The 56,700-nt window shown below is 68.3% G+C and carries 52 protein-coding genes and 1 pseudogene; 30 read left to right on the top strand and 23 right to left on the bottom strand.

Going from position 1 to position 56,700, the window contains the following annotated elements; all coding sequences use genetic code 11:
- Positions 1–563: 563 nt before the first annotated feature.
- Positions 564–1,157: a hypothetical protein gene (locus STRTUCAR8_RS32265; RefSeq protein WP_006380379.1), complete on the bottom strand. Its 594-nt coding sequence runs from the start codon at positions 1,155–1,157 to the stop codon at positions 564–566.
- A gap of 321 nt (positions 1,158–1,478) precedes the next feature.
- On the opposite strand from STRTUCAR8_RS32265, the gene STRTUCAR8_RS50535 reads away from it, so the two are divergent.
- The 4 genes from STRTUCAR8_RS50535 (at position 1,479) to STRTUCAR8_RS32250 (ending at position 3,674) form a co-directional block, all read left to right on the top strand.
- Positions 1,479–1,742 (top strand): DNA cytosine methyltransferase, encoded by a 264-nt coding sequence (locus STRTUCAR8_RS50535; protein ID WP_006380388.1) that lies wholly within the window; start codon positions 1,479–1,481, stop codon positions 1,740–1,742.
- Complete coding sequence (locus STRTUCAR8_RS32260) at positions 1,699–2,154, top strand: hypothetical protein (protein WP_006380337.1); 456 nt, start codon at positions 1,699–1,701, stop codon at positions 2,152–2,154. The genes STRTUCAR8_RS50535 and STRTUCAR8_RS32260 overlap by 44 nt, the downstream gene beginning before the upstream one ends.
- Before the next feature lie 328 nt (positions 2,155–2,482).
- Positions 2,483–2,707 carry a hypothetical protein gene (locus STRTUCAR8_RS32255; protein ID WP_006380338.1) on the top strand — a complete coding sequence of 75 codons (225 nt, stop codon included), beginning with the start codon at positions 2,483–2,485 and terminating at the stop codon, positions 2,705–2,707.
- Positions 2,708–3,257: 550 nt separating this feature from the next.
- Positions 3,258–3,674 (top strand): phage terminase small subunit, encoded by a 417-nt coding sequence (locus STRTUCAR8_RS32250; RefSeq protein ID WP_234372623.1) that lies wholly within the window; start codon positions 3,258–3,260, stop codon positions 3,672–3,674.
- Positions 3,675–3,715: 41 nt separating this feature from the next.
- Here the strand turns inward: STRTUCAR8_RS32250 and STRTUCAR8_RS32245 are convergent, their stop codons facing one another.
- Positions 3,716–3,925 carry a hypothetical protein gene (locus STRTUCAR8_RS32245; protein ID WP_100247726.1) on the bottom strand — a complete coding sequence of 70 codons (210 nt, stop codon included), beginning with the start codon at positions 3,923–3,925 and terminating at the stop codon, positions 3,716–3,718.
- Positions 3,926–4,192: 267 nt separating this feature from the next.
- Here STRTUCAR8_RS32245 and STRTUCAR8_RS32240 point away from each other — a divergent pair, with 267 nt between their 5' ends.
- Genes STRTUCAR8_RS32240 through STRTUCAR8_RS32230 form a run of 4 tightly spaced genes read left to right on the top strand, consistent with a single transcriptional unit; the run spans position 4,193 to position 6,481 of the window.
- A complete protein-coding gene (locus STRTUCAR8_RS32240; RefSeq protein ID WP_006380342.1) occupies positions 4,193–4,798 on the top strand; it encodes a hypothetical protein in 606 nt (201 codons plus the stop codon).
- Positions 4,795–5,664, top strand: coding sequence for a hypothetical protein (locus STRTUCAR8_RS32235; RefSeq protein ID WP_006380363.1), 870 nt, complete (start codon positions 4,795–4,797; stop codon positions 5,662–5,664). Before STRTUCAR8_RS32240 ends, STRTUCAR8_RS32235 begins: the two co-directional genes overlap by 4 nt.
- Positions 5,658–5,933: a VG15 protein gene (locus tag STRTUCAR8_RS54660; protein ID WP_006380384.1), complete on the top strand. Its 276-nt coding sequence runs from the start codon at positions 5,658–5,660 to the stop codon at positions 5,931–5,933. Before STRTUCAR8_RS32235 ends, STRTUCAR8_RS54660 begins: the two co-directional genes overlap by 7 nt.
- A 20-nt stretch (positions 5,934–5,953) precedes the next feature.
- Entirely contained in the window at positions 5,954–6,481 is a 528-nt protein-coding gene (locus tag STRTUCAR8_RS32230; protein ID WP_006380386.1) for a hypothetical protein, read from the top strand.
- On the opposite strand, the gene STRTUCAR8_RS32225 is transcribed toward STRTUCAR8_RS32230, so the two are convergent.
- Complete coding sequence (locus tag STRTUCAR8_RS32225) at positions 6,478–6,687, bottom strand: hypothetical protein (protein WP_006380348.1); 210 nt, start codon at positions 6,685–6,687, stop codon at positions 6,478–6,480. The genes STRTUCAR8_RS32230 and STRTUCAR8_RS32225 overlap by 4 nt on opposite strands.
- 306 nt (positions 6,688–6,993) lie before the next feature.
- Here STRTUCAR8_RS32225 and STRTUCAR8_RS32220 point away from each other — a divergent pair, with 306 nt between their 5' ends.
- Entirely contained in the window at positions 6,994–8,013 is a 1,020-nt protein-coding gene (locus tag STRTUCAR8_RS32220) for a phage major capsid protein (RefSeq protein ID WP_006380398.1), read from the top strand.
- 15 nt (positions 8,014–8,028) lie between these two features.
- On the opposite strand, the gene STRTUCAR8_RS32215 is transcribed toward STRTUCAR8_RS32220, so the two are convergent.
- The gene (locus STRTUCAR8_RS32215; RefSeq protein WP_059073106.1) at positions 8,029–8,406 is read right to left on the bottom strand and encodes an F-box protein; all 378 of its coding nucleotides are present in this window, start codon (positions 8,404–8,406) and stop codon (positions 8,029–8,031) included.
- A gap of 93 nt (positions 8,407–8,499) precedes the next feature.
- Between STRTUCAR8_RS32215 and STRTUCAR8_RS32210 the strand changes: the two genes are divergently transcribed.
- Positions 8,500–8,958, top strand: a complete 459-nt coding sequence (locus tag STRTUCAR8_RS32210; protein ID WP_006380344.1) for a hypothetical protein — start codon at positions 8,500–8,502, stop codon at positions 8,956–8,958.
- A gap of 2 nt (positions 8,959–8,960) precedes the next feature.
- Positions 8,961–9,290 carry a hypothetical protein gene (locus STRTUCAR8_RS32205; protein WP_006380375.1) on the top strand — a complete coding sequence of 110 codons (330 nt, stop codon included), beginning with the start codon at positions 8,961–8,963 and terminating at the stop codon, positions 9,288–9,290.
- A gap of 426 nt (positions 9,291–9,716) precedes the next feature.
- Here STRTUCAR8_RS32205 and STRTUCAR8_RS32200 read toward each other — a convergent pair whose 3' ends face one another.
- Complete coding sequence (locus STRTUCAR8_RS32200) at positions 9,717–10,940, bottom strand: tetratricopeptide repeat protein (RefSeq protein WP_143666503.1); 1,224 nt, start codon at positions 10,938–10,940, stop codon at positions 9,717–9,719.
- Entirely contained in the window at positions 10,940–12,577 is a 1,638-nt protein-coding gene (locus STRTUCAR8_RS32195) for a helix-turn-helix domain-containing protein (RefSeq protein ID WP_052350926.1), read from the bottom strand. The genes STRTUCAR8_RS32200 and STRTUCAR8_RS32195 overlap by 1 nt, the downstream gene beginning before the upstream one ends.
- Before the next feature lie 121 nt (positions 12,578–12,698).
- Between STRTUCAR8_RS32195 and STRTUCAR8_RS32190 the strand changes: the two genes are divergently transcribed.
- Complete coding sequence (locus tag STRTUCAR8_RS32190) at positions 12,699–12,893, top strand: hypothetical protein (protein ID WP_044473261.1); 195 nt, start codon at positions 12,699–12,701, stop codon at positions 12,891–12,893.
- A gap of 593 nt (positions 12,894–13,486) precedes the next feature.
- On the opposite strand, the gene STRTUCAR8_RS32185 is transcribed toward STRTUCAR8_RS32190, so the two are convergent.
- From STRTUCAR8_RS32185 to STRTUCAR8_RS32165, 4 genes are all read right to left on the bottom strand, one after another.
- Positions 13,487–15,718, bottom strand: a complete 2,232-nt coding sequence (locus STRTUCAR8_RS32185; protein WP_100247723.1) for a hypothetical protein — start codon at positions 15,716–15,718, stop codon at positions 13,487–13,489.
- 576 nt (positions 15,719–16,294) lie between these two features.
- Positions 16,295–17,145 (bottom strand): IS5 family transposase gene (locus STRTUCAR8_RS50520; RefSeq protein ID WP_086025829.1). Its coding sequence is split into 2 segments (ribosomal slippage): positions 16,295–16,780 and positions 16,783–17,145, totalling 849 coding nucleotides; the frame shifts between segments, so codons are not numbered across the junction.
- Between the two features lie 233 nt (positions 17,146–17,378).
- The gene (locus STRTUCAR8_RS32170) at positions 17,379–17,873 is read right to left on the bottom strand and encodes a hypothetical protein (RefSeq protein ID WP_044473259.1); all 495 of its coding nucleotides are present in this window, start codon (positions 17,871–17,873) and stop codon (positions 17,379–17,381) included.
- 518 nt (positions 17,874–18,391) lie between these two features.
- Entirely contained in the window at positions 18,392–21,193 is a 2,802-nt protein-coding gene (locus STRTUCAR8_RS32165) for an NACHT domain-containing protein (protein WP_006380345.1), read from the bottom strand.
- A gap of 669 nt (positions 21,194–21,862) precedes the next feature.
- On the opposite strand from STRTUCAR8_RS32165, the gene STRTUCAR8_RS54655 reads away from it, so the two are divergent.
- Entirely contained in the window at positions 21,863–22,537 is a 675-nt protein-coding gene (locus STRTUCAR8_RS54655) for a hypothetical protein (RefSeq protein WP_006380389.1), read from the top strand.
- Between the two features lie 70 nt (positions 22,538–22,607).
- Here the strand turns inward: STRTUCAR8_RS54655 and STRTUCAR8_RS32150 are convergent, their stop codons facing one another.
- On the bottom strand, positions 22,608–22,820 hold the full coding sequence (locus STRTUCAR8_RS32150) for a hypothetical protein (RefSeq protein ID WP_006380353.1): 213 nt from the start codon (positions 22,818–22,820) through the stop codon (positions 22,608–22,610).
- Between the two features lie 294 nt (positions 22,821–23,114).
- Here STRTUCAR8_RS32150 and STRTUCAR8_RS54650 point away from each other — a divergent pair, with 294 nt between their 5' ends.
- The 6 genes and pseudogenes from STRTUCAR8_RS54650 (at position 23,115) to STRTUCAR8_RS52935 (ending at position 26,203) form a co-directional block, all read left to right on the top strand.
- Positions 23,115–23,897 carry a phage minor capsid protein gene (locus STRTUCAR8_RS54650; protein ID WP_006380339.1) on the top strand — a complete coding sequence of 261 codons (783 nt, stop codon included), beginning with the start codon at positions 23,115–23,117 and terminating at the stop codon, positions 23,895–23,897.
- Positions 23,819–24,037: pseudogene (locus STRTUCAR8_RS56015) on the top strand (phage minor capsid protein); the annotation flags it as partial. The gene STRTUCAR8_RS54650 and the pseudogene STRTUCAR8_RS56015, both read left to right, overlap by 79 nt.
- A gap of 190 nt (positions 24,038–24,227) precedes the next feature.
- On the top strand, positions 24,228–24,416 hold the full coding sequence (locus STRTUCAR8_RS54645) for a hypothetical protein (RefSeq protein ID WP_006380381.1): 189 nt from the start codon (positions 24,228–24,230) through the stop codon (positions 24,414–24,416).
- Positions 24,404–24,604: a hypothetical protein gene (locus tag STRTUCAR8_RS54640; RefSeq protein ID WP_006380380.1), complete on the top strand. Its 201-nt coding sequence runs from the start codon at positions 24,404–24,406 to the stop codon at positions 24,602–24,604. Before STRTUCAR8_RS54645 ends, STRTUCAR8_RS54640 begins: the two co-directional genes overlap by 13 nt.
- Before the next feature lie 219 nt (positions 24,605–24,823).
- The gene (locus STRTUCAR8_RS32140) at positions 24,824–25,453 is read left to right on the top strand and encodes a DUF4360 domain-containing protein (protein WP_006380340.1); all 630 of its coding nucleotides are present in this window, start codon (positions 24,824–24,826) and stop codon (positions 25,451–25,453) included.
- Between the two features lie 300 nt (positions 25,454–25,753).
- The gene (locus STRTUCAR8_RS52935) at positions 25,754–26,203 is read left to right on the top strand and encodes a hypothetical protein (RefSeq protein WP_006380354.1); all 450 of its coding nucleotides are present in this window, start codon (positions 25,754–25,756) and stop codon (positions 26,201–26,203) included.
- Positions 26,204–26,507: 304 nt separating this feature from the next.
- On the opposite strand, the gene STRTUCAR8_RS32135 is transcribed toward STRTUCAR8_RS52935, so the two are convergent.
- Positions 26,508–27,005 (bottom strand): toll/interleukin-1 receptor domain-containing protein, encoded by a 498-nt coding sequence (locus STRTUCAR8_RS32135; RefSeq protein ID WP_006380367.1) that lies wholly within the window; start codon positions 27,003–27,005, stop codon positions 26,508–26,510.
- Positions 27,006–27,536: 531 nt separating this feature from the next.
- Between STRTUCAR8_RS32135 and STRTUCAR8_RS32130 the strand changes: the two genes are divergently transcribed.
- Positions 27,537–27,740, top strand: coding sequence for a hypothetical protein (locus tag STRTUCAR8_RS32130; RefSeq protein WP_143666419.1), 204 nt, complete (start codon positions 27,537–27,539; stop codon positions 27,738–27,740).
- A 620-nt stretch (positions 27,741–28,360) separates the two neighbouring features.
- Here the strand turns inward: STRTUCAR8_RS32130 and STRTUCAR8_RS55870 are convergent.
- Both STRTUCAR8_RS55870 and STRTUCAR8_RS32120 read right to left on the bottom strand, forming a co-directional pair.
- Positions 28,361–28,774: a DDE-type integrase/transposase/recombinase gene (locus STRTUCAR8_RS55870; RefSeq protein WP_052350925.1), complete on the bottom strand. Its 414-nt coding sequence runs from the start codon at positions 28,772–28,774 to the stop codon at positions 28,361–28,363.
- A gap of 182 nt (positions 28,775–28,956) precedes the next feature.
- On the bottom strand, positions 28,957–30,450 hold the full coding sequence (locus STRTUCAR8_RS32120) for a long-chain-fatty-acid--CoA ligase (protein ID WP_006380359.1): 1,494 nt from the start codon (positions 30,448–30,450) through the stop codon (positions 28,957–28,959).
- Positions 30,451–30,609: 159 nt separating this feature from the next.
- Between STRTUCAR8_RS32120 and STRTUCAR8_RS32115 the strand changes: the two genes are divergently transcribed.
- Entirely contained in the window at positions 30,610–31,776 is a 1,167-nt protein-coding gene (locus STRTUCAR8_RS32115; RefSeq protein ID WP_006380390.1) for a PucR family transcriptional regulator, read from the top strand.
- Positions 31,777–31,829: 53 nt separating this feature from the next.
- Here STRTUCAR8_RS32115 and STRTUCAR8_RS32110 read toward each other — a convergent pair whose 3' ends face one another.
- Positions 31,830–32,825 (bottom strand): LacI family DNA-binding transcriptional regulator, encoded by a 996-nt coding sequence (locus STRTUCAR8_RS32110; RefSeq protein ID WP_044473256.1) that lies wholly within the window; start codon positions 32,823–32,825, stop codon positions 31,830–31,832.
- Positions 32,826–33,030: 205 nt separating this feature from the next.
- Here STRTUCAR8_RS32110 and STRTUCAR8_RS32105 point away from each other — a divergent pair, with 205 nt between their 5' ends.
- The 8 genes from STRTUCAR8_RS32105 to STRTUCAR8_RS32070 all read left to right on the top strand — a co-directional run bounded on the left by STRTUCAR8_RS32105 (position 33,031) and on the right by STRTUCAR8_RS32070 (position 43,741).
- Positions 33,031–34,314 carry an MFS transporter gene (locus STRTUCAR8_RS32105; RefSeq protein ID WP_006380385.1) on the top strand — a complete coding sequence of 428 codons (1,284 nt, stop codon included), beginning with the start codon at positions 33,031–33,033 and terminating at the stop codon, positions 34,312–34,314.
- A 16-nt stretch (positions 34,315–34,330) separates the two neighbouring features.
- Positions 34,331–35,158 carry an alpha/beta fold hydrolase gene (locus tag STRTUCAR8_RS32100; RefSeq protein ID WP_006380374.1) on the top strand — a complete coding sequence of 276 codons (828 nt, stop codon included), beginning with the start codon at positions 34,331–34,333 and terminating at the stop codon, positions 35,156–35,158.
- A 1-nt stretch (position 35,159) separates the two neighbouring features.
- Positions 35,160–36,257, top strand: a complete 1,098-nt coding sequence (locus tag STRTUCAR8_RS32095) for an alpha/beta hydrolase (protein WP_006380387.1) — start codon at positions 35,160–35,162, stop codon at positions 36,255–36,257.
- Positions 36,258–36,361: 104 nt separating this feature from the next.
- Entirely contained in the window at positions 36,362–37,507 is a 1,146-nt protein-coding gene (locus tag STRTUCAR8_RS32090; RefSeq protein WP_006380356.1) for an EstA family serine hydrolase, read from the top strand.
- A gap of 58 nt (positions 37,508–37,565) precedes the next feature.
- Positions 37,566–39,266 (top strand): CocE/NonD family hydrolase, encoded by a 1,701-nt coding sequence (locus STRTUCAR8_RS32085; RefSeq protein ID WP_006380373.1) that lies wholly within the window; start codon positions 37,566–37,568, stop codon positions 39,264–39,266.
- A 197-nt stretch (positions 39,267–39,463) separates the two neighbouring features.
- On the top strand, positions 39,464–40,345 hold the full coding sequence (locus STRTUCAR8_RS32080; protein WP_006380350.1) for a LuxR C-terminal-related transcriptional regulator: 882 nt from the start codon (positions 39,464–39,466) through the stop codon (positions 40,343–40,345).
- A gap of 146 nt (positions 40,346–40,491) precedes the next feature.
- Positions 40,492–41,793 (top strand): alpha/beta hydrolase, encoded by a 1,302-nt coding sequence (locus STRTUCAR8_RS32075; protein WP_006380366.1) that lies wholly within the window; start codon positions 40,492–40,494, stop codon positions 41,791–41,793.
- 514 nt (positions 41,794–42,307) lie between these two features.
- Positions 42,308–43,741: a GH1 family beta-glucosidase gene (locus STRTUCAR8_RS32070; RefSeq protein WP_006380349.1), complete on the top strand. Its 1,434-nt coding sequence runs from the start codon at positions 42,308–42,310 to the stop codon at positions 43,739–43,741.
- Positions 43,742–44,584: 843 nt separating this feature from the next.
- Here STRTUCAR8_RS32070 and STRTUCAR8_RS53555 read toward each other — a convergent pair.
- The 8 genes from STRTUCAR8_RS53555 to STRTUCAR8_RS32040 all read right to left on the bottom strand — a co-directional run bounded on the left by STRTUCAR8_RS53555 (position 44,585) and on the right by STRTUCAR8_RS32040 (position 54,918).
- Positions 44,585–44,773, bottom strand: a complete 189-nt coding sequence (locus STRTUCAR8_RS53555) for a hypothetical protein (RefSeq protein ID WP_006380372.1) — start codon at positions 44,771–44,773, stop codon at positions 44,585–44,587.
- A gap of 87 nt (positions 44,774–44,860) precedes the next feature.
- Positions 44,861–45,655, bottom strand: coding sequence for an SDR family NAD(P)-dependent oxidoreductase (locus STRTUCAR8_RS32060; RefSeq protein WP_006380355.1), 795 nt, complete (start codon positions 45,653–45,655; stop codon positions 44,861–44,863).
- A gap of 311 nt (positions 45,656–45,966) precedes the next feature.
- Positions 45,967–48,393 (bottom strand): glycoside hydrolase family 2 protein, encoded by a 2,427-nt coding sequence (locus tag STRTUCAR8_RS32055; protein ID WP_006380382.1) that lies wholly within the window; start codon positions 48,391–48,393, stop codon positions 45,967–45,969.
- A complete protein-coding gene (locus tag STRTUCAR8_RS54635) occupies positions 48,390–48,710 on the bottom strand; it encodes a fibronectin type III-like domain-contianing protein (protein ID WP_006380364.1) in 321 nt (106 codons plus the stop codon). Before STRTUCAR8_RS54635 ends, STRTUCAR8_RS32055 begins: the two co-directional genes overlap by 4 nt.
- Positions 48,707–50,725 (bottom strand): glycoside hydrolase family 3 N-terminal domain-containing protein, encoded by a 2,019-nt coding sequence (locus STRTUCAR8_RS32050; RefSeq protein WP_006380391.1) that lies wholly within the window; start codon positions 50,723–50,725, stop codon positions 48,707–48,709. The genes STRTUCAR8_RS54635 and STRTUCAR8_RS32050 overlap by 4 nt, the downstream gene beginning before the upstream one ends.
- Positions 50,726–50,746: 21 nt before the next feature.
- The gene (locus tag STRTUCAR8_RS50510) at positions 50,747–51,013 is read right to left on the bottom strand and encodes a carboxylesterase family protein (protein WP_107117887.1); all 267 of its coding nucleotides are present in this window, start codon (positions 51,011–51,013) and stop codon (positions 50,747–50,749) included.
- A gap of 27 nt (positions 51,014–51,040) precedes the next feature.
- A complete protein-coding gene (locus tag STRTUCAR8_RS32045; protein WP_006380370.1) occupies positions 51,041–52,018 on the bottom strand; it encodes an alpha/beta hydrolase in 978 nt (325 codons plus the stop codon).
- Positions 52,019–52,086: 68 nt separating this feature from the next.
- Positions 52,087–54,918, bottom strand: a complete 2,832-nt coding sequence (locus STRTUCAR8_RS32040) for an alpha-L-rhamnosidase (RefSeq protein ID WP_006380351.1) — start codon at positions 54,916–54,918, stop codon at positions 52,087–52,089.
- A 321-nt stretch (positions 54,919–55,239) separates the two neighbouring features.
- Between STRTUCAR8_RS32040 and STRTUCAR8_RS32035 the strand changes: the two genes are divergently transcribed.
- On the top strand, positions 55,240–56,700 hold the full coding sequence (locus STRTUCAR8_RS32035; protein ID WP_006380343.1) for an MFS transporter: 1,461 nt from the start codon (positions 55,240–55,242) through the stop codon (positions 56,698–56,700).

The raw sequence follows: 56,700 nt of genomic DNA, 5'->3' as shown, positions 1-56,700 counted from the left end.
GGTGATCGCGGCGAGGGCCTGCTGGGTAACGCTCCGTGAGGGAACTCGGCAATCGGCGAAGCGGGGTGGAGCCCAGTCTCGGACTCGATGAGCCTTGAGGTCCCGTGCACCGAGCAGGCCGCGGGCCCGGGCGTCGAAGACCAAGGAGTCGAGACCGACCGACTCGCCGTCGGCACGCCGGGTACGCTCTGCTCGTTCCCGCAGCCCGTGCAGACTCCTGTACAGCTCAGCCCGTGCCGACACCCTCTACCCCCGTTCCACCATGGAAGCTTAACGGTCATTCTGCCACCGGGGACTCGGCTGCCGGCACCGTCCGCTGATCGACCGAGCCGCCCGCTGCGGCCCGGCGATCACCACCAACCTGCACTCTCAGCCATGCCGCGAACCGGCCACGAACCCCTGGGTCCTCCGAGTCAGCCGGGCAAAGGTTCGGCGTCACCGGTTGTGGTGGGCAGAGGCGGGCCGGGACACCCCTGCGCGCTCGCAACCGGCAACGCCCCCACCTGCGGAAACACCGTTCTGGGAGATCCAAGTCAGCACAGAATCAGCACGGTCAACACAGGTCAGCCCTGAGCATCGCTAGCCGCCCTCCAGTCCTGGAGTCCCTGCTTGAACATGGTCCCCCCGACCTGTCGGCAAGTGTGCTGGATTGGCCCCCCAAAGTCCTCGACCCCGAGTGCGACGATTACGATGCCCGCTCCGAGCGCGACTGCACCAGCGATGATCAGCAGGGCACCCCGCATCTTGACCTTCAGGTCACCGGCAACAACCTCGCCCGACCTGATCAAGTCGATCTTGGCGAGGATGTCCTTAGCTTCCTCGGGCGCATACCCATCGACGTACTGCAGGGCCTCTCGGAGGTGCTGACGAAACTCCTCCGCCTCAACGGGGAGGTGCTCCTTGACATAGCCGACGGTGCTGATCAGCTCGTCCATCTCATCGGCGAACCGATCGAGGAGCTTGACGTGCTCATGGATGTGGGTGAGCAGCGTGGCCATCTCGGTGCCGACGTCGATCAGCTCGCTGGCAGCGTCTGAACCCGGCTCGGGTACGTCAGCAGCCAGCCGAGTTGTCCAGATGCCGTCTAGGCCAAGCACGTATGTGCTTGCGTTGCCAATGCTTACGAGCTGGCGCTGTTCAGCGATCGTCAAGGGCATGCGGCTTGTTCCTCCCTGTGCACCGGCCCAGCAGTACGGCACTCACGTTAGGGGTGCCGTACGCCTTCAACCTGCCAAGAAGGGCCGAGTGGGTGAGGCTTCAGTTGTGGCTACGCCACCGTTCCGTACCCCTCGGGCTTCTGCGAAGCCTCGCCCCCGAAGGGGCCACCTGAGTGAAGACGAAAGACGTATGTACGTAATCGCGTCTTTCGAGTTTGGGGGTCTACTTGAAGAACCCTGCCAGGACATCAGCATTGCGGGGAACTAGGTCAGAGTGCTTCACGGTACGACAAGGGGCAATGACCAGGAGGAAGCGTGGGTATGGTGCCGCCGGCGCCGGTTCGCCCGCAAGGTGGAGGAGTCGTTGACTCAATTCGCGTCATACGACCGAGGATCGCCTTCCTGGAAAACGTCTCGAACATCCGGACGCGCGGACTCGAAGTCGTCCTCGGCGACCTGGCCGAGATCGGATACCGCGCACGGTGGGTGTGCGTACGAGCTACCGCAGCTCAACCCCCTCACCTCCGTGACCGGTGGTTCTGTGTCGCGACCCCTGAAGACCCCGACGAGCAACCTCGGCTCTAACGGCGGCGCCCGCCATCCCGAAGAACGTCGGCGCGGAGGCCACGGCCCCACCCTCGACGACGAGGCGTGTTACCTGCTCCCGTACTCGGAAGCGATCCTCGAAGGTCGCGAGCCGGAGTCACCAGTCGACGGCCCCAACTCCCCCGCGCACTGGTGGGGCGAGTACCTCCCCGCCATCCGACGGTGGGAAGCCGTCACCGGCCGCGCCGCTCCCCCACCTACCGAGCCCGGCCGCAAAGGCGGACCACGCGTGACCGCCGTCTGGGTCGAGAGGCTCATGGGCCTCCCCCTCGGCCACGTCACCGACGTGCCCGACCTGACCCGTGGACAACAGCTCCAGATCCTCGGCAACGGAGTTGTTCCACAGCAGGCAACGACCGCGTACGCGGCACTCCTCGACCTGGGGGTGTGATGCCGAACTGGGCTTCATCCGACCGGCGCGAGAGGTTGCCGGCGGACTGGCCGAAAATCCTGTCGGATTCGCGTCCTGCGTAGAGACGGACACCGCTGCACGGCCCGCGATCAGTACGGGCGGCGCTGCGAGGAACCGGCTACGGACGCGGACCACATCGTGCCCGGTGACGACCACCGAGAAGCCAACCTGAGATCGCTCTGCGGGTGGCATCACCGGGCCAAGTCCTCTCGCGAGGGAGCCCTCGCACTTGCCGCACAAAGACGGCGGATCGACAAGCGCTTCAGACGGACGGAGGCCCATCCGGGCCTGATGTAGGAGGTGGCCCGTGTTCACTGCCGCATGGGTCGGCTGGATCGCCGCCTTCTGCGTGATCGAGGGCGTCGCCCTGTACCGGAAGCAGCCAGGCGACAGCCTGTCCGAGCACGTCTGGAAGTGGTTCCACACCGCGAAAGACACCGTTCCGGACCGGACCACCCGACTACGCCGCTTCGTCCTGGTTGCGTTCCTGGCTTGGCTCTCCGCCCACTTCCTGACGGGCGGGAGGTTCTGACTCCCGCGCCTCTGTAGTGCTCTCCTCGCCCTCGTCGTCCGGCTTGAGAGCGGACAGCATCTCGCGCACCGCACGGATGAGTTCGGGAAGTTGCTTGATGAGCTGAATGAGCAAAGTTACGACCAGGCTCAGCAGACCGAAGACCGCAAGGACGGTCAGGGTAAGGGAATTCCAGTCCACTTGTTTCAGTGCCTTCCAGTTCTAAGAGGGCCGAACTGGAAGCGGGCAGCCTCAGTTCGACCACCGACTTCGTGGTTCGTGAACTGAGAGACTGCCGACGCGCGCAATCATCCTCGGGCGGTGCTAACGCCTTGGCGAGCCGTTCCTCCTTTTTAGCACCAAGGAGCGACCGCTTCCCGCCCCTTGCTCAGGGTGTTCTATGCCGGGGCCAAATGTCCCCTGCGTCACGGGGTCACGGCCACACAGACAACACACCCTCTCCGGGCTCTAAGCCCTAGAGTTACGCCGCCCTGCGGCGGCGTACGTGTCTGACGATACACAACTCGCCACAAGATCATGCGCGTTGGAGGTGAAGCAGGTGCCCGGCCCCGTGCCCAACCGTGAAGCCGACCTCGCCCGCCCGCGCGAGCGCAAGGGCGGAGATTTCCAGTCGGTGACGCGCGGCATCGCCCGGCCCACGAAGGTGCCGAACGGCGACCGTACCTGGCACCCGATCGCAAAGCGCCTGTGGGACGCCCTGAAGGAGTCCGGCCAAGCCGACTTCTACCAAGCGAGCGACTGGGCCCTCGCCTACTCCCTCTGCGAAGACCTCTCCTTCTACCAGAAGTCGGGGAAGCGGTCGGGCCAGATGCTCCAGACCATCTACGGCGCCTTCGAGCGACTCCTCGTCGCCGAGGGCGACCGGCGACGTGTGCGCATCGAACTGCACGAGCCTGAGCCCGAGGAGCAGTCCGCAGCCGTGCTCGCCATCGCCGACTACAAGAAGGATCTCGGGCTTGCCGAGTGAGCGGCGCGGGGCGGCCGTACGGACCGCCCCGCGATTGCCTACTACGCCTGCCGCTTCACGTAGGCGACCGCACCCATGCCCGCCGTGAAGAAGAACGCCGCCACAGCGGCACCGGAGGCAACAGCGGTGAACGGTGCCTGCCCGAGAGCAGCGAAGCCGGTCCCGATAGCGAGACCGGTGGTTACGGAGATCAGGGCGACAATAACTACGTGGTACACGCGGTGGTCGCAGGTTGAAGTGGTTGCAGACAAGGAAGGCCCTCCCATGCTTTGCCAGAGCGTCGCGATCTGAGCCAGGGCAGGGTTCATCCACCACCGGTCAGCTATACGACGTCGCCGCCCAAAGGGCGTCGCCACAGGAGAGCGCCGGCCAGGCGCGCCTATAGAATCTCTGCCGCCGCGCTGTAGTGCTCGGTCATCTGCACCAACGCCTCTCGCCTTCATAAGTCTCTTCAACCTTGGCGAGTATAGCCAACTCATCTGGCATCCACACGCGTTGATGCCAGATGCTCGTAGGGGGTGAGCCTCATCCCCACGCTGGCTCCCGAGGAGATCGACGCTCTCGAACCGACCTTCCTCGGCCCGACATGGGCGAAGGAACCGGACGGCTCCTGGAAACTCCCGGAGCACACGCTTGGTTGGCAGATCGCCGGTTGGTGCGCCGAGTACCTGAAGGCAGAGGACGGCGGCCCCTGGCGCTTCACCCGCGAGCAGCTCCGCTTCCTGCTGTGGTGGTACGCGGTCGACGAGGCCGGTCGGTTCACGTACCGCAAGGGCGTCTTGCAGAGGCTCAAGGGCTGGGGCAAGGACCCCCTCCTGGCCGTGATCTCGCTCGTCGAATTCGTCGGCCCGAGCCGCTTCTTGCACTGGGGCCCAGACGGGCAGCCGGTCGGCGTGCCCCACCCGCAGGCGTGGGTGCAGATCGCGGCCGTCTCTCGCGACCAGACGCGCAACACGGCCAAGGGCTTGTGGAAGCGTGTCCCGAACGTCACTCAAACCGAGCTGGACGAGTGGGACGAACTCGCCGAGGACGAAGACTCGGTGGGGCAGCTCGCCTCCGCGCTGACGCGGGCGTCCGCTGAACCTGCCTCGGTCACCGCGGATTCCGTTGCGGTGGCTGCATGAGCAAGGCGGCGAGGCAGGCCGAGACCGACGAAGTCTCGGCCGCCTTCCATGTCGCGCTGACGCAGATCGGCGCACAGACCACGGCCGAGGCTCTCGCCCTGTGGGCGGATGTCCCGGTCGAACGGCGAGCGGCCACGGCTGGCGCCTGGCTGCGCAAGGCGATCACGCTCGTCATGAGCCGTCGCCGTCAGTCCCGGGATCTCGCGCGGGCCTACTACCGGCTCGCCCGTGCACTCCAGACCGGCCGCACGGTTGCTGACCCCTATCACCCCGAACCGTCGTACGTGACCCTGGCGGACCTGCGCAGGGAGTTCGCCGAACTGGCGGGCAACTACCAGCCGCCCGCTGAACAGGGGGGCGAGGCCGCGACCGTCGCTGACGGGGAAGCCTCGTCCGCCCGCCAAGTCGAGAACGACACCCCGCAGGACGTTCCGGGCCAGGCGCCCGGCAGCACCTCGGGGCAGGCCCTCGACGACGAGGCCGGAGAAGTTCTCGAAGGCGCCGGCACCAACGCCGAGGTGCAAGACGACGAGGACGACCCAGACTGGGAACGCGTCCTCGTCGAGGAACTGGAGGGGCTCCGCGCCGAAGAGGAGCGCGTCGAGCGCCAGGCCGAAGAGGAACTTCGGATCGTGCTGGAGGCCCTCGGCACCGCGAGCCTCGACCGGCGCATGACCCTCGAAGACGCTGACCCCGACGAGGCCCACCGTCAGGCGGGCGCACAGCAGGCCGCAGCCGCCTCGCGCGTCGCGATGAACGGCGGCCGGTCGGCGAACGGGACGCACATGTCGCGCGACCGGCGGGCCCTCGGGTACGTACGTCTGTCCCGCACGGGCACCCCCCGTGCGGCTGGTGCGCCATGTTGATCAGCCGGGGCCCGGTCTACAAGAGCCGCGAGTCCGCCACGTTCAACGACGGCGACCGCTACCACGACAACTGCCACTGCTACGCGATGCCGGTCTGGAGCCGGGATCAGTACCAGTCGAGCGAGCTGACCGCCTTGTCACGGCAATACGAGGCCCTGTGGCCGGAGGTTCACGAGGGGCCACAGCGGAAAGGCCGCAGTGACCGTCTGGCGCCGCTTCATCCGCAGCAAGCAGCGAGCCGCAGCCCAGGAGGCGCGGCAGTCCACTGACACAGCCCCGGAGGCGTGAAGTGCCCGAAGAGAAGCCTGACGAGACGTCGACCGAGGAGAAGCCCGGCGAGACTCCACCCGGCCAGAAGCCGGACGAGGAGCAGAAGCCGGACGACAAGGCTGGTGCCGGCGGGACGTCCACCAGTTCCGAGGACGAGTTGCCCGACTGGGCACGCAAGAAACTGGCGAAGGTCCGTGGCGAGGCGGCCGGATACCGCACGCGGCTGCGTGACGCCGAGACGAAGCTCTCCGAGGCGAAGACGCCCGATGAGGTCGAGGCCGCTCTCGCGGACGTGAAGGCCAAGAACGTCGACCTTGAGCGCTCCCTCCTCGTCTCCACCGTGGCGCGCAAGTTCGATCTCCCCGAGGCCCTAGCCGGACGCCTTCGCGGCGATATCCCAGACGAACTGGAGGCCGACGCGAAGGCACTTCAGGCATTCGTTACCCCTGCGCCCCCGCCCGCTCTGGGCGGTGGACTCAACCCGTCCGACAATGACGACGGAGAGATGGACCCGCGCAAGCTGGCTCGACGTACACGGCGCTTCTAGCCGTCGTCTCGGCTCAGCAGTCCCAACTGCCCAAACACCCATCGAGCAAGGGCAAATGAGCCGATGAAGGCTCCCGCGCCATAGCAGCCACTCTCCCAGAGGCCGTGGTGCGCGACGAGGGCCAGCACCATCACACCCAGCCCTACCACTGTCGCGATAAGCAGCACCATCAGCACGTACTGCTTTGTGAAATCGCGCCCGGACATTTCCCGCCTTCCATGATCCAACAGAGATCATATTTAGGAGTTTTTTGAAGTGGCATCGGTCCAGGTCCGGTTCAGAACACGGGTCTGCTCGACGCCGGAGAGCAACGGCTCTCCAGCACTCCTAGGCGGGAATGGCGTCGACGGTAGCCCGTCCGCCCAACAGGCGCAAATCAGCGGAGAAGCGTAGGGCTGCACCCACGCACGCCAAGCCCATCGGAGGTAAGTCCCATCCCCACCGCACAGCACCAAGTCGTCAAGCCGCAGAAGCTCGTCAACACCGCAGTCGGCACGCTCGAACAGGAACTCGTGATCCCGAACCTGTTCCAGAAGCAGGGCGTCGACCAGTTCAAGGGCGCGGAAAACGACACCATCTCGATGAAGGTCGAGGGCATCCTCCCCTTCCACGAGTACGGGTGGAGGAACGACCGCACGAGCCCGATCGTCTTCGACGAGTACAGCGAGCGGACCATCGCTGTGACCTTCGGCGGCAACGTCTACTCGGCCGTCAAGCTCACCGACGAGCAGAACGACTTCGACATCGACCAGTGGTCCAAGCTTCTGCGCCCACAGTCCAAGGCGGTCGCGCGCGGTCTCCAGCGCCGGGCGGTCAAGACGCTGACCAACCAGACGTACAACGCCGTCATCGGTAACTCGGTCGCGAACCTGCGCGGCGCCATCATCGAGGCCCGGCGCCTCCTGAACGCGTTCCACGCGCCCAAGGAGGGCCGTTACCTCCTCGTCGGCACCGAGTTCGAGTCGGCGCTTTTGAACGACGACAAGCTCAACCTCGCGCAGAACGTTGGCGACGCCGAGGCCGAGTCCGCCCTTCGCCTCGCGAGCATCGGCGACCGCATGGGCTTCCGCATCGTGGTCGACCAGACCATCCCGGCCGACGCCGCGTACGCCTTCGCGTCCAGCGCATTCAACTTCCTGTCCGGCGCCCCGAGCATCCCGCAGTCCGTTCCGTACGGCGCGACCACCTCGTTCGAGAACATCGCGCTGCGCTGGGTCCGCGACTATGACCCGCTCTACATGCAGGATCGTTCCGTCGTGAACACGTACGCGGGCTTCCGCTCCGTGACTGACGTCCTGGTCGGCTGGGACGCGGTCAACGAGAAGGAGATCGTCTCCACTCAGGAGCACTTCGTTCGCGGCATCAAGCTGGCCCTCGACGGCTCCTCGAACTACCCGGCCGCCGCGTCTGAGCTTGCCACCATCACCGGCATCTCCGACTGCGATGGTGTGGACCCCGACCGGCTACAAGGCCGAGACCGACCCGGCCAACGCGTAAACGGTGAGGTGGGCGGGGGGCTGGGACGCAGGTAGCTTGGCTGCCCCCTCCTAGCTCTTCGCTTCGCTCGCTGCGGATCGCTGACGTTCGCGCATTGAAGCGTAGCTACGCCTCAGCCAGGCCACCGCGCTGTCCACGCCCCGGTCAAACAGGTCACGCGCGAAGTCATCTGGACTCACGCCATACCACTGCTTGCAGACGAGAACAGCGACCTCACGCTCGGGGATCTCCAGCACCCCGGCGACGCCAGGAATGCCCTTCGGCTCAGGTGGAGGGGCCGACTCGCCGAGGGCCACCTTGTTCCACCATGCCGCAGTCAAGGTTGCCTCCTTACCTCCGGCCTCCCGTGTCACGGCCTCCATCTGGCTATAGGTCACCCCTTCACCAGCACGCCGCCTCACTTCCGAACTGAACACGCCGTCGCTCATGGTCGTCATCGTTCAGGAAGATCAGCGCCCTGTCTGCCGGGTTGAAGGATCTGCGGTCACCACTCATCGCCCCGGCTACAGGAAGGAGACTGCGTGCCCTATGCCACCCTCGACGAGCTGAAGGGCCGCCTCGACTGGGATCTTGACGAAGACGAACTGCGGATCGCGGCCGGTGCGTTGGAAGACGCGTCCGACCTCGCGGCCACGTACGGCCGTGAGTGGCCCGAGGAGACGGTTCCTCGCCTGGTGCGCACGTTGGTCCTGAAGGCTGCCGCAAGGTACCTGCGCAACCCGAACGGCTGCACGCAGAGCCGGGCCGGGGACGAGATCCTCGCGTGGTCCGATGCACACGGCCGTGACGCCGGGTCCGTCTACTTCACGCGCGAGGAGATCCGGCTCCTGGAAGACCTTGCCAGACGCAAGCGCGGCTTCTCCAGCGTGGTCGTCTCCGCGTGGGGCACGAAGCCCAAGCCGGGTGCCGGCGGATGCGTACCGGTGGACTACGGCGGCGACGGCTTCCCCCTCTTCGGCGACGCAGCGACCCCCTGGTGAGCATGCAGCGCAGGCGCGGCCAGACGGCCCGCGTATGGCGGACGAAGGAGATCGTCGACAACCGAGGGAACACGGTGATCGCCGTGGACGAGGACCACCCCGTCACGGTGAAGGCGGCCTTCATCCCGCAGCGAAGCGGCAAGGCCGAAGTCCCCGGTCAGCAGCAGATCAACGTTACGCGCATGATCGTGGACGCCCATGTCGAGGGCGTCACCCTCTGGTCCCGCGTCGAGTACCAGGGCCGCATGTGGGAGATCGTCACGCCGCCCGCCTACCACCACGGCGAGCGCCGCACCCGGCACTGGTCGATCGATATTCGGGAGCGGCCCTGATGGCAAAGATCTACGAGCGCAAGGGGAAGAGGCAGCTCGAAAAGGCTGGTCGGGGCCGCTCGCTCTTCGTCATAGCCACAGGTAAAACACCCCTACTGAGGTATCAGTTACCTCAATGTGGACGTTCTCTCGGAGGGGTGCACCCTCTGTCCGGGTCTGCTGGACGTGGTGCGGGCACGGTGCTCCGGGTCTTGCGAACGGTCAATATCAAGTGAGCCTTGACGGTGAGGCCGGGCAAATCCATTCCGGCTGGCCCGAGGGCAGGGTGCGACGCTCGGCGGTGGTGAGGTCGCGGCCGAGGATGGCGCACAGGTGGCTTTCCCAGAGAGTCGGATCTCCGTTTTCTGTGGAGCCCGGACGCGGCACTCCGCTACCGAGAATTCGGCTGCACGGTCCTGGTCCAGGACAAACGCCTGCCCGGTGGAGTTAAGTCTTCATATTCCATGGGGGCGTTGGCTTGCCATCGGGGTCCAGCCCCGATGGCCATCGGGAGTCGAGGAGGAAGAAGCGGGCGTTCCCCGCATCGGCGGCTTCGCGGAGGAGGGACTCGACTCCCTTCCCGTCTCCCCTCTCTTCATGCCGCAGTACCAGCGCCCGTAGAGCGTCGACGTTGCCTGTGTCCGCTGCCTCTCGGTACAGGGCTTCAGCGGCTCCTCGGTCCCCAGCTCGCTCCCGTGACACGGCAAGATCCACCAGGGCGTCGTCGCTTCCGAGGCGTGCGGCTTCGCGGTACAACGACTCGGCACCGGTGCTGTCACTGTTTGCGTCCCTCCACCGCGCCAGCTCGTGCAACGGGTGACGCCTGTTGACGTCCGTGTTGACCGTCTCGCGCGCGAGGGCTGCGGCTCCGGCATGGTCGCCCGTCTCGTCCCGCCACCGGATCAGCTCTTGAATGGCGTGTCGGTGCCCCGTATCGGCAGCCTCCTGAAAGAGGCGCTCGGCGGCGGTCATGTCCCCGGCCTTCGCTCGCAGCACTGCGAGATCGCGTAGAAGCTGGGGACGGCACGCGTCGACTGCCTGCCGCGCGATGGCCTCTGCACCATAGGATTCCCCCGCCTTCTCCCGAAGGAGGACCAGCGCGCGTGCAGCCTTAACGTCGCCGGTAGCTGCGGCCTCTCGGAGGAGTGACTCACAGCTGTCGATGTCTCCTGTTTTCCACCGACGGATCGCCAAGTGGCGCAGGGCATTGGAGTCGCCGACGTTGGACGCCTGCCGTGCGAGGGCTTCCGCCTCCTTCCCGTCTTCGGCGTCCTCACGCAGCAGGGCGAGATGGTGCAGGCTGTGAGTGTCGCCCGCGTCAGCGCAGTACCGGAAAAGCTCCTCGGCGGTTACGTCTCCGGCCTTCTGACGTTCCAGCGCGAGTGCCAGCAGGGTTTCCGTGGATCCGGAGTCGGCGAGTGCCCGTGCCAGTGCCTCCGCGTCCGAGTAGTTCGCACTCTTGTCACGCCGCTCCGCAAGGCTCCGCAAGCCCTCCGTGTGACCCGCCTTCGCCGCTCTACGGGCAAGAACCTCCGCCGTACGTTGATCCCCGGCATCGTCCTTCAACAAGGCAAGGTCACTCAAAGCCTCCAGGAACCCGGCCTCGACCGCCTGAGAGAAGAGCTTCTCCGCAGCAGCCGTTTCCCCGGCCTCTGCTCGCCAGACGCCCATCACCCACAACCCCGAGGGGCTGCCGACGGCAGCTGCGTCCCTGGCCGCAGCTTCCGCACCGTCGGGGTCCCCGGCCTCCGCCCCGACCAGAGCCTGTCGGTGTCCACGTCAAAGTCGTGGCTCTCATCGACGATTGCCTCAGCCCCTTGGGGAGCACCAGCCCGCTCGGCACGACGCCGAAGGTGATGGGCCCACTCCAGCCGGTGTCGGGCCTTCGCCGCCGCAGCAAGCCCGTTCAGGTCGTCGCACTGTGTGAGCCGTTCGAAGGCAGCACTCCAGAACGATGCTGGCGGGCAGAGGTGACGTCGAGTTCGACGGCCATGCTGCTCCAGATAGTCGGCGAGCCGGAACATGGTTCCAGTTCCGCCCAATTCAGCGAGCACAGGGCCGCTGTCAGGGGGAGTCCGCTTGGGGCTGGTGTACGCAGAGCGCAGGGGAGCTTGCTTGCCGTGGACAGGCTCAGCAAGTTCGGCCAGAGCGTCTCGAGCCCAGTCCGGCCGCTGGAGAAAACCGTCGTAGTCCTCATCGCCGAGGTAGTCGGCCGCCGCATCGGTCAGAAAGTCCTGGGGCAGGTGCAAACCCATGCCAAGGCGCCGGGCGTCCATGGCCGCCTCCAGTACAGCTCTGGCAGGAGGGCTCGCGGTCAGGTAGCGATGAAGGAGGAGGGGGGCTCCGGCAAGATCCTGTGCCACCCGACCGCTGCCGCGGGCCCGTCCAAGGGCGTCGGCAAGCAGTCGATCACCCGTCTGTGCTCGCCTGGTTGCCTCCTGCAGTGCCTTCGCGTCGAAGGTCTCGGGCACGTGCACGATCCGACCCGTGAGGAGTTCCCGCACCCTGCTGTACGGGTCCGGGGCCTTGGGGGTCGGAGGAGCGATGTACCGGCGTGCGTATTCGGACCACAAGGTGCCCAGTACGAGCACGGGCCCGCGTCCAGGGGCGGTGAGCATGGCGTGCAGAGCGGCGGCGATCCGTTCTCCGTAGCTGTGGTCGCCAAGGTAGTGCTGGGCTTCGTTCAGCCACACGACCGTGCGTGGTCCTACCTGGGCGAGCGCGTCATGCGCCGCCTCGGCACGCGTCGGGTTGAAGGGGTGCCACAATGCCCACCCCTCCGACGCCAACGGCTGCACGGCTTCCCAACATGCCCGGGTCTTGCCTGTCGAGGACGACCCGACCAGCACCACCATGCGCCGTTCGCCCGCCGCAACCGCTGCCACGGAGTCGGCAAGCACCCTGTCATGGTCGCGTCGGACGTATCCGGAGAGCATGGAGACGGATGGGTGTCCCAGACCCACGTCCGACCCGGCAGGATGAACCTCAAGGTGATGCGGATCCCACTCCGCGATCGGCTTCCCCAAACCTTCGGCCTCCTCCGCCGAGGCCGATGTCTCCCCGACGGCGGTGCGCCGCAGGTCCAGCAACTCGGTCTCGGGAAGGCCCAGCGCGTGCGCGAGCGCGGCGATCGTACCCGGAGAAGGGACGGGTGCCTTGGGATTGAACGCCTCCTGGACCGTCGTGCGGCCCAGACTCGCCCGGGCGGCGAGCTGAGTTTTGGTCAGGCCGAGAAGGGCAAAGCCGTTGCCGAGTCGCCTGCGCAACTCGGCGAGCGCCGCGTCCCGAGCCCGCGTTCCACCGTTCACCTACCAAGACCCTCTCGCCCGGCTGCTCGTCGGTGTTCATCTTCCACCGTCCGAACCATGGCGCACACGAGTTCCCTGACTCTCGGATACGTCACGACCATCCCACCAGCATGGAGTCGCAGTGTCCGCTCTCAGTACCCTTCTGATCACCACCGCGCTGGTCGTTCTCTTCGCCTTGCTCGCTGCCAGCGTCGCCGGCAAGCTCGCGCGACTCGACGGCGCCTCCTACCCGACTGCTCTGGCTCGGGCCGCCGTCGCCTTCGCCGCCGTGTTGACGCTGGCGGCAGCCGTCACGTCTGCCCTGGCAGCGGTGTGACGGCACCAGCCGGGGCGCGGGTCTCCTGGACGCGGGTCGGCCGCTCGGTAATCTCCACGGCCGCCCCCACCGCTCTCTGCTGGCCCCGAGGCGCTATGTCGGCATCAGCCCTGTGGACGCCCTGGAGCCGCCAGCGGTCCCACGGAGCGGGCCCGCCAGCCTGATGAAGGACCTGTACGCAATCTTCGACTGAGAACCGACAGCGAGAGCCCCGGCTGAGTGGGACGCCTGAGGCGGGTGCAACGAGAATGCTCGTCGCACGCCGTTTAGCCCACACGGTCGTCACGGCTGTACCACGCCGCCACCTAATCCGTGTCCAAGGTCCGGGTCAAGCCCCGTCACGGCGCTCACTGTGGCAGGAAGACCCCAAGGTGTTGTCCGGTCAGGAGGTCGGCTCGCTGGGGCACATTCTCTCGTTTCTGTGATCTTCTCCATGACCGACGCTACTGTGAGGCAGATCCGTGTATCGGACACTGGTCCCCAGAGCTGGTCCCCAAGCCAACGTCGCCGGGCCCTCTCCCTTGTTGAAGGAGGAGTCGCCTGGGTCATCGCCGACGGGACGTCCGGGAGGCACGTCCAAGGCCGCCAGTGGGTCAAGAGGTCGGTTCGCCAGGGCTGGTCACGGCGTGAGATCTCGCGGCCCTGCGCCTGAGCTCGCGGATGGTGTCCTGCCATTGCCAGGAATCACTGCCGCACCACTCTCCTTCATCATCCAGCTGCCAGGCCGCCAGTTCGTCCAGGCGAGCGATCATCGTGGAGCTCGCGGTGTCGGGAGTTCCGCTCCCGTGGTCGAGTCGCCTTTTGATGTCGTGCAGTCGGTGAGCCGCACGGTAGTAGGACAGTTGGGTGTCGCTGAGCCTGCGCAGGGCGTAGCCACCGCACTTGCTGCACCAGTCGAAGTCGGTGCGCGCCATGAGGTCGGCGACCGTGAGGAGGTCGTCGCCGGCCACCACCGCGCGTTCGTGGGCGTGCCGGCACAGCGGCGAGTGGCCCTTGCCCTCGATCAGAGGGCTGGCGTTGGTGGTGTAGAGCTGGACTGCGGCCAAGGGCCCCAGAGAGAGACCGCTGCCGCTTCGCCAACGGTCGCTGCCGGGCTGCCGGAAAGGCGCGAGGCTGAGGCGGTCCTCAGTGAGCAGGCCGTGCCATACGGCCACCGGCAGCCCGCCAGTCCGTCCGCCGTCCAGGCTTCGCAGGTCGTGCGCGCCGCGCGCCAGGGCCAGCAGGCGAAGATTCAGGTTCCGGTCTTCGGTATGGCGGAGGGTCCGGCGTGTGCCCTCGGCAAGACCCAGTCCTTCGCCGAAATTCGGATCGTGGACGTCCTGGCCGCGACCGGGCAGTTGGGCCTCACGCGCTTCCGGCTCGGGACTCTGTTCCAGCTCCTGCAAGCCGAGCACGCTTCCGGGCAGGTCACGGGCCCCTGCGATGAGGACGCCCAGCCACCCCTTGGCCAGCCGCTTCTCGATGCTGTCCAGAGGCAGTACTTCCGCTCCCCCGCTCGCCGAGAAGACAAGATAGAGCTCGTCGGCGCCTGGCCCAAGTGTGTGCAGCGCACGGAGGTGATCGAGGGTGACCGGGCGCCGGTCGAAGACCGGGGTGTCATCGAAGACACCCGGCCGGACGATGCCCGGCTGCCTTCCCGAACTGCGGTCAGGTTCGGGCAGATCCGGCGCCGCGGCGGCTGGACTGCACGGAAGGCTGCTCACCGGGCTCAGTAGCCGTTCGGCGACGAGATCAGGCACTTCCAGGGTGAGGACGCCGCTCCCCCAGTTGGCATCAACGGTCCACGTGAGCAGCACACCGAGCGTCCACGTATCCAGCCCGTCCAGGAAATCCCGGGCACCGTGACGCGGCATGGCGTGGGATGCTTCCGGCATCTGTGTCGTCAGCCGGCATCTCGGTGCCCGGTCGGCCGGCGTCGCTGCCGCCTGGGCCTGTTCCTCCCAGGAGGCGATCAGGCACGCTGCCTCGGCTCGGGCCTCGTCGTAGCCCTTCCGGTTGCTGCGAATGCCTCGCACGATGTCGTACGAGAGGTATGCACGCGTCCCCGGACCTTCCCAGGGCCGCTCGGCCGCGCTCTGCCACCGGTGCCACAGGTCCGCCAGTGCTCTGGACACCCGGTCATTGCCGCCGAGCACCGCGAAAGCAGGATCCGCGTGCGGAAGCTCGGGCACAGGGAGTGCCGTTGCGGCAGCAGCCACGACAAGCTCCTCCGGGTCTACAAACCGCGCCGCCTGAGACCGAAGCGTCTCCAGGTACCGCGTCTTGACCGTCAGTGACGGCTTCGCCCACTCCTCCAGCCATGGAAAGTGAGCAAGGGTGGCCTGTGCCCGATGCAGGCTCCGTCCCGCGCCGCGCCAGTGGGCAAAGATCAGACCGCGCAGCTCCTCTGCATCCTCACGTGCCTCCCGCCGCGATATGCCGCCTTCCACCTCCTCCTCGTCATCATCGGGGTCGACATCCTGTTCAGTGCGAAGGAGTTCGGCGGCTTCCCGTGCCTCGCGGTCGGACCAGCGTTCCTCCTCGTCCGGCTCCACGTAGGACTGCAACTGATACAACAGCCCCGTTCCGCCGAGAGCCCCGAGGAACATTCCCAGTCCGGTACCCGGCCGGCCCCAGACGCCCCATGCCGCGCAGCGCGAGCACAACCGCCGCAACATCGCCGTCTCCAGCGGCACGTCGGCGGTCCTCACCTCGGACGTGCGCAACTGTCCGCACTGCCTCGACACGTGCAGATTGGCCCCCTTGCTCCTGGCCGAATACACCGTGACCAACGAACCCTCGAACGGCCCGAGCGGAACGTCAGCCAACGACAGCTCGATACCCACAAGACCCCCCGACTCTGCTCCTCGACAACTCGAACCCCGCAACGCCGCTACCCCTTCCAGGCACCAGACCGGCGCCTCGTCCAACCTTTGAAGGACGCCGTTCATCACTTGCATGCTCTTCATCAACACCGACATGCGAGGCCACTGCGTGCACCATGCACTGGTCCCCAGGTCTGATCCCCCGACCGGCGAGGCGTTTTCCCCTCCCGCACGCACCCAGCCATCGCCTGGCGCAGACAAGGAGATCGCAATGTCCGTCAACGAACGCAGACAATGATCAGGAGAAGCGCCGGTTTGGCCAACCGGCGATCCCGTGTTATAACCGCCGACGGGGCTGCCTAAGTGACGAGTGGAACAGGCGGCTTCCGAGCACTTGGCGGCACGTTCGAGCCGACCGAGAGCGCCCAGTCTTCGCCCCTATGCAGGGGACGTTTCTGATCACAGCAGCAAGTCACTCACAGGAGATCTGCCGGGCCGGTCCCCAAAGAGGGCAGAAAAGGGCGGCGAAAACTGAACGTTGAAGCGGAACTCCACCACGTCGTAGAATCAACGACTGCGCACCCCCACTTACAACGGCTAACACAATGAGTTGAGTTGTCGGTGGGTGATGAGGCAGCAGGCGAGTTTGAGGAACGCTTCGTGGATGTCGGCTCTGCGTTCCCAGCGGATGCGCAGGCGTCGGAAGCCGTGCAGCCAGGCGAAGGTGCGCTCGACCACCCACCGGTAGGTGCCCAGTCCGGTGCCGTGCCGGGTGCCGCGGCGGGCGATGGCCGGCACGACGCCGCGGTCGCGGACCTGGTCGCGGTAGATGTCATGGTCGTAGCCGCGGTCCGCGAACAGCGAGTCGGGCCTGCGGCGGGGGCGGCCGACCCGCCCCCGGACCGGCGGGATCGCGTCGAGCAGGGGCAGCAACTGGGTGACGTCGTTGCGGTTGCCGCCGGTCAGCAGGACCGCGAGCGGAGTGCCGTGCCCGTCGGTGATCAGATGATGCTTCGAGCCGGCCCGGCCCCGGTCGACCGGTGACGGGCCCGTGTGGTGCCCCCTTTTAGAGCCCTGACGTGGGAGGAATCGACCACGCAGCGGGACCAGTCCAGCCGCAGGGCCGCATTCAGCTCAGCGAGCAGGACCTCGTGGAGCTGCTGCCAGACCCCGGCCTCGTTCCAGTCCCTCAGACGCCGCCAGCAGGTCATGCCCGAGCCGAAGCCCAACTGCTGCGGCAGGTACTCCCACTGGATCCCGGTGTGCAGCACGTACAAGATCCCGCACAGTACCTCCCGGTCCGGCAACGGCTTGCGGCCCGGATACCGAAAGCGTCTCTCACGCTGCGGCAGCAACGGCTCCAGGCGGTCCCACAGCTCATCCGACACGATCCACGGCGACGTCCCCACACCGAACCGAACGCTCAACTCCCGCTCCGGACACGGCAGCCAGGACCGATCCACCTCTTTGTGTTAGCCGTTGTTACACCAGGCGAACGCGGCCCTCGACCGCCGCCATCGAGACAGAGCAGGTGTCTTCTAAACGCCTGCCCTGTTGTCAGCGGTGGCAGCCAGCAATCACTGGTCTCGACGACGGCCGAACGCTCAGCCGACGCCGACAGGGACTCGAAGTTTCGTGCAAGAGAGCCGTCCAGCAGCCTCGTAGACACGCGGGGGGACCCCTACGAGGCAATGCCTAACTCTGGAAGATCCCGTCCGCCGAACAGGTCGTCGAAGCGGCGGGCTCCTTGCGTAGAAATCAGAAAGTACGGGGCCCCGGAGCCGACAACGCTGTGCGGCCCTTGCTGCCCCGCGATGAGGACATCATGTGGCGCCCATACGTCGAGCCCATCGAATACGTAGTAGACCGGGAGACTGGTCCAGGCAATGAGCTGCAAGTGCGCCAGAACTGCTGAGCGTTCAACGGCATGACGCCCTGTTCGCTGGCTGGTCATCCCACCCTTACAGTCGATCAGCACCAGGTCCCGTTCCTTCGCCGCAATGAGATCCGGAAACCAGCGAATGGAGCTGTCCGTTCTCCGGAGCGCGCATTGGAGCGCCCGGCTCAGTAGACCCTGCCCCCAGAAATCCACTTCCCATCCTCGCCCGATGAGTTGCTCGGCGACGTGCCGCTCGTGCGCATCGCCTATCGCTTTCCGCTGCTGGAAGCTCGCCACGAATGCAGTGTGACCCGCCGAGCGAATTAGGTAACTCTCCGTGGATCAAACCAGGCCAGTCCCACTCTGTCTCAGTAGCTCTCACTGTGTTCGCGCCAGTCCGTGGACGTCCGGCAACGTCCGCAGACGCTCTCCTCAACTTGGCCGAAATGCAACGGGAAAGGCCGCCTATCGACCGCTCCCGATGCAAGGGGAAGCCGTCGCTCTGCGCCCGTGGCACTTCCGTACGCCCCCAAAGCGTTCGAAACTGCGACAACGGCCAATCCTCGCGCACACAGCCGCGACTACATGTGGACGGTGGGGTCTCCAACTCACCGGAGCGGAGCCAACACTGTAGTTGCTTCGCAATCTGGTGCATTACCAGTGCCCACTCACTCCGCAACGACGGCATCAGGCTCAGAAATCACCCACTACGGAAGCTGGACGGCATGCCTGGCCGTTCGCCCTCCCTGACACCTTGACGACGCCTTCATACAGAGAGCTGGACGTGCACACCCAGCCAGCCAACCGCCTTCAAGTCACGGACGAGCCACATAGGCAAGCTCAGTCGCCGGGCGGGATGAGCCAGTGGACAGTTCGCGATCTACGTAGTAGGGCCGATGGAAGTTCGTCTTGGAACCGACCGGCCCACCGGGGAACGGCGAGGTAGGGCCGAACCCCGGCTCGGTCCACAGGTCCAGGTCCACCTCAGGTGGGTCATTGCGGCGCCCTGCGGCCTTGGGACGGAGGGTATGGATCAAGCCGCTGTGCGACCCGTCCGTGTCGTCCTCCGGCATGACCACCATGCCTTCGGCACTCACGGGCAGGGCGCTGTACAGGCCCAGCGCAGAGGCGAGGGACGGGAAGTTCAGTTCGACCAGCTGTCGGTAGCCGATGAGGGCGTCCCGCAGAATCTGCCTGGTGATCCTCAGCGTCAGCAAAGGGGAATACCCCTGCCACATCCGTCCACGCCGCGGGATTTCCTGATCCGGTTCGCCGTACGGTCTGCGCAGCACCTCGTCGGTAACACCGGCCAACTGGGAGTGCAACCACCGGATGTCCGCCGAGTCGTAGGTGTAGCCCGCAACTTGATGGGTGTACCGCGCGGATGTCCGCACACGTTCCATCATCGCCTCAACTCGCCGGCGCACTTCGGGCACGGAGACGCCATCGCGGGGCACGTTTCCCTGGCGGAGTCGCTGCGCGAGGTGCCACAGCCGCTCATGGGCCAACGGAGAATCCGGCGGCACCAGAAGAGCACCACGTCGTACTACACGCTCAAGGGGCTCGCGGATCCGTTCACGGGCCCAGTCCCACCTGCCCAGCGGATCACCGGGAAAGAGGTGCTGACTCCACCATCGCCATTCGTTGTCTTCCCGGTTCCTCGGGTGTGAGACCAGTGGAGTCACCGCAGGCGGCTCGGAGGAGTATCTCGACGGAGAAATGGCCACCCAGCCATCCTTCACCCACACTCCCCACCGCGGCAGCCGTCCATCCCGCATTTCAACCAGCGAGCCGCTCAGCGGACCGAATCCCTCGACAAGAGCTTCGAGCGCCTCCCGCAGCCAAGTGCCTACGGTTTCAGCGGTTCGGAGTTCGTCGTCGTCCACCCGGCCCAGTCCGGCGATGGAGGTCCTGGCCCTGTCTTCAGCCTCGCGCATGCCATGGTGTTGCTTCTTGCCTCGGGCGATCTCGTCGAACGTCCAGGAAGAGGCTGCGGGGTTGGCCCGAGCAAGGCGGAGCATGAGGTTCTCCGCTTCGTCCGGGGCACTCGCGCTCACGGCGAATGCGATCGCGTAGCGCCACCGGGGGAACGCGTCGGCAGTGACGATCTCCTCCAGCAGTACGGAGCCCTTGCGCAGAGCCTGGGCGCCAAAGTGCTGCTCGAAGACAGGCAGGGCGAAGCGGAGTCCCGCAGCTTCTTGAACGACCAGACCGGTATCGGTCAGCTCCCACACCTCGGCTTCATGCCCGAAGTGCTGAGCGGGGACTGGACCTCCAGCATTCAGGAGGTGTACGGCGAGACGAGCAAGGCGGTCCCAGGTCTGTGACGTTTGGGAGCCTCTGCGCCGTCCTTTGATGACGGACTCGGCCAGACCAACCAGCAACTCCAAGTTGGACACCCGGGCGTCTTCACCGGCCAGGAGGCGGGAGGCGACGGACAGGGCTTGAAGGGGGCTGGTCAGCAGGTCCTGCACTTCTCGCTCTTCGAAAAGCATGCGCGCGTCGTCGCCGATCACAAGGTCCAGAAGTTCCGCGCCTCTCCGCACTGGCCACGGGGAAACCTCGTGCACCACAGCCCTGCCCAGCTCGATTCCAGGTCTGCACGAAGCGAGAATCCGGGCGGTCGGGTGGGCGGCCAGCAGGAGCCTGGCCTCATACAGGAGGTGTGCTACCTGCTCGGGTGAGATCCGATCAAGATCGTCGATCACGATACGTCCGAGTCCACTCGCCGGCTCGCCGCCCGCGCGCGTGATGGCATCGAGCAGATCTGGTACGGCCTTGCCCGCATCCACCCATACAGGGATCACGACATCAGGGTCACCCGCCGCCTCGCGGAGCCCTTCCCGCAACCAACTCTCGGCTTCCTCACTCTTGCCAGCCCCCATGGGCGCAACCAGAACCGCCAGAGTACCGGCGGGGACAATCACCGCCGGCAGTGAGGATTTGTCAGCCCAGTCCAGAACGGCACCGGCACGCTCCTCGGGCACAAGACTCAGTCGTGCCTCACGGCGGTGCTGCGAGGCACGCGCTGCATCAGTGAGGGCATCTGACCTGGACTTGTGTCCGGCGGACACTGCGTCGAGCAAATGAGCAAGAACGTCACCGGAGGTGATGGCACCGGCGTAGGTACGGCGGATGGAGTCGTACCGATCCAGGTATCGGCACAGCTGGTCGTGGTGCCACACCGCCCAGCCCTTGAGCCCAAGGCGTGCCGCATACGTGGACACGAAACGCTCAATCTGGGCAATGCCTCCGCTGCCCGGCACGGGAGTCAGGATCACATTGGTGGTGAAGATCAGGTACTCGGGCAGCCGCTCCCGCTTCGAGGTCGGGCTCAGCCACGCTTCGAATTCCTCCTTGACCTGCCCCTTCAGCCACGAGACCGCATCCTGGGGGTGTTGATCCGTGCGCTGCCGGAACTTGGCCTGCACGACCCCGTAGCCGTCCCATGCCTCAAGCTCGCTCGGATAGGGCACCCGCCCCTCGAACGTTGCCTCACGCCCGCCGTCCTTGCCGTCCCCGAAGGCGGAGACGCCCGGCCCGAGGATCTCCTGGGCCAGGGCCTGCGACACGTGCTCGAACTCCCGGGTGCTCAGCCCGCTGAGGTTGTAGTCCACCCCGCCATGATGCCGCCGCCGCTATCTCCGGACGGCCCGACGAAGCTTTTGCCCGGCCGGGCCTCTGCGACCACGCCGATTCACGTGGCTTGACCAGCCCAGCAACACGCCTGACAGCCCATCAGAACGAGCGTCACTTCAGCGTCAAGATATCGCCTGTAACGCCCACACCGCACATAATGCGCACGCATAAAACCGCAGGGGCGATGCCGGCCGGCATACACCACACAGGACGCGAGCACTTCGGACCCGACTTCCTGCAGGAGACCGGCTACCTCTTCGAAGAGTACGTCGGCCGCCAACTCCGCCTGATACCGGACGCCGACGTCATCTCGGAGATCACGTACCGGTCAAGCGGAACGAACTGCAAAGTGTCGACTGGTTCGTCGTCTTCGACGACCTGGTGCTGCTCGTGGAGGTCAAGTCCATGATTGCCGACCGAGAACGCCCGCCTCACGCTCTACCAGGGCAGCGGCGACAACATGGGTCGGCGCGTCCCCCTCACCGAGCACCCCGATACGGCCAGCCTGGTCGCCAGCATCGAGAGCGACGGCGAGTCGCCGACGACCGGAATCCGGCAGCTCACGGCCTGCTACATCCCGAACCTGACCCCGAACCGATTGCACCGGGGGTCACCGATCGGGCGCAGCGACTACGCCGCCCCCATCTATGACCAACTCGACGGCCTCGACGAGGTGTGGACGAGTTGGATGCGCGACATCCGCCTCGCCCGCGCGGCTGATCGTCCCCGATGGTTACCTACGCAGCAACGGGCCCGGAAAGGGCGGGTCGTTCGACGAGGACGCCGAGGTATACGCGCAGCGCAGCATGCCGCCCACGGACAACGGCGGCATCACGTTGAGCCAGTTCGACATCAGGGTCGAGGAGCACCAGCGCACGGCCGAGGCGCTGACCCGGCAGGCCGCCCAGTCCGCCAGGTACGCCGCCCGATCGTTCGGCCTCGACCAGAACGGAGGGCAGGCCCGGACCGCGACCGAGGTCGACAGCGACGACGACAAGAGCATGATCACGCGCAGGAAGAAGGCCGGCCACTGGAAACAGGGCATGGCCGACGGCCTGCTCGCCCTCGACGCCGTGCACTTCCGCAGCAGAGTGACCCCGGAACGTCCGCGGGTGGAGTTCCCCGACGAAGTCGCAGAGTCGCCGATGGACACCTCGCAGACCCTCGAACTACTCAACCGCGCACAGGCCGTGTCGACCGCAGCCCGGGTCAAGATCCTTCACCCGGAGTGGGACGACACCAAGGTCGCCGCCGAGGCCGCTGCGATCCTCCGGGAGACCGGCACCGCAGCCCCAGACCCGGGCGACACATACCCGATGTGAGGCGCCAAAGAAAAGCTGCCAAGCACTGAGCTTGGCAGCCTGATCCCGTCTGGCGGGTTCGTGGCGGTCTCTAGGCGGGGGCGCCCGCCGCCTTGTCAGGCTGATTCCCCTTGTACTCGAAGTACACCACGCACACATCGCGTACCAGCACTGCGACCGCCACAATCACGAGTCCCGTGATCTGCCCGGCCGTCTGGACGCTGTCGGTCGCGACGAGTGCGCCGACCGCAATTGCACTGCCAGTGCCGACAGTCGGCACTGGGATGCTGACTCGCTTGCTCATTCGGGTTCCTTTCCTATGGACCCGTTCAGCATGCACAACGCCCCCTCGCGGACGAGCAGTCATTCACCCGTGAGGATGGCATATCCCATTCAACCCTTGCGGCGCGGACGAATTTTCCTTACTATGCGCCGCCCATGTCAAGCTTCCCATAGCTCAAACGGATTACTTTTTCCGAAATCGACCCGCATCAACTGCGGTATCTGTTAAAGGGGTTTGGGGATGCACATGGCCATTCACCCCCGGGATGGCTGAACCCCTCGCCACTGGCACTCGCGACCTGTACGCCGCCGCCGAGTGGGCATCATCGCCCGCCAGCTCGCCGCCGGCCTCGACGCGCCCGGGTGGGTCGAGGCCAAGCTCGCTGCCGTCCAGCAGGTACGCCGCGCCGCACAGGCCGTCGTCGACGAGTTGGGCAAGGCGACCAGCCTCGAAGTGTTCGACGCGGTCGCCGAGGCGTACAACGTCGGGCACCGTGCCGCGGTCGCCGAGTTGGGCGCCCTGTCAGACGACGCCCGCGCTCTGGTCGACGACCGCGTGCCCAACGCACAGGCCGCAGACCGCCTCGCACAGGAAGCGGTCGACGTCGTCACCGGAACGCACCGGTCGATTCTCCGAGCCGTTGTCGACACGTTCCGGACCGTCGTCGCGTCCGTGGCCGCCACGCCGCTACTCGGTATCGGCACCCGCCGGCAGGCCACGCAAGACGCCATGCGCCGGTTGGTCGACGCCGGTAGCCGAGCGTTCGTCGACCGCGCCGGCCGCCGCTGGTCGCTCCCCTCTTACGCCGAGATGGCAGTGAGGACGGCGACCGCGCGCGCCGCGACCGAAGCGCACATGCGCACGCTCAGCGAGGCCGGCGTCGAGCTGGTCGTCGTGAGCGACGCCCCCCGCGAGTGCCCCCTGTGTCGACCGTGGGAAGGCCGCGTGTCGACGATCAGCGGGCCCGCGGGGGCGCGCACGGTCGAGGCCGAGCACACGCCGTCGAGGACGGCCGCACGGTGCACGTCCGCGTCGCCGGCAGCCTCGACGAAGCCCGCGCCGCAGGGTTGCAGCACCCCAATTGCCGCCACAGCGTGAGCATGTACTCGCCCGGCCTGACCCGGATCGAGCAGGCCCGCAGCGACCCGGACGGGTACGACGCCGGCCAGCGTCAGCGCGAGATCGAGCGCACCATACGGAAGTGGAGGAGCCGCGAGGCCGCCGCCGTCACCCCGGAAGCGCAGCGCGCCGCCCGCGCCAAGGTGCTCCAGTGGCAGGGCGCCACGCGCCAACACCTCGCCGACCACCCCGACTTGCGCCGCAACCGCGTACGCGAGCAGATGCGCCGGCAACCTCCCCGAGCCCCGGACCGAGGCGACCGCCGAGCAGGTCGACGCTGCCCGCATCTGGTCAGGCGACGACGCGTCCGTGCGCGAGATGAACGACGACCAGCTCGCCGCCGCCATGCGCTCGAACCTGTTCGACGACCGCGCCCGCCGCCGAATCGAGGCCGAGGCCGACCGCCGCGACCTCACCGCCCTGCTCGACCGCGCCACCCCCGGCGGTGCCCTCGCCGCCGACCTGACCCGTTCAATGACGCCGAGTTGGGCCGCCTGATCGGCCACGTCGACGACGCCGATGCCCTACGGATCGCCGCCGAACTGGACCACCGCGACCTCGCCGCCCGGCTCCCGGGCATTCGCCCGGATCTGGTCGGCCTGTCCGACGACGAACTGGCCGCCCGCGTCCGCCACACCATCGACCACGGCCTCGACGACGTCGACCAGCTCGCCGCTCTTTCGTAGGTGGCAGGCTCCCCCTATAGTGGGCGCGCTCCCACCCCGGGGGCCCGCTGTGGCCCGCGGTGATGACCGCACGACCGTCCCCCGAACCCGTACGGACAGTTCCGCCGCCGTGCATGCATCGATGACCGAATCTGCTCCGGCGGCCCAAGCGGGTGAGGGCGGCCGCCCCGCATCATGCCTGTGGGACTCCGTCACCAGCCGTACTGCGATTGGAGAGTCATGTCTCGTCTTCTCACCACCAGCGGAGCACTGGCGGCGTTATGCCTCGGGCTGCTGTCGGTCCAATCCGGGTCGGCGGCCGCCGACGCGCCGGCCGAGGGGGCCCAGGTCGTGATCAAGACGATCAACGGCTCCGGGTGCCCGGCGGGCACGGCCGGTGCCACGGTGTCCCCCGACAACTCCACGCTCACAGTGAAGTACGACGCCTATACCGCCCAGGCCGGAGGCAATGCCGGACCGACCGACGCGCGGAAGAACTGCCAGCTCGTCCTGGACGTCAAAGCCCCGGCGTCCTACACCTACGCCCTCTTCGGACTTGACCACCGCGGCCACGCCTCGCTGCCCGCAGGCGCGACCGCCACCATCAAGTCCGACTACTACTTCCAGGGGACGACGGACGACGTCTTCCAGTCCCACCCGCTGACGGGGCCGTACGAGGATGACTGGGCCGTGTCCGACAGCGTGCCGGACAACCGGCTGGTCTGGGCACCGTGTGGCTCGCAGCGGTACCTCAACGTCAACACATCCCTGCGGGTGAGAGCTGGCACGGGCAACAGCGCCAGCGTGGTCACCATGGGTTCGACGGACGTCCCGGGCACCTCCTACCGGCTCATTTGGAAGCGGTGCTGACGCCCGGGGCAACGTGAGGCTCGGCGCCTGGACTGCCCGGAGGGCCGGGACCGGCCGGTCGCTCCGATCGGCGGCTCGCCGCGCACCGCCTGGAGGCGGCTCGGCCTGTGGGTGGCGACGTACCTGCCAGGCACGGGACCCACGGGCATGCCTCTGAGGGCGCGGTCGGCCTCGTGAGCCTCGCGTGAAGACGCATCGACGGGATGCGGCACAACACATGAAAGGTCGCGGTCGGCGTATTGCTCTGCGTCACGCAGCGACCAGATCGTCGCCTGCCGAGCAGAGCTCGAGCACGAGTACGTGACCGCCGACGGCGGCGACGGCGAGCAGCAGTTCCTGCCAGTGATCTCTGGGCGGGCCAGCGCCAAACTGAACCGGATCGCCGCAAAGATGACGCGCCCGCCGAAGCAGAAGGCCCGGCCCTTCGCCAAGCTGCGCGAGGAGTGGAAGCCGACGAGCGCGAGACGCTGCTGGACCGGCGCTGTCACGTTGTTGGGTTCGGGGATCGGTGGCACCGTCCGCCGTGCGGGCAGACCAGACCATCCTGGCGCCGAGCGACACCGGGGCCTTGGCCGCCCAGGCCAAGAATCGCCGCCGACACCCAGGCGCAGGCCCAGCGGCGCCTGCACGCCCACACCGACCGGCACACGGCTGTCGCCGCTGCCATCGCCCCGGCGGGCCCAACAGGCCGCCGAGCGCGCCGGGCTGGACCGCCGCGCCGCAGGCCACGCCCGCCGGTACGGGCGCTGACCCCATGACTCCTCGCGCTCGTCCCGGTGTCGCTTCCGGGAAGATGTCAGCCACCGCCGACGAGCGCGAGGTCGCAACACCCAGCCGGGCCGACCGCCAGGAGGTACGCCTTCCCCCCGAAGCGGTCGACCCGGCTGGTGGGCGTTGCTGGGTGTGCGAGCAGCCCGTCGTGGACCCGGCTGCCGACTACAACGACGGCGGCCCGCACCCGTACTGCGCATGGAAGACCAAGCGCATACAACGCGGCCTTGCAGGCCCTCCGCCCGCGACGGGCTGGTCCGACGTCCGCTGGTCGATCCGGACGTCAGGCAGCGGGAAGCGCGGCGGCAGCAGCAGCGATCTTGGCGGCGACGGCGTCGAGCGACGACTCCTTCGTGCTCAGCCCGGAGTGCGACGCGAGCATGGGGCTGACGTCAAAAAGCTCGTCGAAGGTCACCCCGTGCGTCACGGGCACGACGCGGTTGGTGCCGAGCAGGACGGCGAGCTCCTTCTCGGCGATCCCCTCGTTCTTGATGCTCTCGAGCAGGGCTGGCGTGACCAGCACGATGCCGATCCGGGAGTTGCGAAGCCCCTTGTCGATCTCCCGCATCTGCAGCGAGCCCAGCGGGATGTCTTCCTCGCTGAACCACACCGTCGCACCGCTCGTCCTCAGGTGACCGTAGAGCTCCTTCGCGCTGCCCTCGCGGTCGTTCCAGGCGTGGCAGAGGAAGAGGTCTCGCTTGTCCGGGTGTACCTGTGCCTGTACCGCAGCCTTGTCGGCGTAGGGCTCGACCGCCCGCCACTCGGTCGGGGTGTACGACACCGTTCTGCCGGACCTGGTGCGCCGCGAGGTGCCGCCGCCATACGACCCGCCGGACGACCGACCGCCGCCACCGCCACCGCCGTAGGAGGGTCCGGACGAATACGACTGGGTGGGCGACCTCCGTCCCCGGCTGCTACACGCTGGGCAGTTCGCGGCCCCACTCGCGGTGCGGTGGCCTCGGGAGGGTGCTGTGCATTGCGCCATGCGCCCATGGTAGAGCGAACCTCCGACACAGTGTCGTGGTTTGTTGCACGGCCGGCAGCAGCACGTTCAGGGCCGTCGCGGGCATGGTTCGTCGGTGGTGCGACGTACGCTCGTTGCCCAACGCGGAAGGACGCAGGATGACGGACCCCACGCTCGACCAGATCGCCGCCGCGAGGCCGACGCGCGCAACATGATGAAGACGACGCTTGGCTCCGACGGACCGACGTCGGGCACCAGCCCGATCATCGAGCGCTACCTGGTGCGGTTACCGCTCGACAACAGTGCGCGCACCTGCGCGCGGTGCCGTTGCAGCCGATGTTCCTACTGATGCCGACCGACCTGTGGCGCTGCCGTGACTGCGTCGCCGCGTGCGCCGCCAACCCGCTCCAGCTGACCGACGTCAAGGAGAACACCTGCGACAACTGCCGCAGGCACTTCCCGGTGCAGGGTGCGAGCTTCACGCCGTTCGTGTTCCGGCAGGAACGACTGTGCTCCACGGGTCCGCCTGCGACGAGTGCACCGCTTACGTAGAGCCAAAAGAGTGGCTGCAGGCGAGTGGGAGTGCTCTGGGACTTTCCTGGATATTTGCGCAGTTCAGAGGATCGGACCAACCAAGCACAGCAGGTCACGGGCCCCGCTGGTCTCTTCCGGGACATCTGAGGGGCGTCAGAAGAGGCGCCGCCACACCCCTGCTGACCTGCATGAACGTGAGGCGGGAAGGGAGGTGGCGGCGCCTCTGGGACTTTTCTGGGACTTTTGGTCGGGATCGAAGGCTTCCGGTCGCTGCGCACTCGACATGGTGCGCCATCGGAGAGGTGTCGGTCTGAGCGAGCCACGGAAAAGGGCAGTCCAAGACCTGCTCCTCGGCTCGGGGCAGCACACACCTACACAGCCAGATCACCCGATACATGAGCTTGTTCCGCTTTGGCGGACGCGATTGGTGTGGTGGTCAGGCTGCGAATGCGTTCTCGTATTCGGCTGGACTGCGGTAGCCGAGGCCGCCGTACAGACGGTGCAAGTTGTACGAGCAACTCCCGTTTGCTGGTGGCGAAGAAGGCCTCGGCGAGTGCGTCGTCCCAGCACTGCCCGGTACGGCCGACCGACAGACGCACCCCCAACTGGTCTGTCAACGCGGCGAAGTGGCGACTGTTCTACTGGCCGCCGCGGTCCGAGTGAGAGATCACCGGACCGGTGGGGCGGCGCTCTTGGCAGGCGGCCGTGAGGGCATCGGCGATCAGATGAGTCCGCAGGTGATCGGCCGTTGCCCAGCCGACCACGTGACCGGAGGCCATGGAGGTGACGGTGGCCAGGTAGAGCCAGCCCTCCTGTGTGGCGATGTAAGTAATGTCGCCGCACCAGCGGGCATCCAGCGGGGCGTCGGGCTGGAAGCCCCGGACGGAGATGGGGCCGCAGGGCAGCTCGCGGATCCGGGGATCGTCGTCAGGTGCCGTCGTCTGAGGTGCCGGCTCCGCAGGCCGGCGGTCCGCATCAGCCGCGCGACCCGGCGCCGGCCGCCCCCCGCGCCCGCCCGCTTGAGCACGGCCTACGACCGGCGGGCGGCACATCGCCGACAAGCCACCTCCGTACGGGGCAGCGAAGAAACGAGCCAGCCCACCGGTCGACAGGATCCTGTCACCGGAGGACGGCACATCAAGGACCAACCATCAAACGCGGTTTCGGCCCGTGTCCACCCGCCGATCGCCAACAGGCTGACATTGACGCGAAGAAAGCCTTGAGAAGCCTCGGCTCAGCGCGCCGGTGCCGTGATCTCGCGCTTGAGGATCTTGCCGCTCGGGCCCATCGGCAGGGCGTCCGTCAGCCACACGCGGCGCGGGTATTTATAGGCGGCCACCCTCTCGCGGACGAACTCCTGGAGTTCCTCGGCCGTCGCCTCGGCTCCCGGGCGCAGGACGACCGCTGCCGCCACCTCCTCGCCGAGGCGCTCGTCGGGCAGGCCGAGGACTGCAGTGAGGGCGACGGCGGGGTGCTCGTGCAGGACTTCCTCGATCTCGCGTGGGTAGACGTTGTAGCCGCCGCGGATGATGAGGTCCTTCTTGCGGTCGACGATGAAGAGGTAGCCGTCCTCGTCCTGCCGGGCCAGGTCGCCGGTGCGCAGCCAGCCGTCGGGAATCGTGGCGGCGGTCTCTTCCGGGCGGTTCCAGTAACCCTTCATCAGGTTCGGTCCGCGCACCGCCAGTTCACCGATCTCGCCCGGCGCCGCCTCCCGGCCGGCTTCGTCCAGCAGTCGCACCTCGACGTCGCGGACGGGGGTGCCGATGGAACCGGCCTTGCGCGGGCGGTCGGGGTGGTTGAAGGAGACGACCGGGCTGGTCTCGGACATGCCGAAGCCCTCCAACACCATGCAGCCGAAGCGACGTTCGAAGCCGTGCAGGATCTCCACCGGCAGGGACGCGCCGCCCGAGATGCACATGCGCAGGGTGGACACGTCGGCCTCAGCGGCACCCGGGTGCTGAAGCAGCGCCGCGTACATGGTGGGCACGCCCTCGAAGACGGTGGCCCGGTCGCGGGCGATGGCGTCGAGCACCGTCCGCGGCGCGAAGCGGGGAACGAGGGTGAGCGAGGCGCCGCTGAACACGGCGGTGTTCATCGTGCAGGTCTGTCCGAAGATGTGGAACAGCGGCAGACAGCCGACGATGACGTCCTCGCTGGTGAGCTGCTCCACGTCTACGGCGCTGACCTCGGTGTTGTGGCGCAGCCCGCCGTGAGTGAGCGCGGCGCCCTTGGGGCTGCCGGTGGTACCGGAGGTGTAGAGCAGCACCGCGATGTCGTCGCCGGCCGCGGCGGCGACCTCGTACCGCGGCTCCTGCCGCGCGAGCAGGCCGGCGAAGGCTCCGGGCTCGACCGAACTGTGCCGCACCCCGGCAGCGGCCGCTCCCTCGGCGCCCTGGCCGGGCGCCGCGTGCCACTCGAAGAGCAGCACGGCACCGGAGTCCCGCAGGTGGTAGTCGGTCTCCCGGGACTTGAGCAGCGGATTCATCGGCACCACGATCCCGCCGGCGCGCAGGATGCCGTAGTACAGGACGACGAACTCGGGGACATTCGGCAGCATAAGTGCGACACGGTCGCCGGCGCGCAGGCCCTCGGCACGCACCAGCGCGGCGGCCTGTGCGCTCAGCTTGTCCAGCTCGGCGTAGGTGGTGATCGCCGTGCCCAGCCGCAGCGCCGGGCTCTCGGGCTGCCGACGTGCCGTCTCCGCCAGGAATTCCGCCAGATTGGCCATGATGCCTCCTTGCACGCATGCTCCGTGGCGCCGGGGAAGTTCGCCTCCGACGCTCACGGAATGGTGACGGCCGCGATCGCGGCCGTCCATGGCGGCGCGGACAGCCGGTGCGTGCCGGGATTGTTCCGGAACACAAACAGGGCGCCGTACGCTGCGAGGATGGATCTGTCAGGTGTGAGTGCCGCGCTGCGCGAGCGCCTTCCCCAACTGGGTGAGCGGATGGCTCAGCGCATCCGCGCCGAGGTCGAGTCCTACGCGGACGACTCGCTCACACCCTTTGCCTCGCTACGGGATTCCTGCGAGCGCAACGCCGACCTGGTGATCCGGCATTTCGCCTCCGGCGCGGAGCCCGACGTACGGCCCGCGCAGGAGACCGGGCGGTTGCGCGCCGAGCAGGGCGTGCCCCTGGCCGACACACTGCACGCCTACCGGGTCGGCTTCGAGTACCTCTGGTCGCAGATGGTCGAGGAGGCTCGCAGGCATCCGGAGGTCACGGACGCGCATCTGGTGGCCGGGTCGTCGCGGATCTGGGCGCTGTTCGGCCGCTACGCCGAAGCGGTCGCGGCCGCCTACCGGGAAGCCAGCGCGGAGTTGGCGCTGCGCCGCGAGGCGCGCCGTTCGGCGCTGGTCGAGGCACTGTTCACGGGCGCGCTCGCGGACCGTACGACGCTGCGGGACGCGGCCCGGCAGCTCGGCCTGCCCGAGCGGGGTCCGTACGCGGTCGTCGCCGCATCCGTGCCGGACCCGGGCCAGGAGCCGCTGCCCGGCATCGAGGCGGTGCTGCGTCAGGCCCAGGTGTCCTCGGCCTGGCGGTTGTTGCCCGACCAGCAGATCGGGCTGGTGTCCCTCCTGCACCGGGACGCGGAGACGGTGAGCCTGTCGTCGCTGCGCCGAAGCCGCGCCCGGGTGGGGGTCAGTCCACGCTTCGACTCGCTGCGGGACACCCCGCAGGCTCTGCGGTTCGCCCGGCTGGCGCTGGCCGGGCTGCCGGGCGACGGGCCCGGGGTGGCCCGCTTCGACGACAGCCCCCTCGCGATGCTGGTCGCCGCGGCGCCCGCGGAGGCGTCCCGCCTGGTGGAGGTCGTTCTCAGGCCGGTCCTGGACCTGCCGGCAGCTGAGCGGGCGCGGCTGCTGGAGACCCTTGGGCACTGGTTCGCCGCCGGGGGCGTCGCCGCCGAGGCGGCCGACCTGCTCTTCGTCCACCCCAACACCGTGCGCTACCGGCTGCGCCGCGTCGAGAAGCTGACGGGCCGCTCACTCTCCGAACCCAGGAACCTGGCCGACCTGGGCGCCGCTCTGCACGCGCTGCGGCTCCTGCCCCGGTGAGCGACTCGCGGGCGGTGCCGACCTCGGCCTCAAGCACCCGAGCCGTCAGCCCGTTACGTCGTCTCGCGCTCGACCACGGCGAGGATGTCCCCCGCGCCAGGCGCACCCGGCGTCGCCAGGGCCGCAGCGCCGACCATCGAGAGGATACGGGCGGTGAGATTGCCGGCTACCGCGGTGAGGTCCATCCCGATGGTGGTCAGCGCCGGTACGGCGAGCGAGCTCACCGGGAGGTCGTCGACGCCGATGAGCGCCAGGTCGTCCGGGACGGCGATGTTCTGCGTACGGCAGCTCGCCAGGACTGCGAGCGCGATCAGATCGTTGAACGCGGCGACCGCGGTGACCGGGGTGGCGCCCCGCGTCCACTCCGCGACGGCGGTCCGGGCACTGGCCCGCGAATAGCGCATGCTGACCACCTGCGGCGATGGCAGACCCAGGTCGCTGCAGGCCCGGGTGGCTCCCTGCAGACGGGGCACGCAGAAGGGGCGCTCGCGCGGGTCGTCCAGCGCGGCATAGCCGATGTGCCGGTGCCCGCGTGCCGCGAGGTGCTCGATCTGCATGCGCCCGACAGCTTCCTGGCTCAGTCCGGTCAGGCTGATGCCGTCCGGGGCCAACACGCCATCGAGCAATGGGATTTCAGCGCGACGCAGTGACCGCGCATCGGCGGGCGGCAGGCTCCCGAACGCGACGACCACCGCCGGCTGGACGTGCTGCCACAGCTCGGCCAGCGGCGTGGTCGTGCCGGCGTGGTGCAGGTACACGCAGGTGTAGCCGGCCTCGCCCAGTGAGCGTCCGAGGGCCAGTTTGAACTGCTCCATGGCCTCGGCGACGGGGAGATCCGGAACCACGCAGAGCACGACATTGCTACGGCCCTTGCGCAGTGCACGGCCGGCTCCCGACGGTACGTAGCCGAGACGCTCCGCCGTCTCCAGCACACGACGGCGGGTCTCCGCGGAAAGACCGTGCTCGTCCCTCCCGTTGAGCACGAAGCTCACTGTGGTCTGCGAGACCCCGGCCTCTCGCGCCACGTCCTTGCTGGTGACTCTTGGCAACGCCCCTCCCCGAACCCTTGCCACACCTTCATGCACAGGCTACGGTACGGCAATCGGACGATCTAATACGTATTAGATCGCGCTTCGGTAGCCGCAATGGCCTGTAGGGGGACGCCCCGCACCCGCTTTGCCCGAGCCACCCATCCCGGTCGAAAACCGTCCCCCTGCGCGCCGACCGGGTGGATCACACGAAGAGAGATCTGTCATGGACGACACGATCCCGGTCAGCACCGACACCACACCCTGCAGCGTTACCACCCCCGCCGATCCGGTCCGCCTGGGCCGCCTGCTCGCTTTCGCTTTCCCGGCGACGACCGCGATGTACGCCGTGTTCAACGCGATCGGGGCGATCCTGCTCCCCGCGCAGGTGGCCCGGCTGGCGCCCGACTCCAAGGTCGGAGTCCTGGCGCTGCTGACGACGCTGGGCGCAGTGGCCTCGATGATCGCCCTTCCCACCGGAGGAGCGGTGTCGGACCGTACACGGTCCCGGTTCGGACGACGCGCCCCCTGGCTGGTGGTGATGGCCGGGGCCTCCGCAATTCTGACGATCGCCATGGGTCTGAGCAACTCACTGGTCGTCCTCGCGATCGTACTCACGGTCCTGTGGTTCACCATGAACTTCTACGGAGGGGCGATCTCGGCGCTCCTGCCCGACCGCGTGCCCGTGGCCCGCCGTGGCATCGCCTCAGCGGTCATCGGCCTGGGCACGCCGGTGGGCGTCCTCTTCGGCGTCAACCTGGCCAGCCGAGTCAGCCAGGTCTGGGCGTACACGGCTCTCGCGCTGGTGCTGCTCGTCACCACGCTCGCCCTCGTAGCCGGTGCGCGCGAACCGTCCTCGCTCGACCACGCCACAACAGGACCGAAGGACCGCGGCTCCGCGAGCGCGGCTGTCCGGGCGTTCTTCCGCGCGTTCGGCCACCGCGACTTCGCCCTGGCCTTCGCCAGCCGGTTCGGCCTGTTCCTGTCCTACTTCACGGTCTCCGGTTACCTCTTCTTCACCGTGCAGGACTATGTCGGGACGAAGAACGTCCCCGGCGGCAACGTCGCCGTCGCTGTGAGCACCCTCTCGACGGTGTCAATCGGCACCTGGATCGCCGTCGCCACTCTCTGCGGCTGGCTCGCCGACAAGCTCGACCGGCGCAAGCTGTTCATCGCGATCAGCGCCATCGGTCTGGGACTGTCCCAGCTCATACCGATCGTCAGCCACAGCTGGGGTGCCATGCTCGCGTACTCCGCGGTTTCGGGCGCCGCCCTGGGCACGTACTTCGCGGTGGACCTCGCCGTCATGTCGCTGGTCCTGCCGGACAAGGAGAACGAAGGGCGCGACTTCGCCATCCTCAACGTCGCCACCGGCCTGCCCCAACTCGCTTCCCCCGCCATCGCCGGCGCACTCATCAACCTCGGCGGCTACGGCTCGCTGTTCATCGTCGGCAGCGCGTGCGCCCTTGTCGCCGGTGCGCTGGCCATGTGCATCCGCTCGATCCGCTAGCCGGACGGAGCCTTCCATGTCCATGATCACCACGCACACGCAGGTGTCGCTCTGCTACGACACCTTCGGCGATCCCGGCCACCCCCCGCTGCTGCTGATCCAGGGCCTCGGAGCCCACATGCTCGGATGGCGCGCCGCTCTGTGCCGGCAACTCGCCGACGCGGAATTCCACGTCGTCCGCTTCGACAACCGGGACGTCGGCCTCTCGCAGAAGTTCCCGCAGGGCGGCTACACCCTGGCCGACATGGCGAACGACGCCGCGGGCCTGCTCACCGCGCTCGGCATCCCCGCAGCACACATCGTGGGCCAGTCGATGGGCGGCATGATCGCCCAGCAGTTGGCACTGGACCACCCCACGCGACTGCTGAGCCTCGCTCTGATCTACACGGCGCCCGGCACGGACTTCCTCGCCGGCCGCGACCTGGTCGACGAGCGCACCCGGCGCCCCCGGGCTCGCGACGAGGACGAGGCCATCGCGCTGTACCTGGACGACGAGGCGGCGTGCGCCTCACCGGAATACCCCCAGGACATCGCCTGGCTGCGCGAACTCGGCGGCCTGATGTACCACCGGGGCTACGATCCCGGCGGCGTCGTCCGCCAGGTGGAGGCACTCGACAACTCCCCCGACCGCACGCCTCACCTGCACCGCGTCACGGTCCCCACCACGATCATGCACGGTGACGGCGACCAGCTGATCGATTCCGGCGCCTCCCAGGCCATGCACGAGCTGATCCCGGATTCGACGCTGACCATCCACCACGGAATGGGCCACGAGCTTCCCCGCCCACTGTGGACCGAGGTCATCGCCCAGATCCAGGACAACACCACACGAGGGAGCGCGTGACATGGCCGAGGAGGCACACGTGTCCCGGACCCGGCCCGCAGCCCGGCGGGTACTGCTGATGTTCGTCTCAGCACTCGTCCTGTTCGTCGGCGTAGCAGCGCCGAGCCCGGCCTCGGCGGCTGACGGCCCGTTCTGCGTGCCCCGGACCACGCAGCCCGGGGTGGGACTGACCCTGGTCTCGGTCGAGCGCATCGATGCCCGCACGCAGATGTACGCGTTCCGCTCGAAGGCGGTCGGCGACGCCATGCCTGACGGGCTCGTCCGGGTGCGCGTCATCCTGCCCGCCGACTACGACCGCTCGCCCGGCAGGCGCTACCCGGTCATGCTGCACCTGCACGGCACCAACAACTCGCCCAGCACCTGGCCCGCCGGCGAGGTGGAGCAGGTACTGGGCGACAACGACGTGATCTTCGTCGAGCCCGACGGCGGCCCTGCCGGCTTCTACGCCGACTGGTACGGCACCCCCGTCACCGGCGGCGATCTCTTCAACGGGCCGGTGCCGTTCCCGCCCCCGGCGTGGGAGACCTTCCACATCCGCGAGCTGCTCCCGTGGCTGGACAAGACCTTCCGTACCACAGGCCGACGCGCGATCACCGGCAGCTCGATGGGCGGCTTCGGCGCGATGGCGTATCCCGCCCGCAACCCGGGGGTCTTCGTCGCCGCCGGCTCCTTCTCCGGCGCTGTGGACCTTGACGCGCTGTACCCGATCAGTCCTGTGCTGATCTCCCTGGCCTGGGACCCGTGCATCTTCGGGGACCGGACCCTGCAGGCCGACAACTGGAATGCGCACAACCCGGTCGACCTGGCTGCCGAGCTGCGCGGAGTGTCCCTGTTCGTCGCCTGCGGCAACGGGCTGCCCGGCCGCTACGACGACGCCGTGAGCGCCGTCGCGGGAGCCCCCATGGAGATCCTCGTGCACCAGATGGCCGAGAACTTCGTCGCCGCGCTCGCCCGGGCCGAGGTGCCCGTCACCACCTGGTTCTACGGCAACGGCACTCATCCGGGCGGGACGACGGCGACGCGGTTCTACGACTACGACGATCTGCGCCGCTTTCTTCCTCAGGCGATGAGCGCCCTCAACCGCAAGCAGCCGGTGTGAGAAGGCGGGACGCCCGCAGAGCGGTACCGCTGACCGGTGGGCCCAGGCCGTGCACGAGCTGATCCCGGATGCGACGCGGGACAACACACGAGGAAGTGCGTGACATGACAGCAGTACAGGTGAAGGGCCGCGTGGACAGCGGATTCGAACCGATCGCGGACGCCTTCGCCGACAATTTCCGGCAGCGCGGCGACACGGCCGCCTCCTGCGTGGTGTACGCGCAGGGAGCCCCGGTCGTGGACATCTGGGCTGGTCAGACCGCCCGGGGCACCTGGACGCCCGACGCCCGCACCGTCGTGTTCTCGGTGAGCAAGGGAGTAACCACCGTCTGCCTGCTGATGGCCGCCGAGCGCGGACTGATCGAACTCGACGCCCCGGTGGCGAAGTACTGGCCGGAGTTCGCCGAGAACGGCAAGGAGACGACGACGGTACGGCAACTCCTCACGCACCAGGCCGGTCTGGTGGCGCCCGAGGCGGATGTGACGCTGGAGAACCTGCGCGCCTGGGAGCCCGTGGCGGACGCGCTGGCCCGGCAGGCACCGGCCTGGTCCCCGGGAACCGCGTACGCCTACCACGCCCTCACGTTCGGCTGGCTGGCCGGCGAGGTGCTGCGCCGGGCAACGGGACTGCGGCCCAGCCAGTGGCTGCGCGAGCACGTGGCGGCTCCCCTGAACCTGGCGATGACGTACGGCGTCGACCCCACGGCCGCCGATTTCCACCCCCTGGCAGACCCGCTGCCAAACACCGACCTCGCTGCCGCCGCGTTGATGGCCACCGCTCTCGCCTCACCGATGGTCGAACGCTCGACGAGCCTGGGTGGCGTCTTCGACACCGCCAACCTCATCCAGACCGCCAACGGGGAGGTGTGGCTGTCGGTCGAGCTCGCGGCGGGCAATCTCGTGACCAGCGCCCGCAGCCTGGCACGGCTGTACGCGGCGACGGTGGGCGAGGTCGACGGAGTCAGGCTGCTGGGCCCGGACACCGTCCGTGATGCCCGCGTGCCGCGTTCCGAGGGCCCGCCGTTCGTGGGGCCCGACGAAGGCAACCGCTGGGGCACCGGTTTCATGATCAGCTCGGCCCACCGGCCGATGGCCGGCCCGGGCAGCTTCGGCCACGATGGCTTCGGCGGCGGCCTCGGTTTCGCCCACCCGGAATCGCAGATCGCCTTCGCCTACCAGACCGCACAGCCCGGTGGTCTTCCCGACGATCGATCCAACGCCCTCTGTCGCGCGCTGCGCGCCTGCCTGTGAACCGACTCCGGCACGTCAGGTCCCGACCCCGTCCACCGAAAGAACCGGAGAGCAGGCCATGACAGCCACACTTCCCTCGCACACCGCGCCGGCGCCACCGAGCCTGGCCGCTCGCACGGCGGACCGGATACTGACCCGCCTGATGCGGCTGCCGGGCACGCGATACGACTACCGGGTCGAGCGAAACCTCCCGGCGCACGCGCGCGACGGCGCCGTTCTGGTCACGGACCACTACGCCCCCGTCACCGACCGGCCGAAGGGCACAGTCCTCCTGCGCACACCGTACGGGCGCGGCTTCCCGGGTGATCTGGAGGCCAGGGTCTACGCGGGCCACGGGTATCACGTCGCGGTGCAGAGTTGCCGCGGCACGTTCGGCTCCACGGGAACCTTCTACCCGATGGCGAACGAGGCCGACGACGCCCAGGACGCGGTGGCCTGGCTGCGCACCCAGCAGTGGTTCGACGGACGGCTCGCCACCGCCGGGGGCTCCTACGTGGGCTGGACCCAGTGGGCGCTGCTGATGGACCCGCCCCCTGAGCTGCGCACCTGCCTGATCGCCGTCGCCCCGCACGACATGCACGACACGGTGTACGGAGCGGGAGCATTCCGCCTCGGCGACTTCCTGTCCTGGGCGGCGATGATGGCCGACCAGGAGCGATTCACCGGGCTACGCGGTGTGGCCCGGATACTGACGATGAACCGGCGACTGGCCCCGGTCTTCGGCGCCCTCCCCCTGGCCGATGCGGCCGACGCGGCGACAGAGCACCGCACACCGTGGTTCCGGGAATGGCTGACGACACCTGACCCCGACGATTCCCCGTGGGACCGCCTCAAACTCGGCGACGCCCTTCAGCGGGCGAACGTACCGGTGCGGCTCACCGCCGGCTGGCAGGACCTCTTCCTCGACCAGACCCTGCACCAGTACCGGACGCTGCGCGCACGTGGAGTCGACGTCTCACTCACCGTCGGCCCCTGGACCCACCAGGAATCGGGCCAAAAAGCCATGGGGCACCTGCTCCGCGGCAATCTCGACTGGCTCCGGACACACCTCGCCGGCGGCGAGACGCCGGCACCCCCACGGCCCAACCTGCCAGTGGAGGTGTACGTCACCGGCCAGGGCGCATGGCGGCGGCTCGCGGAATGGCCACCGGCGGCCGGCGAGACCGTGCGCTACCTGCAGCCGGGCGGGAAGCTCCTGGCCGATGAGCCGAGTGGCGGCGCACCGTCCACGTACGTCTACGACCCGGCCAACCCCACACCGACCCTCGCCGGCCCACTGCTCACCCTCGACAGCGGCGTCAAGGACAACACGAAACTGGAGAGCCGCGACGACGTGCTCACCTTCACCACCGACCCGCTGACCGAGTCGCTGGAGATCATCGGAACACCCGTCGTCGAACTTGCGCACACCAGGAGCAACCCGCACGCCGACGTCTTCGTACGGCTCTGCGACGTCGACCCGAAAGGTGTGTCCCGCAACTTCGCCGAAGGACTCCTGCGCCTCGATCCCACCTCGCCCATCGACCAGGTGCAGCACGTGCGCGTGCGCCTCGACGCCTGCGCACACGAGGTCAGGCCCGGACACCGGATACGTCTGCTGACAGCCGGCGGCTCGCACCCGCAGTACGCACGCAACGAGGGCACAGCTACGGTGCCCGGCACCGGCAACGAGTTGCGGCCGTGCACACACACCATCCACCACGCCACCGGAGCGGTCTCCCGCGTGCTCCTGCCGAAGCCCTCCGAGCGGCACGAGTAGACGTGCCCGGTCCGGCCTCGCAAGTCATGCGAGCCCTTTTACGGTCCCGTGCGCACCGGCGACCCCGTCGCCTCGGCCGAACTCTGAATGAGCCGTCTCGTCTCCTCGGACGGTCGTCGTCACCGCCCTCTCTTTCCCTCACCATGCCTTCGTGTCAACTGAAGGCTCCTACCAGCACCGGACCCTGAACCCATCACATGACAGTCCTGACAGCGGCGCGAGCAGCACGGTTCACCACCCTCCTGCACGACATGCGGCGTATCACCGGCGTGGACGCGGTCATGGGCGCCCTGGTGGCGGCCGATTCGGACCACTTCGTCATCGACCAGCTGGTCGGCGTCACCACCGAAGGTCTGCACAACTTGCGCGTCGCCATCGGTACGGGACTGGGCGGCAAAGCGATGGCCTTGCACAGGCCGATGCAGGTGCCGGACTACTGCCGATCGGGCGGTATCAGCCACGAGTACGACCCGGCCGTGCGCCGGGAGCAGCTCCGTGCCGCGTTCGCCGTCCCGATCCGTGTTCCGGTCCCCGGCGGTCACCGGGGCGTGCTCTACGGAGCACGGCGCCACGAGTACGTCTTCGGCGACCGTGTCTTCGGTGACGTGATGGTACTGGTGCGCGCCCTGGAGCGGGAGCTTGCCGAGGATCTGGAACTGAACCGCCGATTGGAATGCCTGCGGGTGGCGGCCGGGGGCAGCATCTCGGCCCCGAACACGGAGATGAGCGTGGCCGAGCGCCGTAGGCTCGTCGACGTCTGCTCCGAACTCGTGCACATAGCATCAGAAATGCCCGACGTCTCTCAGCGCCGGCAGATCGAGGCTCTCGTGCGCCGCCTGGCCGGTCGGACGGCAGAACTCCCCGAGGCGGCAAAGGCGACCAGTAGAGCCCTCACGGAGCGCGAACGGGAGATCCTTGCCAAGGTCGCCACGGGTGCGACAAACCGGGAGGTCGCTGCCGCGCTGGGTATCAGCGCCGAGACCGTGAAGTCGAGTCTCACTTCCAGTATGCGCAAGCTCGGCGCGCGCAACCGTGTCGCGCTCGTGGCCGCAGCACGTGCGCGAGGCTGCCTGCGCTAGGAGATCGCAGACAGGACTCCTACACCCCCCTAACGGGGGGCTTACGCCTTGCCGAGACGAGGCCGCACCGCGCCCTCACCCATACTGACAATCCGATGGTGCGCGCCATTTCCCCCTCTCCTCACGTCTGACAGGACCCGCTGGCCATGCGCAACGACCTCGAAGAACCACGCTCCGGAATTCCCGCCGCATCGCCAGACACACCCACCCCGCCGCCCGATTCGTCGGATGGCGCGGGCACCGGCTCACGCCTCGCGCGCCTCGTCTTCCTGACGGTGGCCGTTCTCCTCGGCCTGTTTGTTTTGCTGGGCCAACTGCTGGCTGTACTGCCCGTTGGCTGGCTCTCCCCGGTGCTGCACGTCGCATCGCTGCAGGCGGTCGCGCTCGTCATCGGCGGCATGCGCGACGGGGCTGGCGTCTGGAACATCGTCCTCGCGGCCCTCGCTCTGGCCGCGGCCGTGTACGCCCTATGCAAGAGCGGCACCCGCAGGCGTACGGCCCGCACCTTCGTGGCCGTGGGCGGCGTGGGCTTGGCGCTGGCCCTGCTCACCAGCACGGTCCAGGTCCTTTCCGTACACGGAGCCACCGGCAAGTGGTTCCCCTTCGCGCCGCCCACTTTCGCCTCCGCGCTCGGGCGGGGCCCCGACAACACCGTCACCTACGCCACGCTCGACGGCGAGAAGATGAAGGCGGACCTGTACCTGCCCGACAACGCTGCCGACGCTTCAGCCGCCCCTCTGGTCGTCAGCATCCACGGCGGGGGCTTCATACAGGGCAGCCGAGGCCGCACCCCCTATACGAGCTGGTTGGCCGACCGCGGATACGCGGTACTGGACGTCGACTACCGCCTGTCCACCGCGACCGAACACCGATGGAGCACTGCGGACGCCGATGCCGCCTGCGCCATGACCTGGGCCACCGCTCACGCCGACGAATACCACTGGGACCTGAACCGAGTCGCCACCTTCGGCGGCTCGGCTGGCGGCAACCTGGCCATCAACGTCGCCTACAAGATCAACGCGGGCACCATGAAGCCCTCCTGCGGCACCGCCGCCGAACTGCCCCGCGTGAAAGCCGTCATCGCCTCGTACCCCGCCGTCGACCTCACGGCCAGCGCGTCCGACAGCGCGCTGGGGCAACAGGTCAGCCAGTGGTACACAGGCGGCACCCCCGCCCAGCATCCAGACCGCTACCACGCCACCGACTCCGCGACCCACATCACCAAGAACGCCCCGCCCACGCTGATCCTCCACGGCGGCGCCGACCACCTCGTCTTCGCAGAGCACACGAAAGCGTTCGCGGACAAGCTCACCGCCGCCGGCATCACCCACCGGTACATCCAGCTCCCCTTCATGGATCACGGTTACGACGGCACCATCGCTGACATCGGCACGCAGGCCACCCGTGCCCTGGCCCTGCCCTGGCTGCGGGACCACCTCGGCGACTGACTGCGGGAGGTTGCGGCTTGGAGGCCGGACACACCCCTTCTGGTCGCGGCCGGCGCCGTACGTCTGGTGCGCCGCGAGCAACTGAGGGAATCTCACCCCTCGGCTACTCACGCATGCGTACGTGACGATCTGAAGAGAGCCGGGCGCGGTTCGGCGACGAAGTCCGTGATGAGCTGCGTGATGAGCTGTTCCTGGAGGTCTTCGAGACCCTCAGCACCGTGGCGGTCCCGCTGCCGCGCGACGTCTAGAACGGTCCCCGGGACCGTCGCTGGATCCCGAACACGGACCGGACCTCACTCATCCCTTCGCCAGCGCCATCAGAAGCTGAGTCGCCTTGTCATCTCCCGAGAAGCGGTGCCAAGTCTTCGGCCGTTGCAAGCAAGGTCCGGTCCGGATATGCCGGTCCCACGAACTGCACCCCTCCGGGAACGGGATACCAGAGTTCGTTCAGCCTCCGAGCTGATTGCAGTTCAGTTGTTGAGTTTTGACGCCACGTCACCAGAGAGGCTGATCCATGTATCGCGACTCGATTGCCCGCGGGCATCTGACGTTCCCGCCCGACTTCGTCCTCGGCGCCTCCACCGCCGCTTATCAGATCGAGGGCGGCGCGGGCGAAGGCGGACGGGGCCCGTCCATCTGGGACACCTTCAGCCGCACGCCGGGAAAGACCGCCCAGGGCGCGACCGGTGACGTCGCCACGGACCACTACCACCGGGTCGAGACCGATCTCGACCTGATGGCCTCCCTCAGCCTCGACGCCTATCGGTTCTCCATCTCCTGGCCGCGCGTGATGCCCACGGGCGAAGGCGACGTCAATCCAGACGGCCTGGCGTTCTACTCGCGGCTCATCGACGGCCTGCTCACACGCGGAATCACACCGATCGTGACGCTCAACCACTGGGATCTCCCCCAGGCATTGGAGGACCGCTACGGCGGCTGGCGGGGACGCGAGACCGCCTTCGCCTTCGAGAAGTACGCGGAGATCGTGGGCGCCGCTCTCGGAGACCGGGTCGCCATGTGGTCGACGCACAACGAGCCGTGGAACAACTCGTTCGCCGGATACGGCAGCGGGGCGTTCGCGCCCGGCGTGAAGAGCCACGCCGACGCACTCAAGGCCGCACACCATCTCAACCTCTCGCACGGGCTCGCGGTGGCGGCACTGCGGCGCACCGTGAAACACCCCGACGCGCAGATCTCCGTTGTGCTCAACATCTTCCGCATCGAACCCGAGACCCCGGAGGACGCTGAAGCCGCACGCCGCTTCGACGCCGTGGCCAACCGCGTCTTCACAGGACCGATGCTCCGGGGGGAGTACCCGGCCGACCTCCTCGACGACACCCGTCACTTCACCGACTGGAGTTTCGTACACCCGGGCGACGTGGAGATCTGCCATCAACCGATCGACCTGCTCGGGGTCAACTACTACGAGGTCATGCACGTACGCGTGAATCCGGCCTTCGACCCCGCCACCGAAGCCACGGGCGGCACGGCCTTCCCCGGCTCGGAGCGCATCGAAATCGTTCGCCGCGACGATCTGGAGCGAACGGCCATGGACTGGGGAATCGAGCCACGAGGGCTGGAGGACCACCTGGTCGCCCTCTCGAAGGCATTCCCCGAGCTGCCCCTCATGGTCATGGAGAACGGTGCGGCATTCACGGACATGGTCAGCGAATCCCACGGACAGCGCGTGGTCCTGGACCGCGACCGGACGCAGTTCCTCATCGATCACGCAACGGCGACCCACCGCGCCCGGGAACGCGGCGCGAACGTCGTCGGATACCTCGTGTGGTCACTGCTCGACAACTTCGAATGGGCCGAGGGATACGGCCCTCGCTTCGGAATCATCCGCGTCGACTACGACACCCAAGAACGCATTCCGAAGCTGAGCGCGCACTGGCTCTCCGAGCTCTGCGCGACCAAGGTCATCCCGGTCCTCGCCAACCAGTGAGATGACCGGGCAGGTCTGGACGGACCCTTAGCCAACGTCGCGGCCACATGAAGAAGCCACAGGGCGACATGCGCCCGACACAGCACTGATCAGGTCAACTCCCGCAGTCGGCGAACCCCGAGCGGCGGCCCCCGGCCGAACCCTGCTCGCGATACCGCCTGCCGCGAATCAACCCATTCCCCCGGCGCTGCCGCGCTCTCGGCCATCCATCACACATGAGGGTCAGCATCTTCACCAGTCGCGAGCCGTTCAACAAGCGCGCGCTGCCGTTCGTGCAGGGCGGATCACCAATGCATCAACAACAGGCCACACCGCGTCGGCACGCCCTGCATAGAGCCGAAAGACTGACTGCGGGCCGTGGGAGTTCCCTGGGACTTTTCTGGGACTTTCCGCCCGGACCGAAAGCTTCCGGCCGCTGCGTCCTCGACATATTGCGCCATCGGGAACATGTCCGGATGCCACCGATAAAGAAATGTTCAGGTCAGAGGCCCTTTCCCGGCTGTCGGGAGGGCTTACCCAGGGTTGGAACGTCACGAGCTCACCCTCATCTGCACCATCTTTCGACCGGGTTCCCGCCGCCTCAGCCGTCGTCTGGCGCTCGACGCCCTCCAGCGGAGTAGCAACGAGTGGGCAATGGAACGTCCAGGCTCTCCCCGGCTTCCAGGACAGCCGCCACTACGCGGGGACGGGGCTCTGCCGGGGACGCTCGTGACCGAACGGAAGTTATGGACAGGGTTTACAGCTGTCCGTTGTCCAACGGGCCAGGGCCTCTCCGGTCAGCGGGGAGTGACACCGGAGAGGCCCTGGCGAATCGAGAGGGGGCATTACCCCCGGAGGGAACTGTCAGACTTGGAGCCAGGTCGCGTGGTCCGGTTCCAGCGGTCCGTCCGTCATCGGGACGCCGGCCAGCAGGTTCGGGGTGTGTTCGGGCAGCCGGTACGGCTCGTCCTGAAGGTTGACCGCGCACAAGAAGCCGGGGTCGCGGCGGAAGGGGAATACGCCGGCAGGGGCGTCGACCAACGCGAGGGACACCGCGAAATACGAGGACCACCAGGTCCGGCTCCAGCTCGAACTGATGTTCCAAGCCTCTAGTGTGGTCCACCGCTGACACCGCACCACTTACATGTGGGTGCCGCCGTCTATGCGGATCTCCGTGCCGGTGATGAACGCGCCGTCCGCCGAGCCGAGCATGGCGACGACGCCCGCGACCGTCTCGGGACCGGCGAAGCCCTGGCCGATGGCGGGAAGCAGCTTCATCATGATTTCGTAGTCCGCGTCGTCGGGCAGGCCAGGGCCGACGTTCTCCTTGCTGGTGCCGCTCGCGTCGGTCATCCCGGAGGAGATCGAGCCCGGCGCGACGGCGGTGAAGCGGATGCCCTGCTTGCTGTACTCGGCGGCGAGCGCATGGGTCATGGCCTGGATGCCGCCCTTGCTGGCGGCGTAGGCGGCCATGTAGGGGTGCGCGAAGCTCGCCGAGGTGGAGCTGAAGTTGACGACGGCAGGGTTCTCGCCCTGGAGCAGCACCGGGATCGTCTCGCGGATCATCAGGAAGGTGCCGGTCAGGTTGACCGCGATGACCTGGTTGAACTGTTCCAGGCTGGTCTTGTGGGTGTGCGAGGAACGCAGGATGCCAGCCGCGTTGACCAGCACGTCCAGGCCGCCGCCGAGGGCGTCGAGGGCCGACGCGACGGCCTCGCGGACGGAGGTCTCGTCGGCGATGTTCACCTGGACGGTGTGCAGACGGGCGTTGGTACCGGTGTCGGCGGCGAGCTTGCGGGTGGCGTTCAGGCCGGCCGTATCGACGTCGGTGGCGACGACGTGGCCGCCCTCGGCGAGTATGCGCAGGACGGTGGCCTGGCCGATGCCGGAGCCTGCTCCGGTGATCAGGACACGGCGGTCGTTGTAGCGGTTCATGGGAGTGCTCCGGTTTCTGGCGAGTGAGTCTGGTGGTCGGTCGGCTGGTGAAGTTGCGGCGTAGCGCCTTGGGTTGGACGCCTGCGCGGACGCGTTTGGCGTGCTGCATGGTGGGCCGCGGTGTGGTGGAACGTCAGGAGCCGTGGATCCGGCAGCCGGTGACGTGGTCGGCGGGTCCGGTCAGCCAGGCTCACCCGTCACCAGGAACTGGCCCCGGGCGGTGGCGAGTTCCTCGCAGATCGCTTGATCGCGCGTCATGTCTGTTTCACTTGCGACGGAAACGGAGCCCACGCGGACGAAGCCGTGATCGTTCAGCGTGCGTCGAGGGTGAGGTGAGAGACGCCGTGCAGGTGTGACGTCGCGGTGATGTGGACGTTCCCGGTCCGTCCCGTGGACCGTAGGACGGCGAGAACACGACCGCGGTACGCGCGCTGAGTGGGATCGGCGAACGGACGGATGGGGTCAGGTCTGGCGCTGCCGTACCCCACGAGTTCGGCCGGGCCCTCGACCCTGAGCTCGATGTCGTCGTCGGCGAGCATCTCCACCGTGCCGGCGCCGTCGACGATCTCGACCTCGACGAACGCGAGGTCGTCGCCGTCGGCCCGGAGGCGAGTCCGGTCCGCGGTCAGACGGATCTCGAGGTCGTCCGCCGCCGAGCGGAGCACCGTCCGGGACACCTCGTGCCCTCCGCGGTAGCCGACCGCGACGAGTTCGCCGGCGGCGTACGTGGCGGTGAACCGGGCGGTGTAGCGACGTCGTTGCCCGGCCCTGCGACGGCCGACGGAACGCCCGTTGACGAACAGCTCCACCTCGTCGTCCGCGGAGTAGACCTCGATCTCGGCCTTGCGGCCCGCGCACCCGCGCCAGGCCCAGCTCTCGACAGCGTCGGTGCTGCGCCACGCGACCCGTGCGACGGGCTGTCCCGCCCGGTCGAGGGGCCGCACACCGATCGCCGGACCGGGGTGCGTTCCCCATGCCACCTGCCCGAGGCGCAGCGAGAAGTCCGGCTGTCCGGTCAGGTCGATGACCCCGGGCCCGGCGATGAGGTAGGGATACGGTTTGACCAGCCCGGTCCTGCGGCCGGGCGCCCACACCCCGACCCCCGACTCTCCCAGGTATTCCCAGCCGACCCAGATGAAGTCGCCGATGACGGACGGGTACGTCGTGACGAGGTCCCACGCACGGGCGATGTCTCCCGGCAGGGTCTCGCTGCCGACGATCACGCGGTCGGGGTACGCCTTCACGTCGTGCTTGTAGCGCGCCAGCCCGTAGTTGTAGCCGGCGATGTCCACTTCGGCAAATGAGTCGCGTGTTGCACGGTCGGCGATGGGGAGTCGGGAGGCGACGTCCATCATGCGCCCGATCTGGTTGACCAGGCGATTGGCTTCCGTGCTGCCGGGCCCCTGCTTGTTGGGGTGAGCCCCTTCTGGCGTGTCGGAAGTGCCCGCGTACGGGGATCTGTTCATCGACGACAGAACGTTGAGGAAGATGTTGAGGGCCACGGTGACCGGGCGGTCCGGGTCGGCCGCCTTGACGTATGCGGTGATCTCACGGGTGAGGGCGACGCCGTCGGGGTGCGCGGTCTCGGGTATCTCGTTGCCCATCGAGTAGATGATGACGGAGGGCCGGTTCCGGTCCTTCTCGATCATGCGGTCGGCGTCCTCGCGCCAGGTGTCCAGGAACCGGTGCGAGAAGTCGTGCGTGGACTTGGACTGGATCCAGTAGTCGGCGAGTTCGTCCATCACGTACATGCCCAGCTCGTCGCACGCGTCGAGCAGGTGACGTGACATCGGGTGGTGGGCCGACCGGACGGCGTTGAAGCCGTTCTCCTTGAGGATCCGGATGCGCCGGAACTCGGCGGCCCGGTGGGTGGCGGCGCCCAGGATGCCGTTGTCGTGGTGGATGCATGCGCCGCGGAGGTTGACCTGCTGCTTGTTGATCCGCAGGCCGTGGCGGGCGTCGACGTGCACCGTGCGCAGCCCCACGAGCTCGCGACGGGTGTCGACGACGGCACCGCCGTGCTCGACCGTCGTGACGAGCTCGTAGCGGAACGGATCCTCAGCGGACCACAGGCGGGCCCCGGGTACGTGCAGGTGCGCGATCCCGTCATCGGCCGCCACGGCCTGCGCCACGGCCCCTGCCTCGGAGTGCAGTACGGTGCGGACGCGCACAGGCCCGTCGCTGTCGTTCACGACCGCGGTCCGGACCTCGACGACCGCGTCGGCGCCGTGGAGCGTCGTCCGCACGCCGACCCCGTCGTCCTCCAGGCGCACCCGACCGCGAATCCGCAGGGACACCGACCGGTACAGGCCGGAGCCCGGGTACCACCGGCCTGCGGGCTGCGCGCTGTTGTCCACGTCGACAGCGATCTCGTTCTCGTCGCCCCAGTTCAGGACGTCGTCGATACGGAAGCCGAACTCGGTGTACCCGCTGCGCACGGCCCCGACCCGGTGGCCGTTCACGGTCACGACCGACTCGCCCTGGATGCCGTCGAACCGGAGCTGGACGTCTCGACCGCGGTACACGGGGTCGGCGTACCAGCGCGTGCGATAGGTGTACCGGCCGCCCGGGAACCATCCGGTGTCGGACCTGCCGGAGGCGTCGGACGACCGGGGCTCGGTGATCATCGCGTCGTGCGGGAGGCGTACGGCGGTCTCTTCGGCACTGCCCTGGCGGCACATGGTCCAGTCACGAAGGTCGACGCGGTCTGCGTCGAGCTGCACGTCGGTCCAGGTCATCCGGTCACTTCCAGGGTCGTGGTGAGCTCGGCGGTGGAGCTGCCCCCGACCCAGAGGTCGAGGACGGTGGCGTCGAGCTGGTACGTGCGGGTCGCGGCGCTCCAGTACCGGAGCTGGTCCGGGCCGAGCTCGAAAGTCACGGTGGTGGCTGTGCCCGCGGGGACCAGGACTCGTTCGAAGCCCTTGAGCTCCCGCACGGGCCGCGACGACGCCCCGTAGCGCTGGTGGACGTACAGCTGCACGACCTCGTCGGCGTCGCGCTCTGACGTGTTGGTGACGTCGACCGACACTGTGGCGGTGTCGCGGCCGCCGGTCATGGACGTCCGGTCGATCCGGAGGTTCGTGTAAGTGAACGTGGCGTAGGACAGGCCGTGGCCGAACGGGTACAGGGGCGCCCCGTCGTCCTCGAAGTAGCGGGCGTGCTGTTCCTGCGGCAGGAAGGTCCGTAGTGGGAATACACGAGCGGCACCTGGCCGACGTGACGGGGCCACGTGAAGGGCAGCCGGCCGGCGGGCGAGACGTCACCCACCAGCACGGAGGCGACCGCTTCGCCCCCACGTGTCCCCGGGTACCACGCCTGCACGATGGCTGGGACGTGCTCGTCCGCCCACCGCAGGTCCAGTGGACGGCCCGATAGCACGACCAGGACCACGGGCGTGCCGGTCGCGGCGACGCGCTGCAGCTGCTCGAGCTGACGGCCGGGGAGGTCGAGGGTGGAGGTCGACGCCTTCTCGCCGATCTGGTTCTGAGGCTGCCCGACGACCACGATCGCGACGTCGGCGTCCCGGGCGGTGGCGACGGCGCGCTCGATCTCGGCGTCCTCGTCCAGGTCGGGCGGGGTCGGGACGACCGTCGGGTCCAGGGCGTCGAACGGCGACGGGTGCAGCCGCTCGGGGGCACCGACCCCGGCCGCATACTCGACCCGGATGCCGTCCCCGAGCCGGGTACGCAGCCCGTCGAGGATCGTGACCGCCTCGGAGGTGTCGTGGTCGAGCACCCACGGCCCGAGCGTGTCGCGCCGGGAGTCGGCGAGCCGGCCGATGACAGCGAGGCTCGTGAGCTGCTCGGGCCGCAGGGGCAGCGTGGTCGCATGGTTCTTGAGGAGGACGAGGGTGCGCTCGGCCGCGTCCCGGGCGGCATCACGGTGCGCCGCGGCGTTCAGGACCGCGGGGGCCGCGTCCTCGTCGGTGTAGGGGTTCTCGAACAGGCCGAGCCAGAACTTCACCGCGAGCACCCGTGACACGGCGGTGTCCAGCGTTTCCTCGGTGACCAGCCCGTCGCGTACCGCCTGCGGGAGGTGGTCGAACGCCGGGGTGAAGGTGCACATCTCCATGTCGAGGCCCGCGTTCAGCGCCCGTACGGCGGCGTCCTGCTGGTCCTTCGCGAAGTGCTGTGTCTGAAGCGACTGCACGGCGTTGGCGTCCGAGACGACCCAGCCGTCGAAGTGCAGTTCGTCGCGCAGCAGGTCGCTCAGCAGCCACCGGTTAGCGGAGGCCGGCACGCCGTTGAGGTCCATGTAGGCGCTCATGACGTTGGCGGCACCCGCTTGGATCGCGGCTCGGAAGGGCGGGAGGTACACGTTGCGCAGCTCGGCGTCGGAGATGTCGGCGTCGTCGTAGTCGCGCCCGCCGCGAGCGGCGCCGTACCCCAGGAAGTGCTTCGCACTGGCAAGGACGGTCTCGGCCCCGAGGTCGCCCTGGAACCCGCGGACCTGCGCCGCGGCCATGGCCGCGGCGAGCACCGGGTCCTCCCCGGCCCCCTCGATCATGCGGCCCCAGCGGGGGTCGCGGGCGATGTCGATCATGGGTGCGAACGTCCAGCGGATCCCCGCCGCGCGCGCCTCGCGGGCCGCGACGACCTGCGCCGCCTCGGCGGCGTCCGGGTCCCAGGTCGCGGCCATCGCGATCGGCACGGGAAAGATCGTACGCAGCCCGTGGATCACGTCGTTGCCGAAGAGCAGCGGGATGCCCAGCCGGGTGTCCTCGACGGCGCGGCGCTGCAGCCGGTTACCCAGGGCCGGGTCCTTGACGAACAACAGCGACCCGGCGCCGCCGCGGGAGACTGCGGCCTCGACGTCGTGGGGCTGTTGGACGAAGGCACGATGTTCGGGCGGCAGTGACTCGATGTCGAAGTCGTCGGGGATCGGCTCGCCGGTGCCCATGTAGAAGAACTGGGTGAGTTGGCCGGCCTTCTCCTCCAGCGTCATGCGGGCCAGCAGATCGGTCACCCGGTCCTCGACGGGCAAGCCGGCGTCGCGATAGCGCGCCTCGCCCTCCGTCTCCCGGGCGCCGGGGCCGTCGTCGTTCAGGATCGTGTGGGGGGTGGTCGTCATCGGGAGTTCTCCTTCGTTGCTCTACGCGCGACGTCCGCAAGGAGCGGCCGCAGGCTCTGGACCCAGGCGCGGTGGCCGGTTCCATTCAGGTGAAAGTCGTCGCGGGTGTACTGGCTGCGCAGACCGCCGCGGTGTCGGCGAGGACCGGCCACAGGTCGACGTACCAGGCGCGGGCGGGCGCAGTCGCAGTGGGCCGATGGGCGGAACGGCGAAGGGGATACCGGCGAAGATTCCGCCTGTGTCGCCCCAGCGGGTTCCTCGCACTGACCCGTGGCTCGTGCGGACCATCGGGAACTGAGCGGATTCACTCATGTGTCACACCTCCGCCTGTTCCTGGGAGGTCCCCATCAGGGCGAGGATCGCCGGGTCGTCCGTCAGGGCTGAACCGTCCACGAAGCGGCCCGCGTCCACGCGGCGGATGAACTCAGCGGTGCGGTCGAGGGCTTCGAGCGCTTCGGGCAGCAAGGAGCCGAAGACGGGCCAGGCGTGGTGCATGTGCGGCCAGAGTTCCAGCACTGTCTCCACACCGCAGACGGCGGCACGTGCGGCCAGCGCGACCGAGTCGTCACGCAGCAACTCGGAGCCTGAGGCCAGGATCATCAGCGGGGACAGACCGGTGAGGTCGGCGAGTGCGGGACAGGCTTGCGGATCCTCGGGGCTATGTCCGGCGAGGTAGTCGGCGGCCATCTGCGGGCCGAGCCAGGGGGTGATCATGGCATCGGTGGCGGCGTTCGCGGCCCAACTGCCCGATGCCAGGTTTTCCGCGCGCAGGTCGAACACGCCGGACCAGAGCACTCCGGCCACGGGTGCACCGTCGCCTGCGTCGCGGCGGCGCAGCAGGAGCGAGGCGGCAAGACCGGCTCCCGCCGACTCGCCGGCCACGACGATCCGGGCCTCCGGATAGCTGGCGCGGACGGCTTCGTAGGCGTGTTCGCAGTCGTCGAGCCCGGCTGGGAACGGGTGTTCAGGTGCGAGTCGGTACTCGGGCGCCACGGTTCGGGTGTTCAGCCACAACGCCAGGAGCCCGGCCGCGGCCCGCGCCTGGGCCGCGGTGCCCGTGCGGAAGCCGCCGCCGTGGATGTGGAGGATGACCAGGTCGTCGCGCGGCTCCGGCGGGCTGAAAAGCAGCGCGCCCGCAAGGCCGGGGAACGCGTCCTCGACCACGCCGTCCGGTACCGGGATCGCCGCCGCAAAGCGGACGGCGTTCTCGCGCTCCTGGGCGAGCGTGGGTTGCGTGGCGGCCCGACCGGCTGTGACCAGTCCGGAAAGCCACTCGTGGGTCTTGCTGGGCATGGGACCCCCAAGTCATCGGTGAGAGGGAAGTGCAGTGGGGCGGGAAGCGATCCCTGCTTGCTGGTCCGTCAGTTTTCGCTCGGTGCGGCGGCGTTGAAGGCGGCGTACTGCTCCTCAAGATCGAGGAGGAACTCGGGGGCGCCAGGCACCATGGCGGCCGCGTCGCGGATCGTCGTCTCGCCGGACTCGGTGTCGGACTGGTCGATGTACGCCGCTGCCTCGGGGAAGTAGCGGACCAGGGTGTCCGTGAAGATTTTCATGGCCCCCGGACGGTCCATCAGCTCGCCGAGCGTGGTGTCCAGGGTGACCGGGCCGCTGGGCTGATCCGGTGCCGGCAGGTGGACGGTCCAGGTGTGATGACCGGCGGTGACGTCGAACGGCGCGCCTGCCGGGCCGGGCAGGTCGACCACCGCGGTCGCGTTGGGCGGGACGAGCGCGGTGATGTGAAGCTCCTCGCCGTCCAGACGCCAGGCGATCTCCGCGCGGCCGTAGGGGGTGAGCAGCGCCGCCTGCGCGCGGTCCAGCCCGCCGCCGGGGCGCGGGGCCAGGCGCAGTTTCCGGTAGCCGGGCTCGGCGGGGGCCAGGCCGGCGACGGTGCGGTGCAGCCAGTCGGCGACGGCGCCGAGCGCATAGTGGTTGAACGAGGTCATGCCACTGGGGTTGACCTTGCCGTCGGGCAGCAGGCTGTCCCACCGCTCCCAGATGGTGGTCGCACCCTGGGTGACGGGGTAGAGCCAGGACGGCTGCTCGGTCTGGAGCAGCAGTCGGTAGGCCGCGTCCAGATGACCGGTCTCGGCGAGGGCGTCGCAGATCAGCGGCGTGCCGACGAAGCCGGTGCTGATCTTGTAGCCGCCGGCTCGGACCAGATCGGCCAGCCGCTTGCCGGCGTGCGCGCGCTGCGCCTGGTCGGGCAGCAGTGCGAACTGGAGCGCCAGCGCATAGGCGGTCGGGGCGTCCGACATCATCCGGCCCGCGCCGGTGACGTACTCGGAGGCGAACGCCTGCCGGACCTCGGCGGCGAGTGCGGCGTAGCGGACGGCGTCCGCCTCGCGGCCGAGCAACTGCGCCGCCCGGGCGACGATCTCGGCGGAGCGGGCGAAGTAGGCGGTGGCGACGATCTCGCCGGGGGTACGTGCCTGATCCGGGCGTCCTGCCGGGGCGTTCGGGTCCAGCCAGTCACCGAACTGGAAGCCACTGTCCCACAGGCGCGACTCCCCGGCCAGCGAGGCGACGTGGTCGACCCAGCCGCGCATGCTTTCGAACTGCGCCGCGAGCACGCCGAGGTCCCCGTAGGCGTGGTGGAGCACCCAGGGCACGATGGTGGCGGCGTCGCCCCATGCGGCGGTCGGGGTGTCGGCGCCGTCGACGCACTTGGGCACCACGAACGGGACCCCGCCGTTCTCACCCTGGTCGGCGGCGAGGTCGGCGAGCCATGAGGTGAGGAAGCCGGCGCTGTCGTAGAGGTAGGCGGCGGTGGGGGCGAAGACCTGGATGTCGCCGGTCCAGCCCAGGCGCTCGTCGCGCTGTGGGCAGTCGCTCGGGACGTCGAGGAAGTTGCCGCGCATGCCCCAGACCACGTTCTGGTGCAGCCGGTTGAGCAGCTCGTCGGAGCTTTCGAAGGTGCCGGTGCGCTCCAGATCGGAGTGGATCACCACGGCACGCACGTCATCGGGGTTCATCTGGCCGGGCCAGCCGGTGACCTCGGCGTAGCGGAAGCCGTGGAAGGTGAACCGCGGCTCGAAGGTCTCCGGACCGCCACCGCGCAGGATGTAGCGGTCGGTGGCCTGCGCAGTGCGCAGCGGTGCGGTGGCGAGCTCGCCGTCCTCCAGCACCTCGGCGTGGCGCAGCACGACCTCCTGCCCGGCCTCACCGGCCACCGTGAGGCGCAGACGGCCGACGAGGTTCTGGCCGAAGTCGACGATCGTCCTGCCCGAAGGCGAGGTCGTGACGGCGGTCGGTGCCAGCTCCTCGATCCGGCGGACGGGCGGGCCCACGGGGGCGACGAGCGTCGCCGGGTCACGCTCCTCGACGCGCACGCCCCGCCAGTCGGTGGGCTCGACGCGGGCGTCGTGGGTCTCGCCGTCGTAGAGGCTGCTGCGGCGGATCGGGCCCTGGGCGGCCTGCCAGCGGCCGTCCGCGTCGGTGGTCACGGTGTCGGTGCTGCCGTCGGTGTAGCGGATCTCCAGCTGGGCCAGCCAGGCCAGCCGGTCGCCGTAGACGGCGCGCTTGTCGCCGGTGAAGCCGAGGCGGCCGCGGTACCAGCCGTCCGCGAGAAGAGCGGTCAGGTTGTTCTCGCCGACCTGCAGGAGGGCTGTCACGTCATAGGTCTGGTAGCGCAGGCGCTTGCCGTACGTGGTCCAGCCGGGGGCGAGGACGTGGTCGCCGACCGGGGAGCCGTTGAGCTCCGCCTCGTAGACGCCGTGCGCGGTCGCATAGAGACGGGCGGCCGCGACGCCATGGCGGATCGTGAAGCCGCGGCGCAGGTGGGTGGCCGGCTGGTCCTGCTGCGCGTCCTCGTCCCAGTCGGCACTCACGAAGCGGGCCTGCCAGTCGTCGGAGTGCAGCAGCCCGGTCTCGGCGAACGCGGGTTCGCTCCAGCGCGACCAGGCCCCGTCCGTGCCCCGGACACGCACCCGCACTCCCACGCGCTCTCGCGAACCGAGGGCGTCGAAGGGCCAGGCGACCAGGACCGACTCGTCGCTCTCGGCCTCGGCTGTGGCGACCACGTCGCCCTCCGCGGCCAGTCGCCGGATCTCATAGGCCGCCTGCCGCCATCCGGGCAGCTCGGTCCGGGTGGTCCACGACAGACGGGGGCGGGATTCACCGATGCCGAGCGTCTCGCGGTGGTGCTCGAACCGGAGGCGCGCGACCGCTGGGGCGGGGAGAAGGGCTTCAGGCACGGCGTCTGTTCCTTGCTGTCGGGCTGTGCGCGGGCGTCGTACGCCTGTTGCGGCGATCACGATGACGACGGAGGAATGGAACGATTCAATTCCCCGGTGGTGGCTCTCGGCACACCGGTGAGATTCCTTGGCGGCAACCCTAGCGTCGAATCCCAAACAGAGCTAGGTTTCTGCTCCGTTAACCCAGTGCAACGCGCCATGACCGTCCCAGATCCCGCCCCCTCCGGGATTCCGGGGTGGGGCGTCGGCCGAACTGAATGGGTTCAACGCCCTACTGTTGCTCCGTCGACCGGAGCCCATCCATCGAGAGGGCACACCGCCGTGACATCCTCACTCACCCCCGCCGCGCCTGCGGCCGAGGCCGAAGCCACCCACCCCGTCCGCGGCGCGCGCTTCGCGCTCATCGCGCTCGCACTGTTGTGGCCCACCCAGCTGCTCACCCTCGTCGGCATGCTGACGGGCAACGCGCAGGCGGCCGTGGCCATCCACTTCCAGACCACCCACATCGCCTGGTTCATCCTGTCCACGGCGCTGGTCTCCACCCTGCTGACACCGTTCGTGATCAAGGCCGCCGACCTCTACGGCAAGCGCCAGGTGATGATCGCCATCACCCTGATCGGCCTGGTCGGCGACATCATCGCCGCCTCCGCGGGCAACTACTCCATGATGCTGATCGGCCGCAGCATCGCCGGCTTCTACGGGCCGATCGGCGCCCTCACCTACGCCACCATCCGCGAGGTCCTCCCGCCGAAGCAGGCCGCCACGGCCAGCAGCATCGTCGGCAGCGGTGTCGCCTTCGTCGCCATCGGCGGCCCGTTCCTGACCGGCTGGGTCCTCGACGACTACGGCTTCCGCGGGGTCCTGTGGTCCATCGTCGCGGCCACCGCCATCGGCCTGCTGCTGATCCTGTTCGCCGTGCCGAAGACCCACTACCGGGACCCCTCCGCCCGGATGGACTGGATCGGCGGCCTGCTGCTCGGCGGCGGACTGACCGCGCTCACCTACGGCATCGGCCAGGGGACGGACTGGGGCTGGACCTCCGCCGGCACGCTCGGCTGTGTCATCGGCGGCCTCGCCGCCATCGCCCTGTTCGTGGTCTCCCAGAAGCGCATCGCCCAGCCCCTTGTCCACCTGGCCATGCTGGGCCGTCGCAAGGTGTGGACCGTCATACTGGCCTCCGCTCTCACCGGCGGCGCACTCTTCGGCACCGGCATCATCGCCTCGCTGCTGGTGCTCTACCCGAAGATCCCGACCATCTCGGACGGCCTCGGCATGACCGCCACTCACGCGGCGGTGATCGGCCTGCCGGCGAGCTTCCTGATCCTCGCGCTCGGCTTCGGCACGGGCACGCTGCTACGGAAGGTCGACGCGCGCCTCCCGCTGATCCTCGGCGGCCTGATCTCCACCGTCGGCTACCTGGCTCAGGCGGCCTACCACTACACCAACGCCGAACTCATCTGGTGGGGCAACCTCTTCGCGATCGGCTTCGGCATGATCGTCGCGGTGATCCCGATCCTGATCATGCGGGCGGTCTCACCGGAGGAGCAGGCCATCGCCAGCGGCATTCAATGGATGTCGATCGGCGTCGTCACCACGCTGGTCACCACGCTCACGTACGTGATCCTGGCCCAGGACGGCAAGGTGCTCGAGGGAACCCAGTTCTACCTGGACCAGGGCTACAAGAACGCCTTCTACTTCGCCGCAGGTGTGGTGTTCCTCGGCACGCTGGCGGGCCTGCTGATCCCGAGCCTCAAGCCCGAAGCGGACGCGGAGACGGCTTGA

The sequence above is a fragment of the Streptomyces turgidiscabies Car8 genome (assembly GCF_000331005.1).
GTDB classification, from domain to species: Bacteria; Actinomycetota; Actinomycetes; order Streptomycetales; family Streptomycetaceae; genus Streptomyces; species Streptomyces turgidiscabies.
The sequence above is the reverse complement of the archived record's forward strand: the minus strand, read 5'-3'. Positions and strand labels throughout refer to the sequence as shown.

Excerpts from the sequence above, each read along its gene's own strand:
- STRTUCAR8_RS32265 (WP_006380379.1), bottom strand. The coding sequence starts at position 1,157 with ATGCCCTTGACGATCGCTGAACAGCGCCAGCTCGTAAGCATTGGCAAC.
- STRTUCAR8_RS50535 (WP_006380388.1), top strand. The coding sequence starts at position 1,479 with ATGGTGCCGCCGGCGCCGGTTCGCCCGCAAGGTGGAGGAGTCGTTGAC.
- STRTUCAR8_RS32235 (WP_006380363.1), top strand. The coding sequence starts at position 4,795 with ATGAGCAAGGCGGCGAGGCAGGCCGAGACCGACGAAGTCTCGGCCGCC.
- STRTUCAR8_RS54660 (WP_006380384.1), top strand. The coding sequence starts at position 5,658 with ATGTTGATCAGCCGGGGCCCGGTCTACAAGAGCCGCGAGTCCGCCACG.
- STRTUCAR8_RS32225 (WP_006380348.1), bottom strand. The coding sequence starts at position 6,687 with ATGTCCGGGCGCGATTTCACAAAGCAGTACGTGCTGATGGTGCTGCTT.
- STRTUCAR8_RS32215 (WP_059073106.1), bottom strand. The coding sequence starts at position 8,406 with ATGAGCGACGGCGTGTTCAGTTCGGAAGTGAGGCGGCGTGCTGGTGAA.
- STRTUCAR8_RS32205 (WP_006380375.1), top strand. The coding sequence starts at position 8,961 with ATGCAGCGCAGGCGCGGCCAGACGGCCCGCGTATGGCGGACGAAGGAG.
- STRTUCAR8_RS32200 (WP_143666503.1), bottom strand. The coding sequence starts at position 10,940 with ATGGGCGTCTGGCGAGCAGAGGCCGGGGAAACGGCTGCTGCGGAGAAG.
- STRTUCAR8_RS54655 (WP_006380389.1), top strand. The coding sequence starts at position 21,863 with ATGACCAACTCGACGGCCTCGACGAGGTGTGGACGAGTTGGATGCGCG.
- STRTUCAR8_RS32150 (WP_006380353.1), bottom strand. The coding sequence starts at position 22,820 with ATGAGCAAGCGAGTCAGCATCCCAGTGCCGACTGTCGGCACTGGCAGT.
- STRTUCAR8_RS32140 (WP_006380340.1), top strand. The coding sequence starts at position 24,824 with ATGTCTCGTCTTCTCACCACCAGCGGAGCACTGGCGGCGTTATGCCTC.
- STRTUCAR8_RS32130 (WP_143666419.1), top strand. The coding sequence starts at position 27,537 with ATGCCGACCGACCTGTGGCGCTGCCGTGACTGCGTCGCCGCGTGCGCC.
- STRTUCAR8_RS55870 (WP_052350925.1), bottom strand. The coding sequence starts at position 28,774 with ATGTGCCGCCCGCCGGTCGTAGGCCGTGCTCAAGCGGGCGGGCGCGGG.
- STRTUCAR8_RS32120 (WP_006380359.1), bottom strand. The coding sequence starts at position 30,450 with ATGGCCAATCTGGCGGAATTCCTGGCGGAGACGGCACGTCGGCAGCCC.
- STRTUCAR8_RS32115 (WP_006380390.1), top strand. The coding sequence starts at position 30,610 with ATGGATCTGTCAGGTGTGAGTGCCGCGCTGCGCGAGCGCCTTCCCCAA.
- STRTUCAR8_RS32105 (WP_006380385.1), top strand. The coding sequence starts at position 33,031 with ATGGACGACACGATCCCGGTCAGCACCGACACCACACCCTGCAGCGTT.
- STRTUCAR8_RS32100 (WP_006380374.1), top strand. The coding sequence starts at position 34,331 with ATGTCCATGATCACCACGCACACGCAGGTGTCGCTCTGCTACGACACC.
- STRTUCAR8_RS32095 (WP_006380387.1), top strand. The coding sequence starts at position 35,160 with ATGGCCGAGGAGGCACACGTGTCCCGGACCCGGCCCGCAGCCCGGCGG.
- STRTUCAR8_RS32090 (WP_006380356.1), top strand. The coding sequence starts at position 36,362 with ATGACAGCAGTACAGGTGAAGGGCCGCGTGGACAGCGGATTCGAACCG.
- STRTUCAR8_RS32085 (WP_006380373.1), top strand. The coding sequence starts at position 37,566 with ATGACAGCCACACTTCCCTCGCACACCGCGCCGGCGCCACCGAGCCTG.
- STRTUCAR8_RS32080 (WP_006380350.1), top strand. The coding sequence starts at position 39,464 with ATGACAGTCCTGACAGCGGCGCGAGCAGCACGGTTCACCACCCTCCTG.
- STRTUCAR8_RS32075 (WP_006380366.1), top strand. The coding sequence starts at position 40,492 with ATGCGCAACGACCTCGAAGAACCACGCTCCGGAATTCCCGCCGCATCG.
- STRTUCAR8_RS32070 (WP_006380349.1), top strand. The coding sequence starts at position 42,308 with ATGTATCGCGACTCGATTGCCCGCGGGCATCTGACGTTCCCGCCCGAC.
- STRTUCAR8_RS32060 (WP_006380355.1), bottom strand. The coding sequence starts at position 45,655 with ATGAACCGCTACAACGACCGCCGTGTCCTGATCACCGGAGCAGGCTCC.
- STRTUCAR8_RS32055 (WP_006380382.1), bottom strand. The coding sequence starts at position 48,393 with ATGACCTGGACCGACGTGCAGCTCGACGCAGACCGCGTCGACCTTCGT.
- STRTUCAR8_RS54635 (WP_006380364.1), bottom strand. The coding sequence starts at position 48,710 with ATGACCGGCGGCCGCGACACCGCCACAGTGTCGGTCGACGTCACCAAC.
- STRTUCAR8_RS32050 (WP_006380391.1), bottom strand. The coding sequence starts at position 50,725 with ATGACGACCACCCCCCACACGATCCTGAACGACGACGGCCCCGGCGCC.
- STRTUCAR8_RS50510 (WP_107117887.1), bottom strand. The coding sequence starts at position 51,013 with ATGGTCCGCACGAGCCACGGGTCAGTGCGAGGAACCCGCTGGGGCGAC.
- STRTUCAR8_RS32045 (WP_006380370.1), bottom strand. The coding sequence starts at position 52,018 with ATGCCCAGCAAGACCCACGAGTGGCTTTCCGGACTGGTCACAGCCGGT.